The sequence below is a fragment of the Achromobacter sp. ACM04 genome (genome assembly GCF_014851465.1).
GTDB lineage: Bacteria > Pseudomonadota > Gammaproteobacteria > Burkholderiales > Burkholderiaceae_B > Achromobacter > Achromobacter aegrifaciens.
Genome location: NZ_JACUZS010000004.1, coordinates 677,966 through 721,857 on the forward strand (window position 1 = coordinate 677,966; position 43,892 = coordinate 721,857).

Annotated in this window: 56 protein-coding genes and 1 pseudogene (1 of these 57 cut by a window edge); 12 read left to right on the top strand and 45 right to left on the bottom strand. The window is 64.1% G+C overall.

Features of this window, described 5'->3' with window-relative positions:
- Window positions 1–354, top strand: the 3' portion of a protein-coding gene (locus IB259_RS25030; protein WP_054457232.1) for a DUF4150 domain-containing protein. 30 nt of this gene lie to the left of the window's left edge; 354 of the gene's 384 nt are visible here — the last part of the coding sequence; its start codon lies beyond the left edge, outside the window; the stop codon is at window positions 352–354.
- A gap of 15 nt (window positions 355–369) precedes the next feature.
- Here IB259_RS25030 and ccsB read toward each other — a convergent pair whose 3' ends face one another.
- The 3 genes from ccsB to IB259_RS25045 all read right to left on the bottom strand — a co-directional run bounded on the left by ccsB (window position 370) and on the right by IB259_RS25045 (window position 4,644).
- Window positions 370–1,737 (bottom strand): c-type cytochrome biogenesis protein CcsB, encoded by a 1,368-nt coding sequence (gene ccsB / locus IB259_RS25035; protein WP_054457234.1) that lies wholly within the window; start codon window positions 1,735–1,737, stop codon window positions 370–372.
- A gap of 8 nt (window positions 1,738–1,745) precedes the next feature.
- Window positions 1,746–3,824: a cytochrome c biogenesis protein ResB gene (locus IB259_RS25040; RefSeq protein WP_175160055.1), complete on the bottom strand. Its 2,079-nt coding sequence runs from the start codon at window positions 3,822–3,824 to the stop codon at window positions 1,746–1,748.
- 118 nt (window positions 3,825–3,942) lie between these two features.
- On the bottom strand, window positions 3,943–4,644 hold the full coding sequence (locus IB259_RS25045; RefSeq protein ID WP_042797483.1) for a c-type cytochrome: 702 nt from the start codon (window positions 4,642–4,644) through the stop codon (window positions 3,943–3,945).
- A 241-nt stretch (window positions 4,645–4,885) separates the two neighbouring features.
- On the opposite strand from IB259_RS25045, the gene yihA reads away from it, so the two are divergent.
- Together yihA and hemB are read left to right on the top strand one after the other, a co-directional pair.
- Window positions 4,886–5,509: a ribosome biogenesis GTP-binding protein YihA/YsxC gene (yihA, locus tag IB259_RS25050; RefSeq protein ID WP_042795930.1), complete on the top strand. Its 624-nt coding sequence runs from the start codon at window positions 4,886–4,888 to the stop codon at window positions 5,507–5,509.
- Window positions 5,506–6,522 (top strand): porphobilinogen synthase, encoded by a 1,017-nt coding sequence (gene hemB / locus IB259_RS25055; RefSeq protein WP_119449741.1) that lies wholly within the window; start codon window positions 5,506–5,508, stop codon window positions 6,520–6,522. Before yihA ends, hemB begins: the two co-directional genes overlap by 4 nt.
- Before the next feature lie 57 nt (window positions 6,523–6,579).
- Here hemB and IB259_RS25060 read toward each other — a convergent pair whose 3' ends face one another.
- From IB259_RS25060 to IB259_RS25090, 7 genes are all read right to left on the bottom strand, one after another.
- Window positions 6,580–7,464 (bottom strand): DMT family transporter, encoded by an 885-nt coding sequence (locus IB259_RS25060; RefSeq protein WP_119449922.1) that lies wholly within the window; start codon window positions 7,462–7,464, stop codon window positions 6,580–6,582.
- Between the two features lie 138 nt (window positions 7,465–7,602).
- The gene (locus IB259_RS25065; RefSeq protein ID WP_054457241.1) at window positions 7,603–8,313 is read right to left on the bottom strand and encodes an ABC transporter ATP-binding protein; all 711 of its coding nucleotides are present in this window, start codon (window positions 8,311–8,313) and stop codon (window positions 7,603–7,605) included.
- Window positions 8,314–8,349: 36 nt separating this feature from the next.
- A complete protein-coding gene (locus IB259_RS25070) occupies window positions 8,350–10,122 on the bottom strand; it encodes an ATP-binding cassette domain-containing protein (protein ID WP_192330395.1) in 1,773 nt (590 codons plus the stop codon).
- Complete coding sequence (locus IB259_RS25075; protein ID WP_192330397.1) at window positions 10,119–11,042, bottom strand: branched-chain amino acid ABC transporter permease; 924 nt, start codon at window positions 11,040–11,042, stop codon at window positions 10,119–10,121. The genes IB259_RS25070 and IB259_RS25075 overlap by 4 nt, the downstream gene beginning before the upstream one ends.
- 32 nt (window positions 11,043–11,074) lie before the next feature.
- On the bottom strand, window positions 11,075–12,262 hold the full coding sequence (locus IB259_RS25080) for an ABC transporter substrate-binding protein (protein ID WP_119449743.1): 1,188 nt from the start codon (window positions 12,260–12,262) through the stop codon (window positions 11,075–11,077).
- A gap of 76 nt (window positions 12,263–12,338) precedes the next feature.
- The gene (locus tag IB259_RS25085) at window positions 12,339–13,106 is read right to left on the bottom strand and encodes an SDR family NAD(P)-dependent oxidoreductase (protein ID WP_192330398.1); all 768 of its coding nucleotides are present in this window, start codon (window positions 13,104–13,106) and stop codon (window positions 12,339–12,341) included.
- Window positions 13,103–14,851, bottom strand: coding sequence for an FAD-dependent oxidoreductase (locus tag IB259_RS25090; protein WP_119449744.1), 1,749 nt, complete (start codon window positions 14,849–14,851; stop codon window positions 13,103–13,105). Before IB259_RS25090 ends, IB259_RS25085 begins: the two co-directional genes overlap by 4 nt.
- Before the next feature lie 153 nt (window positions 14,852–15,004).
- On the opposite strand from IB259_RS25090, the gene IB259_RS25095 reads away from it, so the two are divergent.
- A complete protein-coding gene (locus IB259_RS25095) occupies window positions 15,005–15,853 on the top strand; it encodes an IclR family transcriptional regulator (protein ID WP_082401217.1) in 849 nt (282 codons plus the stop codon).
- A gap of 108 nt (window positions 15,854–15,961) precedes the next feature.
- Here IB259_RS25095 and dsbD read toward each other — a convergent pair whose 3' ends face one another.
- Window positions 15,962–17,851, bottom strand: coding sequence for a protein-disulfide reductase DsbD (dsbD, locus tag IB259_RS25100; RefSeq protein WP_156337431.1), 1,890 nt, complete (start codon window positions 17,849–17,851; stop codon window positions 15,962–15,964).
- Window positions 17,851–18,198 (bottom strand): divalent-cation tolerance protein CutA, encoded by a 348-nt coding sequence (gene cutA, locus IB259_RS25105; protein WP_054457254.1) that lies wholly within the window; start codon window positions 18,196–18,198, stop codon window positions 17,851–17,853. Before cutA ends, dsbD begins: the two co-directional genes overlap by 1 nt.
- A 122-nt stretch (window positions 18,199–18,320) precedes the next feature.
- Here cutA and IB259_RS25110 point away from each other — a divergent pair, with 122 nt between their 5' ends.
- On the top strand, window positions 18,321–18,758 hold the full coding sequence (locus IB259_RS25110) for an HIT family protein (protein WP_054457256.1): 438 nt from the start codon (window positions 18,321–18,323) through the stop codon (window positions 18,756–18,758).
- Window positions 18,759–18,830: 72 nt separating this feature from the next.
- Here the strand turns inward: IB259_RS25110 and rplQ are convergent, their stop codons facing one another.
- The 19 genes from rplQ to IB259_RS25205 form a co-directional block, all read right to left on the bottom strand.
- A complete protein-coding gene (rplQ, locus tag IB259_RS25115) occupies window positions 18,831–19,223 on the bottom strand; it encodes a 50S ribosomal protein L17 (RefSeq protein ID WP_192330399.1) in 393 nt (130 codons plus the stop codon).
- Window positions 19,224–19,407: 184 nt separating this feature from the next.
- The gene (gene rpoA / locus IB259_RS25120; protein ID WP_006216514.1) at window positions 19,408–20,394 is read right to left on the bottom strand and encodes a DNA-directed RNA polymerase subunit alpha; all 987 of its coding nucleotides are present in this window, start codon (window positions 20,392–20,394) and stop codon (window positions 19,408–19,410) included.
- A 215-nt stretch (window positions 20,395–20,609) separates the two neighbouring features.
- On the bottom strand, window positions 20,610–21,233 hold the full coding sequence (rpsD, locus tag IB259_RS25125; protein WP_054457258.1) for a 30S ribosomal protein S4: 624 nt from the start codon (window positions 21,231–21,233) through the stop codon (window positions 20,610–20,612).
- 11 nt (window positions 21,234–21,244) lie between these two features.
- Entirely contained in the window at window positions 21,245–21,646 is a 402-nt protein-coding gene (gene rpsK / locus IB259_RS25130) for a 30S ribosomal protein S11 (RefSeq protein ID WP_006216516.1), read from the bottom strand.
- Window positions 21,647–21,661: 15 nt separating this feature from the next.
- Complete coding sequence (rpsM, locus tag IB259_RS25135; RefSeq protein ID WP_008168996.1) at window positions 21,662–22,027, bottom strand: 30S ribosomal protein S13; 366 nt, start codon at window positions 22,025–22,027, stop codon at window positions 21,662–21,664.
- Between the two features lie 43 nt (window positions 22,028–22,070).
- Window positions 22,071–22,184 (bottom strand): 50S ribosomal protein L36, encoded by a 114-nt coding sequence (gene rpmJ / locus IB259_RS25140; RefSeq protein WP_003806928.1) that lies wholly within the window; start codon window positions 22,182–22,184, stop codon window positions 22,071–22,073.
- Window positions 22,185–22,218: 34 nt separating this feature from the next.
- Window positions 22,219–22,437 (bottom strand): translation initiation factor IF-1, encoded by a 219-nt coding sequence (infA, locus tag IB259_RS25145; protein WP_003806927.1) that lies wholly within the window; start codon window positions 22,435–22,437, stop codon window positions 22,219–22,221.
- Between the two features lie 8 nt (window positions 22,438–22,445).
- Window positions 22,446–23,771 (bottom strand): preprotein translocase subunit SecY, encoded by a 1,326-nt coding sequence (secY, locus tag IB259_RS25150; protein ID WP_013397001.1) that lies wholly within the window; start codon window positions 23,769–23,771, stop codon window positions 22,446–22,448.
- Window positions 23,772–23,785: 14 nt separating this feature from the next.
- Entirely contained in the window at window positions 23,786–24,226 is a 441-nt protein-coding gene (rplO, locus tag IB259_RS25155; protein WP_059379401.1) for a 50S ribosomal protein L15, read from the bottom strand.
- 9 nt (window positions 24,227–24,235) lie between these two features.
- Window positions 24,236–24,421 (bottom strand): 50S ribosomal protein L30, encoded by a 186-nt coding sequence (gene rpmD, locus IB259_RS25160; RefSeq protein WP_006216520.1) that lies wholly within the window; start codon window positions 24,419–24,421, stop codon window positions 24,236–24,238.
- A gap of 3 nt (window positions 24,422–24,424) precedes the next feature.
- On the bottom strand, window positions 24,425–24,946 hold the full coding sequence (gene rpsE / locus IB259_RS25165) for a 30S ribosomal protein S5 (protein WP_013397003.1): 522 nt from the start codon (window positions 24,944–24,946) through the stop codon (window positions 24,425–24,427).
- Between the two features lie 15 nt (window positions 24,947–24,961).
- Window positions 24,962–25,327 carry a 50S ribosomal protein L18 gene (rplR, locus tag IB259_RS25170; protein ID WP_054457260.1) on the bottom strand — a complete coding sequence of 122 codons (366 nt, stop codon included), beginning with the start codon at window positions 25,325–25,327 and terminating at the stop codon, window positions 24,962–24,964.
- 21 nt (window positions 25,328–25,348) lie between these two features.
- A complete protein-coding gene (gene rplF / locus IB259_RS25175) occupies window positions 25,349–25,882 on the bottom strand; it encodes a 50S ribosomal protein L6 (RefSeq protein ID WP_054457262.1) in 534 nt (177 codons plus the stop codon).
- Between the two features lie 12 nt (window positions 25,883–25,894).
- The gene (gene rpsH, locus IB259_RS25180) at window positions 25,895–26,290 is read right to left on the bottom strand and encodes a 30S ribosomal protein S8 (RefSeq protein WP_006216525.1); all 396 of its coding nucleotides are present in this window, start codon (window positions 26,288–26,290) and stop codon (window positions 25,895–25,897) included.
- Between the two features lie 10 nt (window positions 26,291–26,300).
- Complete coding sequence (gene rpsN / locus IB259_RS25185) at window positions 26,301–26,606, bottom strand: 30S ribosomal protein S14 (RefSeq protein ID WP_006216527.1); 306 nt, start codon at window positions 26,604–26,606, stop codon at window positions 26,301–26,303.
- Between the two features lie 12 nt (window positions 26,607–26,618).
- Entirely contained in the window at window positions 26,619–27,158 is a 540-nt protein-coding gene (rplE, locus tag IB259_RS25190) for a 50S ribosomal protein L5 (protein WP_054457265.1), read from the bottom strand.
- A gap of 12 nt (window positions 27,159–27,170) precedes the next feature.
- On the bottom strand, window positions 27,171–27,491 hold the full coding sequence (gene rplX / locus IB259_RS25195; protein ID WP_006389623.1) for a 50S ribosomal protein L24: 321 nt from the start codon (window positions 27,489–27,491) through the stop codon (window positions 27,171–27,173).
- 11 nt (window positions 27,492–27,502) lie between these two features.
- Entirely contained in the window at window positions 27,503–27,871 is a 369-nt protein-coding gene (rplN, locus tag IB259_RS25200) for a 50S ribosomal protein L14 (RefSeq protein ID WP_006216531.1), read from the bottom strand.
- A gap of 353 nt (window positions 27,872–28,224) precedes the next feature.
- Window positions 28,225–28,977 (bottom strand): aspartyl/asparaginyl beta-hydroxylase domain-containing protein, encoded by a 753-nt coding sequence (locus IB259_RS25205; protein ID WP_125470774.1) that lies wholly within the window; start codon window positions 28,975–28,977, stop codon window positions 28,225–28,227.
- A 192-nt stretch (window positions 28,978–29,169) separates the two neighbouring features.
- Here IB259_RS25205 and IB259_RS25210 point away from each other — a divergent pair, with 192 nt between their 5' ends.
- Window positions 29,170–30,597 carry an NAD-dependent succinate-semialdehyde dehydrogenase gene (locus IB259_RS25210; protein ID WP_192330400.1) on the top strand — a complete coding sequence of 476 codons (1,428 nt, stop codon included), beginning with the start codon at window positions 29,170–29,172 and terminating at the stop codon, window positions 30,595–30,597.
- 97 nt (window positions 30,598–30,694) lie between these two features.
- Here IB259_RS25210 and IB259_RS25215 read toward each other — a convergent pair whose 3' ends face one another.
- A complete protein-coding gene (locus IB259_RS25215) occupies window positions 30,695–31,654 on the bottom strand; it encodes a helix-turn-helix domain-containing protein (protein WP_054457269.1) in 960 nt (319 codons plus the stop codon).
- A gap of 168 nt (window positions 31,655–31,822) precedes the next feature.
- Between IB259_RS25215 and IB259_RS25220 the strand changes: the two genes are divergently transcribed.
- From IB259_RS25220 to IB259_RS25245, 6 genes are read left to right on the top strand one after another with little or no spacing between them, the layout of a single operon-like run.
- A complete protein-coding gene (locus IB259_RS25220) occupies window positions 31,823–32,719 on the top strand; it encodes an alpha/beta fold hydrolase (protein ID WP_054457271.1) in 897 nt (298 codons plus the stop codon).
- A 12-nt stretch (window positions 32,720–32,731) separates the two neighbouring features.
- Window positions 32,732–33,904: a substrate-binding domain-containing protein gene (locus IB259_RS25225; protein WP_119449747.1), complete on the top strand. Its 1,173-nt coding sequence runs from the start codon at window positions 32,732–32,734 to the stop codon at window positions 33,902–33,904.
- A 15-nt stretch (window positions 33,905–33,919) separates the two neighbouring features.
- Entirely contained in the window at window positions 33,920–34,690 is a 771-nt protein-coding gene (locus IB259_RS25230) for an ABC transporter ATP-binding protein (protein ID WP_054457275.1), read from the top strand.
- On the top strand, window positions 34,687–35,436 hold the full coding sequence (locus IB259_RS25235) for an ABC transporter ATP-binding protein (RefSeq protein ID WP_119449748.1): 750 nt from the start codon (window positions 34,687–34,689) through the stop codon (window positions 35,434–35,436). The genes IB259_RS25230 and IB259_RS25235 overlap by 4 nt, the downstream gene beginning before the upstream one ends.
- Complete coding sequence (locus IB259_RS25240; protein WP_192330401.1) at window positions 35,433–36,443, top strand: branched-chain amino acid ABC transporter permease; 1,011 nt, start codon at window positions 35,433–35,435, stop codon at window positions 36,441–36,443. Before IB259_RS25235 ends, IB259_RS25240 begins: the two co-directional genes overlap by 4 nt.
- Before the next feature lie 11 nt (window positions 36,444–36,454).
- Entirely contained in the window at window positions 36,455–37,522 is a 1,068-nt protein-coding gene (locus IB259_RS25245; RefSeq protein ID WP_192330402.1) for a branched-chain amino acid ABC transporter permease, read from the top strand.
- A gap of 12 nt (window positions 37,523–37,534) precedes the next feature.
- On the opposite strand, the gene IB259_RS25250 is transcribed toward IB259_RS25245, so the two are convergent.
- The 13 genes and pseudogenes from IB259_RS25250 to IB259_RS25310 all read right to left on the bottom strand — a co-directional run.
- A complete protein-coding gene (locus tag IB259_RS25250; protein ID WP_119449750.1) occupies window positions 37,535–38,050 on the bottom strand; it encodes a hypothetical protein in 516 nt (171 codons plus the stop codon).
- A 114-nt stretch (window positions 38,051–38,164) separates the two neighbouring features.
- Window positions 38,165–38,446 carry a 30S ribosomal protein S17 gene (gene rpsQ, locus IB259_RS25255; protein WP_006216549.1) on the bottom strand — a complete coding sequence of 94 codons (282 nt, stop codon included), beginning with the start codon at window positions 38,444–38,446 and terminating at the stop codon, window positions 38,165–38,167.
- A gap of 2 nt (window positions 38,447–38,448) precedes the next feature.
- Window positions 38,449–38,640 (bottom strand): 50S ribosomal protein L29, encoded by a 192-nt coding sequence (rpmC, locus tag IB259_RS25260; protein WP_003806912.1) that lies wholly within the window; start codon window positions 38,638–38,640, stop codon window positions 38,449–38,451.
- An 11-nt stretch (window positions 38,641–38,651) separates the two neighbouring features.
- Window positions 38,652–39,068 (bottom strand): 50S ribosomal protein L16, encoded by a 417-nt coding sequence (gene rplP / locus IB259_RS25265; RefSeq protein ID WP_006389610.1) that lies wholly within the window; start codon window positions 39,066–39,068, stop codon window positions 38,652–38,654.
- Between the two features lie 2 nt (window positions 39,069–39,070).
- The gene (rpsC, locus tag IB259_RS25270; RefSeq protein WP_042795906.1) at window positions 39,071–39,865 is read right to left on the bottom strand and encodes a 30S ribosomal protein S3; all 795 of its coding nucleotides are present in this window, start codon (window positions 39,863–39,865) and stop codon (window positions 39,071–39,073) included.
- 9 nt (window positions 39,866–39,874) lie between these two features.
- Entirely contained in the window at window positions 39,875–40,204 is a 330-nt protein-coding gene (rplV, locus tag IB259_RS25275) for a 50S ribosomal protein L22 (protein ID WP_043541551.1), read from the bottom strand.
- Window positions 40,205–40,207: 3 nt separating this feature from the next.
- The gene (gene rpsS, locus IB259_RS25280) at window positions 40,208–40,483 is read right to left on the bottom strand and encodes a 30S ribosomal protein S19 (protein WP_006216555.1); all 276 of its coding nucleotides are present in this window, start codon (window positions 40,481–40,483) and stop codon (window positions 40,208–40,210) included.
- Window positions 40,484–40,495: 12 nt separating this feature from the next.
- Window positions 40,496–41,323 carry a 50S ribosomal protein L2 gene (gene rplB / locus IB259_RS25285; protein ID WP_054457285.1) on the bottom strand — a complete coding sequence of 276 codons (828 nt, stop codon included), beginning with the start codon at window positions 41,321–41,323 and terminating at the stop codon, window positions 40,496–40,498.
- Window positions 41,324–41,620 (bottom strand): 50S ribosomal protein L23, encoded by a 297-nt coding sequence (gene rplW, locus IB259_RS25290; RefSeq protein WP_006216557.1) that lies wholly within the window; start codon window positions 41,618–41,620, stop codon window positions 41,324–41,326.
- The gene (rplD, locus tag IB259_RS25295) at window positions 41,617–42,237 is read right to left on the bottom strand and encodes a 50S ribosomal protein L4 (RefSeq protein WP_013397019.1); all 621 of its coding nucleotides are present in this window, start codon (window positions 42,235–42,237) and stop codon (window positions 41,617–41,619) included. Before rplD ends, rplW begins: the two co-directional genes overlap by 4 nt.
- A gap of 4 nt (window positions 42,238–42,241) precedes the next feature.
- Entirely contained in the window at window positions 42,242–42,931 is a 690-nt protein-coding gene (gene rplC / locus IB259_RS25300) for a 50S ribosomal protein L3 (RefSeq protein WP_008168945.1), read from the bottom strand.
- 447 nt (window positions 42,932–43,378) lie between these two features.
- Entirely contained in the window at window positions 43,379–43,690 is a 312-nt protein-coding gene (gene rpsJ, locus IB259_RS25305) for a 30S ribosomal protein S10 (protein ID WP_003806903.1), read from the bottom strand.
- A gap of 75 nt (window positions 43,691–43,765) precedes the next feature.
- Window positions 43,766–43,892 (bottom strand): annotated as a pseudogene (locus IB259_RS25310) (elongation factor Tu); the annotation flags it as partial.

A 43,892-nucleotide genomic window follows, 5' to 3' on the forward strand; every position in this document is an offset into this window, starting at 1 on the left:
GCCGTGGGCGTTCCCGACGTCTGCAAGACCCCGGTGCCGCCGGTGCCGCACATCGACACGGCGACCTCGTCCATGGGTATCCCCGTGGTCTGGAATGTATGGTTGATGGCAGCGCCGGTGCACAACATGGCGACGGTGATACCGGTCACGCTGGGCGATACCGCCGGCGTGGGCGGCGGCCTGATCTCGCAGACATTCATGGGCCAGTCGCGCTACATGACGGGCGCGTTCACCATGCTGGTGCGCGGCGCGCCCATCGTCCGCATGACGAGCCTGACCCTGCAGAACACCATCAATGCGCCTGGCGTCAAGGTGTACTCGCCCCAGCCGGTGATGGTCGTGCTGACTGCCTGAACAGGCCGTCAGCGCCTACAGTTCGCCGTAGGAGTGCAGGCCCGACAGGAACATGTTCACGCCCAGGAAGGCGAAGCCGGTGATCAGCAGGCCCATCAGCGCCCAGTAGGCCGCCATGGTCCCGCGCAGGCCCTTGATCAGGCGCATGTGCAGCCAGGCCGCGTAGTTGAGCCAGACGATCAGCGCCCAGGTTTCCTTGGGGTCCCATTGCCAATACGCGCCCCAGGCGTCGGCCGCCCACAGCGCGCCCAGGATGGTGGCGACGGTGAAGAACGCGAAGCCGATCGCGATGGCGCGATACATGATGTCGTCCAGCACTTCCAGCGAGGGCAGCGCCGCGGCGATGCGGCGGCGTCCCAGCAGGATGGCGCCCACGATCACCGCGCCCACGCCGAAGTACAGCATCCAGGTGGCCGACAGGCCATCGGTACGGAACACCATGGGCTCGGCGCACAGCAGCACGCCCAGCACGAACAGCGGCGCCAGCTTGGCCCAGGACGTGGTCTGGCCATGTTGTTTCACCAGGTAGGCAAAGCCCACCATGGCGGCCAGCGAGAAGGTGCCGTAGCCAATGAAATTGGCCGGAACGTGCAGCTTCATCCACCAGCTCTTGAGCGCCGGCACCAGCGGCTGGATCTGCCCGGCGTCGCGCGTGAAGGAGTACCACAGCAGGAACACCACGGCCGACGTCACCACCAGCATCACGAAGCCGCCCAGCGCGCGCGTGGCGTACTTGCGTTCGTAGTAGAGGTAGAACAGCGCCGTGATCAGCGCAAACAGCACGAACACTTCATACAGGTTGCTGACCGGGATGTGGCCCAGGTCCGGGCCCATCAAGTGTCCTTCGCGCCAGCGCACCAGTAGGCCCGTGACGCCGGCGAACACCGCGCCCCAGCTCAGCGCCGTGCCCAGCCAAGCGGCGGTAGGGCTGAAGAAGCCGATCCAGTAGCAGACCATGGCCAGCGCGAACAGCGCGCACATCCACAGGATGGCCGACTGCGACGAGAACAGGTACTTCAGGAAGAACACCTGCTCGGCCCGGGCCAGGTCATTGCCGTACAGCATCAGCGCCAACCCCGCCGCAATGGCACAGGCGACCATCAGGTGGCGCAGCGGGCGCCACAGCCAGCCCATCCAGGCCAACACCGGCACAGTGCCGCACAGGATGATCTTCTCGTAATAGTCCATCGCGTTGCTGTAGCGGGTCAGCGCGAATCCCGCACCCACCGCCAGCAACAAGAAGAAGACGACGTCGGTCCAATCGGGCCTGCCGCGCTGCGCGCGGCCGTCGCCGGTTTCGGACAGGGCGTCCTGCCAAAGTTGATCAGGCGAGGCAGCCAACGTTTGCGCCGGCGCGGGATGCGTAGTGGTCGTAGTGGACATAGGAAACCTTAAGACCTCTTCTGGCGCAGCAGCGCCTGCTTGAAGCGTTCAAACTCCTGGTTGAAGTCGAGTGTACGCTTCTGGGACGTCATGGCCGCCAGGACGCTGCTGCCGCCGCCTTGCGGCTTGATCCAGATCCAGATGCGGCGGTCTCGAATATAGAACATCGAGAACACGCCCAGGACCAGCAGCAGGCTGCCCAGGTAGACGGTGTTCTTGCCGGGCGTGCGGCTGACCTGGAACACGCTGGCCTGCACGTGCTTGAAGTCCGCGAGCGACAGGAACACCGGCGCCGGATAGACGGTCAGGTCCGACAGCGCGGCCACGGACAGGCGCGACCAGACGGCGGCGCGTTCGGCCTCCGGGCCTTCGGTGGCCACGGGGGGCAGGCCGGCGCGCTCGCGCTCGATGGCGCGCAACTCGTTCATGCTGGCGCCGATCAGGCGGATCACCACGTCGGCTGCCCGCTCCAGGTCCTGCGGCGGCGTGTTGGCCTGCAGGAACGCCGCCACGGCTTGCAAGCCGCCGGAGGCGAAGGTTTCCAGGGCGCGCTCGGCGGCCGTCTGCAGGGGCTGGCGATCCGTCCCCGCCGGGCTGTTGCGTTCCGCGAAGCGGCGCGCGGCCTCCTGGCGCGCTGCGGGGTCGGCCAGAGTCGCGCGCAGGCGCATGAATTCGGCGATCGAGCTGTCGTCGTCCGCCGGAATGCGCAGGTAGCGGAACGGCTCGGAGGCGTTGTTGCGCACTCCGGCCAGGAACACGGCGGCGCCGTCCAGCTCGACGGGCAGCATGTAATTCTGGAATTCGTGGGCCTGGCCCGCATCGTCGATCAGCTTGTATTCGACGCTGGGACCGACGTTGCGCAGGTTTTCGTTCTTTTTGCCTGCAGCGCTGCCGGACACCGACGCGACATGGTCGGCAAAGCTCTGGTTGCCGCCCTTGGGCACGCCGCCGGTCAGATCCTCGACGTTGATGGGCCGCAGGGCCGTGATCTCGATCCCCATGCTGCGCGCGCCGCGGGCAGTGTGAGCGGTTACTTCGCTGGTCTTGCCCACCGTACCGTCAACCGCGAAGGTAGCGGCGTCAGATCCTACTAGCGGATAGCCTTTCAGCGTCACCGCGCTGCCGCCGTCGTCGAAGCTGGATTGGTAGACCGTCATGCCCTTGAAGCGCAGCGGCTCGTTGACCTCGATGGTGGAATCGAAACTCTTCCCGGTGTCCGGGTCGGTGACCTCGACCTCGCTGGCGAAGCGGCTGGGCATGCCGGTGGAGTAATAGTCGACCACGAACTTCTTGAGCTTCAGCGTGAAGGGCATGGGCTGCACCAGGGCGCCGTCGCCCACCATCACGACCGCCGTGCTGGCCTGGCCGCCCTCGGGCACCAGGACGCTGGCGCGGAAACTCGGGTTGTCGACCGACAAGCGGCCGCTTTCCGGCACTTCCGAGATCAGCATGTTTTCGACGATGGGTTTCTTACCACCGAACATGACCTGCAGGCGCACCGGCAACTCGCTGTCCAGCAGGCCGCCGATGCAGATGATGACCATGGCGGCGTGGGCGAACACATAGCCCAGGCGGTTGGCGCTGCCCTTCTTGGCCGCCAGCAGCACGCCATCCGCATCCTGGCGTTCGCGCACCGCATAACCCAGCCGGCCCAACAGGGATTTGAGGCCCGCAGCCGTCTGCGGCACGTCGGTGGGCTCTTCGGTTTCCACCCGGTGCGGGAAGGCGCGCAAGCTGCTGGCGCGCACATGTTCGCGGAACGAGCGCGCATCGCGCAGCATCTTGGGCGCGTTGCGGATCAGGCAGACCGAGGTCGACACGACCAGGAACCCCATGATCAGCAGGAACCACCAGCTGTTGTAGACGTGCCAGATGGAGAACTTGTCGAACACTTCGAACCAGAACGGCCCGAACTGATCGATGTAGTTGTTGGACGAGCGGTTCTGCTGCAGGACGGTCCCGACCAGGCTCGCCACGCAGATGAACATCAGCAGGCTGACGGCGAAACGCATCGAACCCAGCAATTCGAAGAAATCGCCGGGCAGGCTGCGCAGGGAAGGACGGGAGTGTGTACGGGTCGAATTCATGAAAAAAGGGGGGCCGCGCTATCGGCTACCCCCCTCATAGACAGCGCGCGGCGGAAGCAGGTTCCGCTGCGCTGAGTTTGCAGAACGCGGACCAGCCGCGCGCGTGGCGGGCTGGCGCCTACCGCAGACCGGCGGCGTAGTCCGACACGGCCTTGATGTCGGCGTCCGACATGCGGTCCGCGATAGCGAACATGACGTCGTTCTTGCGGTCGCCGCTGCGGAACAGCTTCAGCTGCTCTTCAATGTACATGGGGAACTGGCCCGACAGCCGGGGGTACTGGCTGGGAATGCCCGCGCCATTGGCAGAATGGCACGAGGCGCAAGCCGGAACCTTGCGATCAGGCAAACCGCCGCGCCAGATCTTTTGACCCAGATCAACCAGCTTCTCCTGGCCGGCCGTGGCGGGCTCCTTGAGCGGCTGCTGCGCCAGGTACAGCGCGATGTTCTGCATGTCGGCGGGCGTCAGGTTCTGCGCCATGGCCGTCATCGGGGTGGGATTGCCGCCCGCGCCATTGCGCACCGGCAGCTTGGCGCCGGGCTTGACCTGGAAGTCGGCCAATTGCTTGGCCAGGTACTCGTGGGACTGCGCGGCCAGGTTGGGGTTCACCGGGATGGTGCTATTGCCCGCCGCGCCATGACAGGACGCACAGGCGATGATGCCCCTGGCCGCATCACCCTGGTCAAACAGCTGTCCGCCCTTGGCGGCATCTGGTTTTACCGGGCCCGCGGCGCCTTCGGCGGCGAAACTCGTAGTAGATAAGGCGGAGGCGCCGAGCAACAGCCCGCTCGCAACCAACATCCGGGACAGCACACGCTTCATGAAGACCTCGACGATCGCATCGATCAAGGCGCAAAAAGGCGCCCACGCCTGCCCGCACACCCTGGAATACCGTATCGAACCTGTTTTGCCTTCCTGCCTGCGATGTTGCTGCGAACTTGCCGGATAAAGCGTTCAGCAAGCGAAACAGTAAGCAAAAAAGACGGCTCCGCGCACGGGGACCACTGTTGCAAACGCCGGATTATACAATAGGGCTCGAAACCAACCGTATCCAAAGCCACCCGTGTCCCTCCTACATCGCGCCTCTTTCCTCACGTCCGCGGCTCGCCTCGACCAGTTGCCGGCCGCCGGCGCTCCCGAGGTCTGCTTTGTCGGCCGCTCCAACGCCGGCAAATCCACGGCCATCAACGTGCTGTGCAACCAGCGCCGCCTTGCCTTCTCCAGCAAGACGCCGGGCCGCACGCGCCTGATCAATATGTTCAGCCTGCCCGACCCGCTGGATCCGGAAGGCCACATCGGCTATCTCGTCGACCTGCCCGGCTACGGCTACGCCTCCGTGGCCCGCGACGAAAAAGAAAAATGGGCCGACATCCTGGGCGGCTATCTGCGCGACCGCGAATCGCTGGCCGGCATCGTGCTGCTCATCGACATCCGCCGCGGCGTCACCGAACTGGACCGCCGCCTCGCCAACTTCATCGCCCCCACCGGCCGCCCGGTGCTGGCGCTGCTGACCAAGGCCGACAAGCTGCCCTACGGCCAGCGCGTGCGCACCGTGTTCTCCGTGCGCAAGGACCTGGCCGATATCGGCGCCCTGCACACCATCCCCTTCTCGGCGCCTGAACGCATCGGCCTGGAAGAGGCCGGCGCGCACATAGAAAACTGGATTTCACCCAAGGTCGTACCATGAACCCGCAGATCATCTCCCCTGAATTCCCGGTATCCCGCCCGCGCCGCCTGCGCCGCGACGACTTCACCCGCCGCCTGGTGCGCGAAAACGCCCTGACGGTCAACGATCTGATCTATCCCGTGTTCGTGGCCGAAGGCACTGGCCTGCAGCAAGCCGTGCCGTCGCTGCCGGGCGTGGTCCGCTATTCGCTGGACACGCTGCTGCCGGTGGCCCGCGAATGCGTGGACCTCGGCATTCCCGTGCTGGCGCTGTTCCCCGCCATCGACCCCTCGCTCAAGACGCCCGACGGCATCGAAGCCACCAACCCCAATGGCCTGATCCCGCGCGTGGTGCGTGAACTGAAGAAGCACGTCCCCGAACTCGGCATTCTGTGCGACGTGGCGCTGGACCCCTACACCAGCCACGGCCAGGACGGCGTCATCGACGAGAACGGCTACGTCATCAACGAAGCCACCGTCGAAATCCTGGTCAAGCAGGCGCTCACGCAAGCCGAGGCCGGCGTCGACATGGTCGCGCCCAGCGACATGATGGACGGCCGCATCGGCGCCGTGCGCCGCGCGCTGGAAGCCAACGGCCACATCCACACGCAGATCATGGCCTACTCCGCCAAGTACGCCAGCGCCTTCTACGGCCCGTTCCGCGACGCCGTGGGCTCGGCCACCAACCTGGGCAAGTCCAACAAGATGGCTTACCAGATGGATCCGGGCAACCTCGACGAAGCCCTGCGCGAAGTCGCCGCCGACCTGCAGGAAGGCGCCGACATGGTCATGGTCAAGCCCGGCATGCCCTACCTGGACGTGCTGCGCCGGGTCAAGGACACGTTCCGCGTGCCCACCTTCGCCTACCAGGTCAGCGGCGAGTACGCCATGATCAAGGCCGCCGCCGCCAACGGCTGGCTGGACCACGACAAGGTCATGATGGAAGCGCTCCTGGCGTTCAAGCGCGCCGGCGCCGACGGCATCCTGACGTACTTCGCGATCGAAGCCGCGAAGCTGCTGAAGAACCAGCGTTAAGCGCTTGCGGCATCGCGGGCCAGGCCACCATGGGCCGCCCGCGAAGCCTGCCGCAAATCAAGTCTTGGCGGCCGCATTGCGGCCCGCTGCCGGCGCCCCGCGCCGCAATCCCAGCCAGGTTCCCGCCAGCACGCAGGCCAGTCCCGCGACGTGCGTGGGCGTGACGTGCTCGTCCAGGAACAGGGCCGCGAACAGCAGGCCGAAGATCGGCAGCCAGTTCACGAACAAGGCTGCCCGGCTGATGCCCAGCCGCGCGATGCCGGCATTCCAGACGATGTTGCTGACGCCCGAGGCGATCACCGCGGAAAACAGCAGCACCAGCCACGGCCACCACGTCATCTGCCAGGTATCGCCCTGGTAGGACGCGGGCGTCAGCGCCGCGTGCACCACCAGCATCAGGCCGCCGGCCAGGTACATGTACCAGAGCATGCCCAGCGGATCCATGCTGCGCGACATGCGCTGGATCACCAGCCCGCCGCAGACGAACACCAGCACCGCCACGAACACGATCGCATCGCCCCAACCCGTCAGGCCGATCCGCGCGCCGCTGCCGACCACCACCATGCCCACGCCCAGGAGACCCAGCAAGGCGCCGGAAATGCGCACCAGCGTCAGTTTCTCGCGATAGAAGATGGCCGCCAGCAACGCCGACAGCAAGGGGCTGGTCGCCATGATGAGCGTGCCGTTCGCGGCTGACGACACCCGCAGGCCTGTCACCAGTGCAATCTGGTGCGCGTACACGACCAGGAAGCCCGCCAGCGCAACCCAGCCCAGCTCCGCGCGCCCGAGCCGGGGGATGCGGCCGCGGCGGGCCTTGATGATGAGGGTGACTGTGATGAACGCAATGACGATGCGCACGGCCGCCAGGGCCTGCACATCCATGTGCAGCGTCAGGTACTTGACCGAGACGATGTTCAGGCCCCATGTGGCCATGACGAACATCAATTGAAGATAGATAAGACCTGTGCGGTCCTGGCTTGCATCAACTGTCGGGGACGTCACGGGCGCCGGCCTGGAAGGGGAATGGGACGCGCCGCCCACGCGGCGCCGCGGACATGGTATCGCGCCTGGGGCCTGGACTCAATGCGCGCCGAGGTATGCGGCCCGCACGTTGGGATCGCGCAGCAGTTCCGCGCCCGAGCCGCTCAGGGTGATGCGGCCGGTCTCCAGCACATAGGCCCGGTCCGCCACGCCCAACGCCTGGTTGGCCATCTGCTCCACCAGCACGATGGTCAGCCCGTCGTCGCGCAGCTTGCAGATCGCCGCGAAGATGTCCTGCACGATCAAAGGCGCCAGCCCCAGCGAGGGTTCGTCCAGGCACAGCAGGCGCGGTTCGCTCATCAGCGCGCGCGCCATCGCCAGCATCTGCTGCTCGCCGCCCGACAAGGTGCCGGCCAGCTGCTCGCGCCGTTCGCGCAGCCGCGGGAACAGCCGGTAGCCGCGCTCCACGCCTTCGGCCACTGCCGCGGGATCCCTGCGCCGGATGTAGGCGCCCAGCACCAGGTTGTCGTAGACGGTCTGGTCCGCGAACACGCCGCGCCCTTCCGGCGACAGCGCCAGGCCCAGGCCCACGCGCTGATGCGCCGCCACCTGCGTGATATCGCGCCCGTCGAAGGTCACGCGTCCGCCCTGCAAGGGCTCCAGGCCCGCCACGCCCTTCAAGAGCGTGCTCTTGCCCGCGCCGTTAGCGCCGATGATGGTCACGATCTCGCCCGCGCGGATCTCCAGCGACACATCGCGCACCGCCTGGATCGCGCCATACGAAATCTGCACGGATTCTAGTTTCAGCATCGTCTTACGGCCTGTTCCTACGCCTATGGCCTGGCCTCAGGCCATGCCGGTTCCCAGATACGCCTCGATCACGCGCTTGTCCGCCTGCACCTGGGCGGGCTTGCCCTCGGCGATCTTGATGCCGTAGTCCAGCACGATCACGTGATCGGAAATCGCCATCACCAGATCCATATGGTGCTCGACCATCAACAGCGTGATGCCGCAGGACTCGCCGATGCGCACCAGCAGCTCGCCCAGTTCCGCGGTCTCCTGCGGGTTCAACCCGGCCGCCGGCTCGTCCAGCAGCAGCAAGGTCGGTTCGGTGGCCAATGCGCGCGCCAGTTCCACCCTGCGCTGCAGGCCATACGGCAGGCTGCCCGCCGGCGTATCGGCCAGATGCTCCAGGCCCACCATGCGCACCAGGCGATAGGCGTGCTCGCGCGCGCGGCGCTCCTCGGCCCGCGCACGCGGCAGTCCCAGCAGCGAAGCCCAGAAGCCGTTCTTCATGCGGCTGTGGCGGCCCAGCAATACGTTATCCAGCACCGACAGCTCGCCGAACAGGCGCAGGTTCTGGAAGCTGCGGCCGATGCCCAGCTTGCAGATCACATGCGGCCGCTCGCCCGCGATATCCGTGCCCTGGAAGCGGACCACGCCCGCATCCGGCAGCACCACGCCGCTGAGCATGTTGATGAGGGTGCTTTTGCCCGCGCCGTTCGGTCCGATCAGCGCATGCACGTGGCCGCGCCGCAGGCAGAAGGAAATGTCCTGCGCCGGCTTCACGCCGCCATAGGCCTTGGAGAGGCTCTCGACCACCAGCAGCAGGTCTTCTTGCGCCCCAACGGCCTGCTTGGCCGCGGGCGGGGCCGCCGCCTCGCCCGCGCCTTGCGGCCGCGCATCCGCGACCCGCCGCTCGCGGCGCGAGAACAGTCCCATCACGCCGCCTGGCATGAAGTACAGCGCGAACAGCAGCAATGCGCCGTAGAAGAAATGCTGCACCGAAGGCCAGCGCGCCAGCATCGCGTCGATGATGGTCAGCGCAATCGCGCCGACGGCCGGCCCCGCCTTCGAGCCTGCACCGCCGAACAGCACCAGCAGCAGGATGAAGATCGACAGGTTGAAGCCGATGAAGTCCGAATTGATGTACTGGTTCTGCTGCGCCACCAGCGCGCCTGCAATGCCGCAGGTCACGGCCGCCACCACGAAAGCGATGACCTTGGCGCGATACACGCGCACCCCGACGGAAGACGAGGCGATCTCGTCGGCCTGCACCGACAGCAGCGCGCGCCCGAAGCGCCCGTCCAGCACGTTGCACAGCAGGAGCTGCGTCGCCACGCACAGCACCAGCGCGAACCACACCCACTGCTGGTTGGTGAACGGGTTGCCGCCCCAGGTCAGCGGCATGATGCCGAACAGGCCCGAAGGGCCGCCAAACACGTCCACCCATTCGGTGACGATCTTCTCCATGACGATGCCGAAGGCCAGCGTCACCATGGCCAGGTAAGGCCCTTTCACGCGCAGCGACGGCAGGGCGATCAGCACGCCGAACACGCCGGCCACCACGGGCGCCGCGGCCAGGGCCAGCCATGGATCGACTTGCCAGCGCGAGGTCAGCAACGCCGCCGTGTAGGCGCCGGCTGCAAAGAGGCCCGCCTGCCCCAGCGACTTCTGTCCCGCATACCCCACCAGCACGTTCACGCCCGCCGCGCACAAGTAGTACACGCAAGCCATGAACACGATGCGCAGGTAGTAATCGTTGTCCACCAGGGCGGCGAACAAGGCTAGCGCCGCCGCGAGCGCCACGGTTATCAAGGTCTGGCCGTGCCGCTTCATACCTTCTCCGCCAGACGTTTGCCGAACAGGCCGGTGGGCTTGACCGCCAGCACCAGGATCACCAATCCGAAGATCGCCACTTCACGCCATTGCGACTGCCAGAGGTTCACGTAGGACTCCAGCAGCCCCAGCACAAAGCCGCCCAGCACGCAGCCGCGCGGATTCGACAGGCCGCCTATCATCGCGCCGGAAAAGCCCTTCAGGCCGATGGCCAGGCCCATGAATATCGAAGCCGACGTGATCGGCGCGACCAGAAAGCCCGCCAGCCCGGCCAACGCCGAACTGGCGAAGAAGGCGCCGGTCATCACCGCGTTCACATTGATGCCCATCAGGTTGGCGACCGCGGGATTGGCGGCCACGGCCCGCATCGCCTTGCCCAGCACCGTGCGGTTCATGATGCGGTCGAACAGCACCATCACCACCACCGCCACGGCGAGCAACAGCAGTTCCTGGCTGCGCACGCCCGCGCCGAACACGCGGATCACGTCGTCGCCGAAGGGCGCCGGCACCGTGACGGGCGCCGGTCCCCAGACCGCGAACGCGGCGCTCTGCAGCAGGATGCCAAAGCCGAGCGTGCTCATGACCCACGCCATGCCCGGGCGCGAAGCGAACGGCCGCACGCCGAACACGTATAGCAGCACGCCCAGCATGCCCATCACCAGCACCGCCGCAAGCCCCGCCAGCAGATACTCCCAACCGCTCAATTCCAGCCCCGTGAAGGCCGCGGTGGTGACCGGCTTGCCGGCAAACAGGAACAAGGCGCCTACCCCGATGAACGCGCCCACGGACACGAATTCCCCATGCCCGAAGTTGAGCGTGCGCGTGGTCGTGAACGTGATGCTGAAGCCCAGCGCCACCAGCGCATAAGCGCCCCCCACTGCTAGCCCGCTGACGAGCGCCTGCAACAATGTCGTCAACATGATGGCCCCTTATGCCTGTCGCTGTCCTGCTGCTACTTGGCGACGGCGACGGTCACGTCGTCGGCGTAAGGCACCAGCTTGCCGTCCTGCCAGTGCGCCCACTTGTAATCGCTTACCAGCAGCGCATCGTGCACCGTGGCCGAGAATGGCTTGGTGTAGGTCTTCATCGCGCCTTCGTAGGTGCCATCCAGGTTCTCCAGCGCCAGGCGCACCTTCTCGCCATCGGTGGAGTTCGCCTGCTTGATCGCCATGCCCAGCAGGTTCATGCCGTCATAGGCATGCGCCAGGAAGCCGAACGCGGTGGGCGAGGTCATCTTGGCCGACACGCGGTCATACAGCTTCTGCTGCGCGGCCGTGCGGTTGTCGGTGATGGTGCGCAGGAAGAAGGGCTTCTCCGACAGCGTCTTGCCCGCCGTATCGTAGAAGGCGATATTGTCCGCCGCCCACGAGGTCAGCGTCAGCGGGAACCAGTTGATCTTCTCCATGCTGCGGAACACGTGCGCGATCGGCGTGCTCTGCGCCCAGATCACCACCGTATCCACGCCCGCCGCCTTCAGCTTGTTCAGCTGCGACGTCATATCGGTATCGGCCACACCGAACTTCTCGACCGCCACGGCCTTGACGCCTTGCGCCGCGCCGACTTCCTCCAGGTCCTTGAGCGCGCTCTGGCCGTAGCCGGTGGTCTCGATCATGAAGCCTACATTCTTGACCTTGGGATTCTTCTTCAGGTAGCCGATCACGCCGTCCACCTGTTCGCGGTCCACCATGCCAACGCGGAACATGTAGTTGTCCGCGCCCGCGCGCATGGGCTTGGTGATGTCGGTGCCGGAACCGATGGCGCCCATGACGGGGATCTTCTTCTGGTTCGGGATGTGCTTCCAGGCCAGTGCGTTGCCGGAATTGGTGGGACCAACGATGGCCACGACCTTCTCGTTATCGATCAGGTCCGCCATGTTCTGGATGGACTTCGGCGGCTGCGACAGGTCATCGCGCACCACCAGCACCAGCTTGCGGCCGAGCAGGCCGCCATTGGCATTGATGTCGTCAATGGCCGTGCGCAAACCCAGCACCGCGGCCTGCCCGCTTTGCGCGGACGGCGAAGCCGACAGGTCGCCGTTAAAGCCGATCTTGATGTCCTGGGCGTAGGCCTGCGCGCCCACCGCCAACGCGCACAAGACGGCCGCCTTGGACAAGGTGGAAAAAATCCCCGTTGCTTTCATCGTTGTCTCCTGTGTTTTTCAGATGTGCTGCACGTCGATGATTCTTTTTTCTGCCTCTCGCCCGTGGAGCCTGGCGCTATACCGCGAGATAGCCGCCGTCCACCGGCAGGGACACGCCTGTCACGTACTGCGCCATCGGCGAAGCCAGGAACACGGCGGGTCCCACCAGGTCTTCGGGCTGTCCCACCCGTCCCAGCGGAATGCGCTGCATGAAGTTCGCCAGCCGGGCGGGATCGTCCCGCGTGTACTGCGTCATCGGCGTTTCGATGACGCCCGGCGCAATGGCGTTGACCCGTATGCCGTCGGGCGCGAGGTCGCGCGCCATGGCCTGCGTCATCATCTTCACGCCGCCCTTGGACGGCGAATAGCCCAGGGTGGCGCCTACCCCGGCGAACGACGCGATGGAGCCGACGTTGATGATGACGCCGCGCGTGGCGCGCAACGCCCCCAGGAAGGCGTGGATCATGTTGAAGCTGCCGTTCAGGTTCACGTCCAGCACGCGACGCCAGTTCTCGGCGGCGCGCGGGCTGTCGATGCCTTCGCGGATCAGGATGCCGGCGTTGTTGACCAGCACGTCGATCGGCCCCACTTCCAATTGCACCTGCGCCGCGACCGCCGCGCATGCCTCGGGGTCCGTCACGTCGAGCGCGTGGCTCCAGGCCTCGCCGCCGGTGGCGATGATGGCGCCTGCCGTCTGCACGGCGTTGTCGGCCTGCACGTCGGTCGCCACCACGCGCGCGCCCACGGCCGCCAGGCCCAGCGCCAATGCCCGTCCGTTACCCTGCCCCGCCCCCGTCACCAGGACCAGCTTGCCCTGCAGCAGTCCCGCCGGCGCGGCACTCATGCGGCCGCCTGCGCGGAAGCGTCCGCCTGCACGCGCGCTGCGGCCTTGCCGGCGGCGGCAATGCTCTGGCCCGCGATATAGCCGAAGGTCAGCGCCGGACCCAAGGTGATGCCCGCGCCCGGATAGTTGCCGCCCATGATGCTGCAGGCGTCGTTGCCCACGGCGTACAGGCCGGGTATGACCGCCCCCAGTTCGTTCAGTGCGCGGCCCTGGCCATCGACCTTCAGGCCGGCGAAAGTGCCGATGTCGCCGATCATGACCTTGATCGCGTAGTACGGCCCTTTCACGATGGGCGCCACGCAGGGATTCGGGCCATGCAGCGCATCGCCCTGATAGCGGTTGTAGGCCTTGCTGCCCTTGCCGAATTGCGGATCGCGGCCCAGCGCCGCCTCCCGGTTGTATGCTTCGACCGTCTGACGCAGGCTGCCGGCATCGATGCCGGTCTTCTGCGCCAGTTCCGCCACCGACGCGCCGCGAGTCAGATAGCCCGTGTCCAGATAGCGCTTGATGGGCAATGGGAACGGCGCCACGCTGCCCAGACCATACTTGCGCAGGGTCTTGTGGTCGCAGATCAGCCAGGCGCAGGTCTCGCCCTGCCCCTCGCATGCGCGCACCATCTCCTGCACGAAGTCGTGGTACGAACTGCCTTCGTTGGTGAAGCGACGGCCATTGCGCGTGACGGCGATGACGCCCGGCTTGGCGCGGTCGATGAAGTGCGGCATGTAGCCCGGGCTGCCGTCCTTGCGCGTCACCACGGACACCGGCACCCAAGCCGCGGCATTGGGCAAGGCGGTGTTGACCTGCCCGCCCGCGCTCTCGGCCAGGCGCAGCCCGTCGCCGCTATTGCCCGTGGGCGACGGCGAGTAGTGTTCCGTGCCGTTGGGTGCGTGCGCATACAGCTGCTTGCGGCGTTCGATGTCGTACGGAAAGCCGCCGGAAGCCAGCACCACGGCGCGCGCGGCGCGCACGCGCACGGCCGCGCCATCGCGCTGCACGACCGCGCCGCGCACGGCGCCGTCTTCGATGATGAGGGACTTGGCCGGCGCGTTCAGCCACAGGGGCACGCCCAGCTTGAACGCGGAGGCCGCCAGCCGGCCCGCCAGCGCATTGCCGTTGGTCAGCGTCATGCCGCGGCCATGCCTGGCCACGTCCAGGAAATGCCGGGTCAGGCGCTTGGCCACGTACCAGGCCGAGGCCAGCGAGCGCGTGACCCGCATGAAGTGCACGATCTCCTTGCCAGAGCCCAGCATCATGCCGAACACAGTCAGCTCGGGCAGCGCGGGCGCCAGGTCCCTGACGTGGGCGCCGAGCTTGCGGCCGTCGTAGGGCCGCGCCACCATCGAGCGTCCGCCCTGCTTTCCGCCGGGCGCTTCCGCGTGATAGTCGGGGAACACCAGCGGCATGTCGAACTGCACTTCGGTGTTCGACGTGAAGAAGTCCACCGCGCGCGGCCCCTGCTCCAGAAAGGCATCCACACGTTCAGCGTTGTAGCTGTCGCCGGCTTCGTGGCGCAGATAGGCGCGGCCTTCGTCCGGCGTTTCATGGATGCCCTGCACCTTGGCCAGCGAGGTGCCCGGTATCCACAGCCAACCGCCGGAACGCGCGGTGGAGCCGCCGAAGCGCGGCTCTTTTTCAACGATAAGGACCTTCAGGCCTGACGTTGCCGCGGTGATTGCGGCAGCCATGCCCGACGCGCCCGACCCGACCACCAACACGTCGCAGTCGTATTGACGAGAATCTTCCACGTTGTCTCCATACCCTTGGGGCGGCTTGCTCCCGATCGCAAAACCGGGGCAGCCTTCTTATTCTTTCGACTGTAGAGAACGCGTTTGATAATGTCAATATGGTTCACGATTAGCGAAAGTACTAACATAGGCAATCTCATTCGATAAAAGAAAATGGCCACCAGACCCAGCTCCGGCAAGCGCAATGCCGATCACGCTCCTGCCTCGCCGCCGCGCAGGCGCGGCATCCAGTCCATCGAAGTCGGCGGCAAGATTCTGCTGGCGCTGCTGGAACACTCGTCTTCGTTGCCGCTGGGCGCGCTGGCCAAGGCCGCCGGCATGTCGGGCGCCAACGCCCACGCCTATCTCGTCAGTTACGGCAATCTGGGCCTGGTCAGGCAAGACCCGAACACCGGCGAATACGAGTTGGGGCCGCTCGCGCTGCAGCTGGGGCTGGCGGCGCTGCACCGGCTCGATCCCATCAAGATCGCCATCCCCATGACGCGCGAGTTCGCCGAAAGAACCGGACAGACCATCGCCATCGCGGTGCTGGGCAACCTGGGGCCAGTCATCGTTCACCTGCACGAATCCAACTACCCCATCCACGTCAACATGCGCACCGGCACGGTCATGTCGCTGACCAACACGGCGACGGGCAAGGTGTTCGCAGCGCTGCTGCCGCCCAAAAAAATAGAAAGCCTGCTGCATGAAGACCATCTGCGCCTGGGCGCCGTGCCTTCTTTGGGCAAGACAGAAAAGTTCGAACGGACCCTGCGCGAAGTCCGCCAGCGCGGCGTCGCGCGCGCCATGGGCGACCCCATTCCCGGCATCAACGGCCTGAGCGCCCCCGTGTTCGACTCCAACGGCAACGTGGTGCTGGTGATCACAGCCATCGGCGCAGCCGGCGTGTTCGACGTGCGCTGGACCAGTCCGTTGATCGATGACATCAAGCGCTGCGCCGACGCCATCTCAGCTGAACTGGGCTGGCAGAACCACGACGTGCGCGCGACGCGCCAGGGCTAGCGTCCGCAGAACAGAAAGGCCACGCGGCAAAAAAAGGCCGCTGCACGGTCGGTTCCATGCAGCGGCCTTTTGTATGGCGGATCACGCTTGCGGCAAAGCCGCGCGCGTTCAGCGCAGCAGGACCTTGTCCAGCGATTCAGTAAAGCGCTTGGCGTCCTGGAAGCCCACCACGCGCGCCTCGGGCAGCTCCTTGCCACCCGGTTCGAAGAACATGATGCCCGGCGGGCCGAAAAGGCGGAAGCGCTTGAGCAACGCGCGGTCATCGGCGTTGTTCGCGGTCACGTCGGCCTGCACCAGCAGCATGCCCGACATGCGCTGCGCAACGCCCGGATCGGTAAAGGTGAAGCGCTCCATCTCGCGGCACGACACGCACCAATCGGCGTAGAAATCCAGCATCACCGGCTGACGGCTTTGCGCCAGCAAGGCGTCCAGTTCCGCGTTGTTACGCACGCGGGTGAAGTGCACCTCGCCGCTGCTGGCCGCCGCGCCCACGGGCGCATCGCCGCGCGCCGCCAGGTGCGACAACGGCTGCAGCACGTCGCGTCCGCCACTGGCTGCGCCGATCAGCCAGGCCGCGGCCGCCAGCGCCAGCAACAGGCCCACACCCTTGCCGAACATGCGCGCAGCGCCCGCGCCATCGGGCAAGGCATCGAACGCCCGCAGCATCACGGCGGCAACCACGGCCAGGAAAGCCCAGCCCGTCATCTGCACCCAGGTCGGCACTACCGGGATCAGCATCCACCAGGCGGTCGCCAGCAAGAGCATGCCGAACAAGCGCTTCACGCCGTCCATCCAGGGACCGGCCTTGGGCAGCAAGGCGCCCGAGGACGCCCCCACGATCAAGAGCGGCACGCCCATGCCCCAGGCCATTGCGAAGAGCGCCGATCCGCCCAGCACCACGTCCCCGGTCTGCGAGATATACAACAGCGCGCCCGCCAACGGCGCGGCCACGCAGGGGCCGACGATCAGCGCCGACAAGGCGCCCATCACCAAGGCGCCGGTGTAGCGCCCGCCCGGAATGCGCGCCGAGCGCTGCGACAGCCAGCCCTGGATGCCGGCAGGCATCTGGAACGTGAAGGCATCGAACATGGCCAGCGCCAACACAGCCAGCAGGATGGCGAACAGGGTCAGGATCCAAGGCGTCTGCAGCCAGGCGGCGAGTCCGGCCCCGCTCAATCCGGCCGCCACGCCCAGCGCGGTGTAAACGACGGACATGCCCAGCACATAGGTCGCGGCCAGAGCCAGGCCGCGGCCGCGCGACGGCTTGGCCTGCGCGGCCCCGCCGAGCACGATGGAGGACAGGATGGGAATCATGGGCAACACGCAGGGCGTGAATGCCAGCAACAGGCCCAGCACCAGGAACACGCCGGCGGTCTTTACCCAACCCAGGCCGCCCAGGGCGTCGGCCAGGCCGGTGTCGCCCGCGTTGACCAGCGCGCCGAGCCCGCTGGATGCGCCAGACGCGGCGGCCGGGATTCCTCCCGGTCCAGCCAGTGCATAGCCACCTGCCACCGGCGTGAGTTTCACGCTGCTGTCCATGGGCGGGTAGCACAGCCCCGCATCGGCGCAGCCTTGCGCGGTCAGGGTCAGGGTGAAGGGCTGTCCGCCCGCAGCCACCGGCACGCGGATCACCACGTCCTGGTGGAAGACCTCCATGTCCTTCTCGAAGGTCGGGTCGTACTTGACCTCGCCCTTGGGATAGACGGCTTCGCCCAGCTTGGCGGCGCCGATGGGACTGATGGTGATGCCGAAGCGCTCGCGGTACATGTAGTAGCCCGGCGCGACGCGGTAGCGCAGTTCCAGCGTTTCAGGCGCCACCATCTCGGCGCTGAACACGAAGGCCTTCTCGGGCTCCAGGAACTCGGCCTCGGCGCGCGCGGCAGCCTGCCAGCCCAGCAACAGCAGCATCATGGCCAACAAGGCCAGCCACTGCCTGAAGAAGGCGCGCGGCGCGCGGGACTCGCGCCGGAGCGCGCCGATACCGACTAGTTGCAACATCAGTCTCTCTTGTTCTGCGTGACGGCCGTCTGTTCACGCACCCAATCCAGATAGGGCGCCGCGCCGCCAATGACAGGCAGCACGATGATCTCGGGCACATCGTAGGGATGCATCTGCGCCAGGGCCTGCACTACGGCCTGGTGGCGCGCGTATGTGGTCTTGATGTGGATGGGGATTTCTTCCGCCCCTTCGACCTCTCCTTTCCACATGTAGATGGACAGGCCCGGCGCGCCAAGGTTCACGCAGGCGGCCAATCCGTCTTCGACCAGGACATGCGCAATCCGCTTGGCCAGCAGCAGGTCGGGCGCATTGCTGATGACCAGCACAACGTCGTCATCTCGCAACATGGAGGCTCCTCGGGATACCCGTATGGGACGTAACTCGGGGTATTTTATCGGTATTGCGGCCATCGTCCGGATCCGCCGGGCCTGAACGCGCCGCCATGCCACCCGCACCCACCGAGGCACGCATGTCCGATAACTGCCTGTTCTGCCGCATCGCCCGTCACGAAATCCCCGCGCACGTGGTCCACGAGGATGAACGCCTGCTGGCCTTTCTCGATATCCACCCGGTGCGCCCCGGGCATGTGCTCATCATCCCCAAGCAGCACTATCCCTATTACGAGGATATGCCGGCCGACCTGGCAGGCAGCATCCTCAACCTGGGCCAGAAGCTCGGACGCCACATGAAGCGCCTGTATGACGTGGAACGCGTGGGCTTCGCCTTCACCGGCATCCACGTGGCGCATGCGCACGCCCACGTCATCCCCATGCATCACCCGCAGGACGTCACGTCCACCCAGTACATCGAGCAGCAGGACCTGACCTTCAAGATGCCGCCGCAGCCCGCAACCGAGGCGCTGGCCGCAACGGCGGCGCAACTGCGCAGCGAGCTGCACGCCTCGTAGCGCGCGGCGGCCGCACAAAAAAACAAGGGCGGGTCCGAAGACCCGCCCTTGTCGCTTATCGAGCTACCGAAATTATTCGGCGCCGTCCTCAGCGGCTTCATCGACTTCCGGACGGTCAACCAGTTCCATGAAAGCCATGGGAGCGTTGTCGCCTTGACGGAAGCCCATCTTCAGCACGCGGGTGTAGCCGCCGTTACGGGCCGCGTAGCGCGGGCCGATTTCGGCGAACAGCTTCACCACCGCATCGCGATCGCGCAGACGGGCAAAAGCCAGACGCTTGTTCGCGAGCGTGGGCTCCTTGCCCAGCGTGATCAGGGGTTCGATGACGCGGCGCAATTCTTTCGCCTTCGGCAGCGTGGTCTTGATGGCTTCGTGGGTGATCAACGAAACGGCCATGTTGCGGAACATGGCAAGACGGTGACTGCTGGTGCGGTTGAGCTTACGCAAGCCATTACCGTGACGCATGATAAGTTTCCTTTGAATCTAAAGATGGCGTCAGCCATCGGGTTGCCGGCTCTTCTATCAACCTGCAATCAGGCCGCGGTCCGGTAGAAAACGGTGCATTTTACGACGGTTTCGCAAACTGGCCGGCGCGAGGCCGGCTGCCTGCGGGAACCGCCCCTTTCCAGAGGCGGCACCCTTTCAAGACTTAGGGACGCTCCAGGCCCAGGGGGGGCCAGTTTTCGAGCTTCATGCCCAGCGTCAGGCCGCGTGCGGCCAGGACTTCCTTGATCTCGTTGAGCGACTTGCGACCCAGGTTCGGGGTCTTGAGCAGCTCGTTTTCGGTACGCTGGATCAGGTCGCCGATGTAGTAGATGTTTTCGGCCTTCAGGCAGTTGGCCGAACGCACGGTCAGTTCCAGGTCGTCGACCGGGCGCAGCAGCACCGGATCGATCTGCGGCGTGCCGCGGACCGGGGCTTCGTACGAATCGCCAGCGCCTTCCAGGGCGGCGAAGACCGAGATCTGGTCCATCAGGATGCGAGCCGACTGGCGCACCGCTTCCTCGGGCGAGATAACGCCGTTGGTTTCGATGTCCAGGACCAGCTTGTCCAGGTCGGTACGCTGTTCCACACGGGCGCTTTCAACCGCGTAGCTCACGCGGCGGACCGGGCTGAACGAAGCGTCCAGAACGATGCGGCCGATGGTGTGGGTGCGGTCTTCCGACAGCGCGCGCACGTTGCCCGGCACGTAGCCGCGGCCCTTTTCAACCTTGATCTGCATTTCCAGCTTGCCTGCATCCGTCAGGTTGCAGATGGCATGGCCGGGGTTGATGATCTCGACGTCGTGCGGCAGCTCGATGTCGCTGGCCAGCACGGTGCCCGCGCCGGTCTTGCGCAGAACCAGGGTCACTTCGTCGCGATTGTGCAGCTTGAAGACCACGCCCTTCAGGTTCAGCAGGATGTCGACGACATCTTCGCGAACGCCCGGGATGGTCGAGTATTCGTGCACCACGCCCGTCATCTGGACTTCGGTCGGCGCGTAGCCGGTCATCGAAGACAGCAGGATGCGGCGCAGGGCGTTGCCCAGCGTGTGACCGTAGCCACGCTCGAACGGCTCCATCACGATCTTGGCATGGTGCGTGCCGACCGGTTCGACTTCAATGGAGCGCGGCTTCAGGAAACCTTGAGTGGACATTTACTGTGTTCCTTTTCAATACCCTCGGCTCGTTACACCGATAAGGCTGATGGACAGGGTGAAACTTGAAATGCGGACGGCGCGAAAAACACCGGCCAATACTTACCGCAAAGCCCGCTCCGCCTGAAGGCGGAAAGCGGGCTGCTGCGGGACGTGCAAACGGGTCGCGAGACCAGCTCGCCGGCGCATTGCGAAGGTAGCGCCGGCAGGCCTGATTAACGCGAGTACAGTTCGACGACCATCGATTCGTTGATGTCGCGAGCGACGTCAGCGCGATCGGGGGCCGACTTGAACGTACCGGTCAACTTGGTCGTATCGACTTCCACCCACTGGGGGATGCCGATGCTGGTGGCCAGGTCGAGCGATTCCTTGATACGGCCTTGCTTCTTGGCCTTTTCGCGGACCGACACGACGTCGCCAGCCTTGACCAGCATCGAAGCGATGTCAGCCGTGTGGCCGTTCAGTTCGATGGCGCGGTGGCTCACCAGCTGGCGAGCTTCGGCGCGGGTCGAGCCGAAGCCCATGCGGTAGACGACGTTGTCCAGGCGCGATTCCAGCAGCTGGATCAGCGTTTCGCCGGTGTTGCCACGGCGACGCTCGGCTTCAGCGAAGTACTTGCGGAATTGCTTTTCCAGCACGCCGTACATGCGCTTGAGCTTTTGCTTTTCGCGCAGCTGCAGACCGTAGTCGGAAGTGCGGGCACCCGAAGTGCGGCCGTGTTGGCCAGGCTTGGAATCCAGCTTGCACTTGGAATCCAGCGAGCGGCGGGCGCTCTTCAGGAACAGATCAGTACCCTCGCGACGCGAGAGCTTGCATTTGGGTCCAGTATAACGAGCCATGTGGATTCCCTTTAGATACGACGACGCTTCGGCGGACGGCAGCCGTTGTGCGGAACGGGCGTGATGTCGGCGATGGACGAAATCTTGATGCCCAGCGCGTTCAGAGCGCGGACCGACGATTCGCGGCCAGGGCCGGGGCCCTTGATGCGCACTTCCAGCGTCTTGATGCCGTACTCCAGCGCAACGCGGCCAGCCGTTTCAGCAGCGACCTGCGCGGCGAACGGGGTCGACTTGCGCGAACCCTTGAAGCCAGCACCGCCCGACGTGGCCCACGACAGCGCGTTGCCCTGACGATCGGTGATGGTGATGATGGTGTTGTTGAACGACGCGTGAACGTGCGCGATGCCGTCCGAGACGTTCTTCTTGACCTTTTTGCGCACGCGCGAAGCGCCGCTGGTGGAAGCTTTCGCCATAATCCAGTTCCTCGATTATTTCTTCAGGGACGCAGCAGCACGACGCGGGCCCTTACGGGTGCGGGCGTTGGTGCGAGTGCGCTGGCCGCGCACGGGCAAACCGCGCTTGTGACGCATGCCGCGGTAGGTTCCCAGGTCGATCAAACGCTTGATCGAGAGCTGTACTTCACGACGCAGGTCGCCTTCAACCGTGAACAAACCAACATGTTCGCGGACGCGTTCCAATTCAGCGTCGCTCAGATCCTTGACCTTTTTGTCAAAGGGTACGTTTGCCGCTTCGCAAATCTTGCGAGCGCGCGTACGACCGATGCCAAAAATGGCGGTCAGGCCGATCTCGGCGTGCTGTTGCGGCGGAATGTTAATGCCAGCAATACGGGCCATGACTGTTCCTTGAATAAATCCGTTGCGTAGTCGCTAACCCGAGTTAGCCTTGACGCTGCTTGTGACGCGGGTCGGTGCAGATAACGCGCACCACGCCGTGACGTTTGATAACTTTGCAGTTGCGGCAGATCCGCTTAACCGATGCCATTACTTTCATGGTTGACTCCTAATTTTCCGTAATCCGGTTCCGCTCATTTGGAGCGGAAAACTATCCTGGCTCGCGTCAGGTCATAGGGCGTGAGCTCCACTGTGACCTTGTCACCCGGCAGGATCCGGATGTAATGCATACGCATCTTGCCGGAAATATGGCCCAACACCACGTGGCCGTTTTCGAGCTTGACGCGAAATGTCGCGTTCGGGAGGTTCTCAAGAACCTCACCTTGCATCTGAATGACGTCGTCCTTGGACATTCTTTTGCTTACCGCATCGGCAAACCCGCGCCCTTGAAGTTAGCCTTCTTGAGCAACGAGTCGTACTGGTGAGACATCATGTAGGCCTGAACCTGCGCCATGAAATCCATCGTCACCACCACAATAATCAACAGGGACGTACCACCGAAGTAGAAAGGAACGTTCCAGCGCATCACCAAGAATTCCGGCAACAGGCACACCAACGTGATGTAGATGGCACCTGCGAGCGTCAGACGCATCAGGATCTTGTCGATGTAGCGCGCTGTTTGTTCGCCCGGACGGATGCCCGGAACAAACGCACCACTCTTCTTCAGGTTGTCCGCCGTTTCGCGGCTGTTGAACACCAGAGCCGTGTAGAAAAAGCAGAAGAAAATAATCGCGACCGAGTACAGCGTGATGTAGAGCGGTTGACGAGGCGACAGGGCCGCAGCCAGGTCGCTAAGCCAGCGCATGTTCTCACTGCTGGAGAACCAGCTCGTGATCGTGGCCGGGAACAGAATGATCGACGATGCGAAGATCGGCGGAATCACCCCTGCCATGTTCAGCTTCAGCGGCAAATGCGAGCTTTGACCACCGTAGACCTTGTTGCCGACCTGACGCTTGGCGTAGTTCACCGTGATCTTGCGCTGTCCGCGTTCCACGAACACCACAAAAGCGGTAACCAGCACCACCAGAGCCACGATGAACAGTGCCGAAAGCACGGACATCGAGTTGGTGCGGACCAGGTCCAACAGTGCAGCCAGCGCCGCGGGCAGACCCGCAACGATACCTGCGAAGATCAGGATGGAAATCCCGTTGCCCAGACCACGTTCCGTGATTTGCTCACCCAGCCACATGACGAACATGGTGCCGGTGACCAAGGTCACGACGGTCGTAAAGCGGAACAGCATGCCCGGATCGATCACCAGTCCCTGCTGGGACTCCAACGCTACCGAAATGCCCACAGCCTGCACCAGCGCCAGCACAACCGTGCCGTAGCGGGTGTATTGGGTGATCTTCCGACGGCCGGCTTCGCCCTCTTTCTTGAGCGATTCCAGCGACGGCACCACCACAGACATAAGCTGCATGATGATGGATGCCGAAATGTACGGCATGATCCCCAGGGCAAAAATCGAGAAGCGCGAGAGCGCCCCGCCCGAGAACATGTTGAACAGGCCCAGGATCCCGCCCTGGTTCTGACGGAACAAGTCCGCCAGCGCATCCGGGTTGATGCCCGGCACGGGGATGTGTGTACCCAAACGGTAAACCACCAGGGCGAGCACCAGGAACACGAGGCGGCGCTTCAGATCGCCGTACCGTGCTCCGGTTTTGCCCAATGCCTGCGCGTTAGCCACTCGTCACCTCGTGATCAAGCAAGCGAGCCGCCCGCGGCTTCGATGGCGGCGCGAGCGCCGGCCGTCGCGGTAATGCCCTTGAGCACGACCTTGCGCGAGAGTTCACCCGACTTGATGACCTTGGCGAAACGAACCGCCTGGCCAATCACGCCAGCGGCCTTCAGCACTTGCACGTCGACTTCGTCGATGGGCAGGGCTTGCAGGTCCGACAGACGGACTTCGGCGTACAGGTGCTGACCGAGCGGGGTGAAACCACGCTTGGGCAGGCGACGCTGCAGCGGCATTTGACCGCCTTCGAAGCCAACCTTATGGAAACCGCCCGAACGCGACTTCTGACCCTTGTGACCACGGCCGGCGGTCTTACCCAGACCCGAACCGATGCCACGGCCGACGCGGCGCTTGGCGTGCTTGCTGCCCTCAGCGGGCTTCAGCGAATTAAGTTGCATATCCGACATGGTGATTCCTTAGGCTTCCGAGACGGAAACGAGATAATCCACCTTACGGATCATCCCACGCACCTCGGGCGTATCGACCAGCACGCGGCTGCTGTTGATACGGCCCAAGCCCAAACCGCGAACCGTGTCACGGTGCGATTGCTTGGTACCGATCACCGAGCGCACGAGGGTCACTTTGATCTGCTTCTGAGCCATGATTTACCCCAGGATTTCTTCGACCGACTTGCCGCGCTTGGCAGCAACATCAGCCGGGGTCATGGAGGCGCGCAGGCCGTTCAACGTGGCGCGAACCATGTTGTAGGGGTTGCTCGAGCCCAGGCTCTTGGCAACCACGTTACGCACACCCATCACATCAAAAATAGCGCGCATCGGGCCGCCGGCGATAACGCCGGTACCTTCAGCAGCGGGCGAGATCAGCACGGTAGCGGCGCCATGCTTGCCAACCACGGTGTGGTGCAGCGTGCCGTTCTTCAGAGCGACCTTGAACATGCCGCGACGGGCCTGTTCCATAGCCTTCTGAACGGACACCGGCACTTCACGCGCCTTGCCCTTACCCATGCCGATGCGGCCATCGCCATCGCCAACCACGGTCAGCGCGGCAAAGCTCATGGTGCGACCACCCTTGACCACTTTGCTCACGCGGTTGACCGCGATCATCTTTTCGCGGAGGCCGTCATCGTTCTCTTTTTCCGCGGCGTTCTTGCCTTGTACTTTAGCCATTTGACAGATCCTCGCTTAGAACTTCAGGCCGGCTTCACGCGCGGCATCGGCCAGCGCTTTCACGCGGCCATGGTAACGAAAGCCCGAGCGATCGAAAGCGACCAGTTCAATACCGGCAGCCTTGGCCTTTTCGGCCACGCGCTTGCCGACCAGCGACGCAGCGGCTTTGTTGCCGCCCTGACCGGACTGGCCGGACAGTTGCGCGCGCACTTCGGCTTCGACCGTCGAGGCGCTGACCAAAACGCGATCGCCTTCCGGCGAAATGATGTTGGCGTAGATGTGCTGGTTCGAGCGGAAAATCGAGAGGCGATGAACGCGCAGCTCGTTGATCTTCCGGCGGGTCGGAACCGCACGACGCAAACGGGAAACTTTTTTGTCCATGATTCGTCCTTGCGTGCGCCGTTATTTCTTCTTGGTTTCTTTGATGACGACGCGTTCGTCCGAGTAACGCACGCCCTTGCCCTTGTAGGGTTCGGGTTCGCGGTACGCGCGGATTTCAGCGGCCATCTGACCGACGACTTGCTTGTTGGCGCCCTTGATGACGATTTCCGTCTGGGTCGGGCACTCGGCCTTGATGCCGGCCGGCAACTGGTGCAAAACGTCGTGCGAGAAACCGAGCTGCAGCTTAACGGCGTCGCCTTGGATCGATGCGCGGTAACCCACGCCGACCAGGGTCAGCTTGCGCTCGAAGCCCTTGCTCACGCCCGTGACCATGTTGGCCACCAGAGCGCGCACGGTACCCGACATGGCGTTGGCGTGACGGCTGTCGTTGGCGGCGGCAAACGTGAGCTTGCCGTTGTCCAACGCAATCGTGACGTCGCCGGTCAGGGCTTGGGTCAGGGAGCCCAGCGGGCCCTTGACGGTGATCTGATCCTGCTGGATGTTGGCTTCAACACCCTTGGGCAGTTCGACCGGATACTTAGCGATACGTGACATTCGAATTTCTCCTTAGGCCACGTAGCACAGCACTTCGCCGCCGACGCCGTTGGCGCGAGCCTTACGGTCGGTCATGACGCCGCGCGAGGTCGAAACGATAGCCACGCCCAGGCCGTTCATGACCTGAGGAATGCTGGTACGGCCCTTGTAGATACGCAGACCGGGGCGCGAAACGCGTTCGATGCGCTCGATGACCGGACGGCCAGCGTAGTACTTCAGGGTGATCTCGAGCTCAGGCTTGGCCTGGGTGCCCTTGATTTCAAAGCTGTCGATGTAGCCTTCGTCCTTCAGCACAGCGGCAATGGCCGCCTTCAGCTTCGAGGAGGGCATGCTCACCGTAACTTTGTCCACTTGCTGCGCATTGCGAATGCGGGTCAGCATATCGGCGATGGGATCGCTCATGCTCATATTGTTTCTCCTACCAGCTGGCCTTGGTGATGCCGGGGATTTCACCCTTCATCGCCATTTCACGCAGTTTGTGGCGCGTCAGGCCGAACTTGCGGAACACGCCGCGCGGACGACCGGTGACCACGCAACGGTTACGTTGACGCGTCGGGTTGGCATTGCGCGGCAGCTGTTGCAGCTTGAGCCGAGCTTGGTAACGTTCTTCGTCGGTCTTCGACTGGTCGTCGATGATCGCCTTCAACTCAGCGCGCTTGGCGGCGAACTTGTCAGCCAGCTTGGCGCGCTTGATGTCGCGATTGATGAGGGAAAGTTTAGCCACGTCATCAGCCCCTTAGTTACGGAACGGGAAGCTGAAGGCCGTCAACAGCGCCTTGGCTTCTTCGTCGGTCTTCGCGGTGGTGGTGATGCTGATGTTCAGCCCACGCAGCGCGTCGATCTTGTCGTACTCGATTTCGGGGAAAATGATCTGCTCTTTCACCCCGATGTTGTAGTTGCCACGGCCGTCGAACGCACGACCCGAGATGCCGCGGAAGTCGCGCACGCGAGGCAGCGCAACCGCCACCAGGCGATCCAGGAATTCGTACATGCGTTGACCGCGCAGCGTGACCATGCAACCGATCGGGTAGTTTTCGCGGATCTTGAACCCGGCGATAGCCTTCTTGGTCTTCGTCACGACGGGCTTCTGGCCGGCGATCTTGGTCAGGTCGCCAACAGCGTGCTCGATGACTTTCTTGTCCGACACCGCTTCCGACACACCCATGTTCAGGGTGATCTTGGTGATGCGCGGCACTTCCATCGTGCTCTTGTAGCCAAACTTGGCTTGCAGGTCGGCAGCGACCTTGCTCTTGTAGAGATCTTGCAAACGAGACATGTCTATCGCCCCTTACGCCTTGGCGCCGACAACGGCACCATTGGAACGGAACACGCGAACCTTGCGGCCTTCGACTTCTTGCACGCCGACGCGATCGCCACGGCCGGTGGCCGGGTTGAACAGCGCGACGTTCGAGATGTGAATCGGCATGGTCTTTTCGACAATCCCGCCCGGGTTGTTAGCCATCGGGTTGGCTTTCACGTGCTTCTTGACGACGTTGACGCCTTCGACCAGAACGTGGTCGGCATCGACGCGCGCCAGCACGGTACCGCGACGCTTCTTGTCGCGGCCGGTCAGGACGATGACTTCGTCGCCTTTACGAATGTTGTTCATCGTAGGGCTCCTTACAGCACTTCCGGGGCCAACGACACGATCTTCATGAACTTCTCGGTACGCAGTTCACGCGTAACGGGTCCGAAGATGCGGGTGCCGATGGGCTCCAGCTTGGCGTTGAGCAACACGGCGGCATTGCCACCGAAACGAATCAGCGAACCGTCTTTACGGCGCACGCCCTTGGCGGTACGAACCACCACGGCATTGTAAATTTCGCCTTTCTTGACGCGTCCGCGCGGAGCCGCATCTTTGACGCTCACCTTGATGATGTCGCCGATACCGGCATAACGGCGCTTGGAGCCACCGAGCACCTTAATGCACATGACATGACGCGCACCAGTGTTATCGGCCACATCCAGCGTGGTCTGCATTTGGATCATGATTTTTCCTGTTCCAACTTAACTGGAAATACGGTTTTCCCAACAAGGGAACACTGCAATTCCTGCCAGTTTTGGTCCCGTCAGGTCTGCCGCCCTGCTTTAGTGTTGGCATGTCTGGAGCTTTCGCCCTACTCACGCAACTGGTTGGCAACGCAACGACCCTGGGTTGAAATCCTGCGGGTATTCCCCCAACACGTCGGGCTAACCTGCATAGGCGCGGGCCAACTCGATCGACAATCTGGGAAAGCTGATAATTCTAACGTGGTTAATTTTTGAGCGCAAGCACTTTGTGTGGATAACCCACAAAAGCCACGCTTTCCCCTTGACCGGGGTGAACCGAGGCTATCCGCCCCCTATTTCTGGCGGTAGTAGCCCTTCTCCCAGGCATCGTGGTTGGCCTTGCCGCGACGGATTTCGTCCGTGAAGGGGGCAGCCATGAGCACCAGGCGGTTGAGCCATTTTACCGGAGCGCGGCAGGGACGCTCGAAGTCCACGAAGAGCACGGCGCGCAGTCCGGCGGTGTCGTTATGGACCTGGTGCGGGTACAGGTCGTCGAACACCACCGCCTGCCCTTCGCGCCAACTGTAACGCTCGCCCCCGACCTCGATCCAGCATTGCTCGGCCGGTTCCGGTACCACCAGTCCCAGGTGCAGGCGCAGGACGCCGTTGTACGGCCCCGTGTGCAGGGGGATGCGCTTGCCGGCCTCCAGGATGGAGAAGAACGCCGTGCGGATGCCCGGGATTCCCTGCAGCGCCCGGGCGGTCGCCGGGCAGCGCGCCAGATTGCGCTCGGAGCGCAGGCCGTAGCCCATGAAGACGAAAGTCTTCCATTGATCGTCCGAGGTGATCTGGCCCACGTCGGGAGAAATTTCATGGAAGGCGGGCAGGTGCTGGCGTTCGGAGAGCAGGCCGGCCAACTCGGCGCGGATGGCGGGCGCCTGGGCCTCGAGCGCGGCGACCCAGGGAAACTGGCCATTGTCGAAAATGGGACGGTCGCCGACCAGCGAGGCCTGGGCGATCCGGTTGCGCAACCAGTCTATGAAACGGAAAAAGGTGCGCGAGTAGAAACTGGGCTTGCTGGGCGGACGCGCATCGAGGGGTTGCACAATAGGTAGCCGGATAGACAGCCAAAGATGCACCATTTTGTCCATGCCGGCGCGGGCACGCAAGACTTGCGCCAGCAGATTGGCTCCAAGGCGCCGCCGGGCATTGGCCCTCCCCGCCGCGGACAAGCTGGTTTAGACTGGCGTGGGCGACAGTGATCGCTATCCACTCCTATTTCGCAAGGGAAGACAGGCATGTATGAACAGTTGGCGCTGTATATCGACGGCGAATTCGTCGCCGGAGAGGGCAGGCGCACCCAGGACGTCATCAACCCGGCCACGCTGGAAGTTCTCGGCCAGCTGCCCCACGCCACCGAAGCGGATCTGGATCGCGCGCTAGCCGCCGCCCAGCGCGCGTTCGAGTCGTGGAAGAAATCCTCTTCCATGGACCGCTCGGCCATCCTGCGCAAGGTTGCGACGCTGTCGCGCGAACGCGCCCAGGAAATCGGCCGCAACATGACGCTGGACCAGGGCAAGCCGCTGGCCGAAGCCGTGGGCGAAGTCACCTCCTGCGCCGAACACGCCGACTGGCACGCCGAGGAATGCCGCCGCATCTACGGCCGCGTTGTCCCGCCGCGCAATCCTGACGTGCGCCAGATCGTGGTGCGCGAACCCATCGGCGTCTGCGCCGCGTTCACGCCCTGGAACTTCCCGTACAACCAGGCCATCCGCAAGATCGCCGCCGCCATCGGCGCCGGCTGCACGGTAGTGCTGAAGGGTCCCGAGGACTCGCCCAGCGCCGTCATGGCCATTGCGCGCATGTTCCACGACGCCGGCCTGCCCAAGGGCTGCCTGAACATCGTCTGGGGCGAACCCGCCAAGATCTCCGACTACCTGATCCGCTCGCCCATCGTGCGCAAGGTGTCGTTCACCGGCTCCGTGCCGGTGGGCAAGCAGCTGGCCGCGCTGGCCGGCGCCCACATGAAGCGCGTCACCATGGAACTGGGCGGCCACTCGCCCGTGCTGGTGTTCGACGACGCCGACATCGACCGCGCCGCCACCATGCTGGCCAAGTTCAAGGTCCGCAACGCCGGCCAGGTGTGCGTGTCGCCGACCCGCTTCTATGTCCAGAACGGCGCCTACGAGCAGTTCCTCGCGCGCTTCTCCGAAGTGCTGAAGAACATCAAGGTCGGCGACGGCCTGGAAGCCGGCACCGACATGGGCCCGCTGGCGCACGAGCGCCGCGTCCCCGCCATGAGCGCCTTCATCGACGACGCCAAGAAGCACGGCGGCAAGGTGGTGGTCGGCGGCGGCCCGCTGGACCGCAAGGGCTTCTTCTTCGCCCCCACGGTCGTGACCGAAGTGCCCGACAACTCCATGCTGATGACCGAGGAGCCCTTCGGCCCGGTCGCGCCGGTGGTCCGTTTCACGGATACCGATGAAGTGCTGCGCCGCGCGAACAGCCTGCCCTTCGGCCTGTCGTCCTACGTGTTCACGAACTCGCTGCAGACGGCCACCAAGGTCTCCAACGGCCTTGAGGCCGGCATGGTCAACATCAACCACTTCGGCAGCGCCCTGGCCGAGACGCCCTTCGGCGGCATCAAGGACAGCGGCATCGGCAGCGAAGGCGGTCTGGAAACGTTCGACGGCTACCTGGTCACGAAGTTCATCACGCACATCTGACCTGGCAGTGACAACAAAGCCCCGTAGGATTTCTGCGGGGCTTTTTTTTGCCTCATGTCTGGAGAACCGGGCCGGGATGTCCGCGGCAGAAGGCCGCTCAGGAACTTGCCCGCAAATCGCGCGGCGTCATGCCAAAGCGGCGCTTGAACAGTCGGCTGAAATGCGAGGGATGCGAGAAGCCCACTTGATAGGCCAGTTCGGCAATGCTGCGGTGGCTGTGCTGCGGACTCAACAAAAGCTCGCGGCACTTGTCGAGCCGCTGGTCGAAGATGAAGGATTCCACCGACAGGCCGCCCGCGCGCAGGATGCGATGCAGATAGGCCACCGACAAGCCGCAGCCCTGAGCCACCTGCTGCGGCGACAACGCGGGATCCGCCAGATGCTGGCGGATGTAGGCCAGCACGCGCTGCCGATGCGCCAGCGTGACGCTGCTGTCCGACTCCGATGCATGCCCCTGCCCTGATTGCACCAGAAACAGCACGATCAGGTCGATCAGGCGCTCGCCCAGTTCCGCCGCCTCGACATCCGACCAGCCGTCCACGCCTTTGAACAAGTGGTCCATGTAGCTGGCCAGCAAAGCGCCGCGCGGCGAACCGTCGTCGACGCGCAGCTTGTAGAAGGCGCCGACGCGGGAATCGCGCTGCAATAGGGCGCTGCGCGGAAAAGACACGCTCAGGCTGCGGTACCCCGCAGCGCCCTGTGCCGTGGCCTGGTAGGGCAGGCTCTGGTTCATCAGATAGACGCAGCCGGGTTCGACCTGGAACTCCCGCCCCTGCTGCTGCACAACCAGAGGTCCCGCCAGCGGCAGGCCGAAGGTATAGAACTCCTGATCCAGGCGCGACACGTTGCCGGCGGTGCGCTCCAGCTTCTGTCCCTGGTAATGGAGGTCGTTGAACTGCAGGCTGCCCCGCCGCGCGTAGCGCACATGTCCGGCGAAATTGTCGGGCCGGCCGCCATGCACCTCGAAGGGACCGAACGCGTGCGACAACGCCGCGCGCCATTCGTCGCGCCGGTCAGCGCCAGCGCTGGCCGAAATGGCGAATTCCGTATCGGACATGGTTCGGTCTCCTTGGACGCCAGCGCCGCGGCCGGGCGCTCGTGATCCTGCGTCTACATATTCTTGACTCACCCTGCTGCGGGGTGTCCGGCGCCTTGAAGGCGCGCTTGGCGCAAGTCTATATTCAGCCCGATAAGCACACAACCTGGACAACCCGGGAGGAGACTCATGGCACCAGCGCCCGCACCAGCCGGCCGCCACGCGCCGGCTTCGCGCTATCTGCGCTGCGCAGGCCGCGAGCTGCATTACACCGAATGGGGCGCCGCGGACGCGCCCCCCGTCATCATGTGGCATGGCCTGGCCCGCACTGGCCGCGACTTCGACGACCTGGCGCAGGCGCTGGCGGACGACTACCGCATCATCTGCCCGGACGCGATCGGCCGCGGCCTGTCGCAATGGAGCCCCGACCCGGTCGCCGAATACCAGCTCGACTTCTATGCAACGCTGGCCCGCGCCCTGGCGGACGGGCTGTCGCTGGATCGCGTGCGCTGGGTGGGAACGTCCATGGGCGGCGCCACCGGCATGCACGCTGCCGCCACGACCCTGCGCGACCGGATCTCGCACCTGGTCGTCAATGACATCGGGCCCGAACTGCCGCAGGCCGCCATCGACCGCATCGTGGCCTATGTCGGCGCGCCGCCGGCCTTCGATACGGTCACCGAACTCGAAGCCTGGCTGCGCGTCGCCTATAAGCCCTACGGCTGGCAGAGCGACGAGCAATGGCGCCGTATGGCAGAAACATCCGTGCGCCGGCTGCCGGACGGCCGGATCACCCTGCACTACGATCCGGCCATCGTCGGCCAGTTCAGCAACCACCCGCGGGACTACGACCGCTGGAATGGTTACGACTCGCTGCGCATGCCGCTGCTGTTGCTGCGCGGCGCCGATTCGGACCTGCTGCTGCCCGAAGTCGCCGACGCCATGACCCGCCGCGGGCCGCGCGCGCAGCGCATCGACTTCCCCGATTGCGGCCACGCCCCTGCTCTCAATGTCGCTGCGCAGATCGACGCCATCCGCCAGTTCCTTGCCACGCCGGACCACACGGCGGCTGACCGCCCCCAATAACAGGAGATACCCATGAAACGCGTCCTGCTCGCCGCGCTCGCCGGCCTCTGCATGAATTCCGCCATCGCGGCGAAAGACTTCGTCGTCGCCCACGTCTACGACAAAACCGGCCCCCTGGAGGCCTACGCCAAGCAAACCCAGAACGGCCTGATGCTGGGGCTGGAATATGCGACGCAAGGCACCATGACGGTCGCCGGGCGCAAGATCCGCGTGATCGAAAAGGACAACCAGGGCAAGCCCGACGTGGCGCGCGCGCAGTTGGCCTCGGCCTACGCGGACGACAACGCCGACATCGCCGTCGGCCCCACCTCTTCCGGCGTCGCGCTGGCGATGCTGCCCATCGCCGAGGAGTACGAAAAGATCCTGCTGGTCGAACCCGCGGTGGCGGATTCGATCACGGGCGACAAGTGGAACAAGTACATCTTCCGCACCGGCCGCAATTCGTCGCAGGACGCCATCGCCAACGCGGTCGCCTTCGACCAGGCCGGCACCTCGATCGCCATGCTGGCGCAGGACTACGCCTTCGGCCGCGACGGCGTGAAGGCGTTCAAGGGCGCCTTGAAGAACGCCAAGATCGTGCACGAGGAATACCTGCCCGCCAACGCCACCGACTTCACCGCCGGCGCGCAGCGCCTGTTCGATGCGTTGAAGGACAAGCCGGGCCGCAAGATCATCTTCATCCTGTGGGCGGGCGCGGGCAACCCGTTCAAGATCGCCGACCTGGACCCCAAGCGCTTCGGCATCGAGATCGCCACGGGCGGCAACACGCTGGCCGCGATGACGCCGCTGAAGTCGCTGGCGGGCATGGAAGGCGCCACCTATTACTACTACGGCATCCCCAAGAATCCGATCAACGACTGGCTGGTGGCGGAGCACCAGAAGCGCTACGGCCAGCCGCCGGACTTCTTCACCGCAGGCGGCATGGCCTCGGGCATCGCCATCGCCACCGCGCTGGCCAAGACCAAGGGCGACTCCGATACCGACACGCTGATCAAGGCCATGGAAGGCATGAGCTTCGAGACGCCCAAGGGCAAGATGACCTTCCGCCCCGAGGACCACCAGGCCATGCAGTCCATGTACCACTTCCGCATCAAGAACGATCCGTCGGTGCCGTGGGCCGTGCAGGATCTGGTCAAGGAAATCACGCCGGACCAGATGTCGGTGCCAATCCAGAACAAACGCTGAGCGCGTAGCCCATCCATGCTGGAAACCCAATCGCTCACGATCCGTTTCGGCGGACACGTGGCGGTCAATGAAGTCAGCTGCAGCTTTGCGCCTGGCACCCTGACCGCCATAGTCGGCCCAAACGGCGCGGGCAAGACCACCTACTTCAACCTTATTTCCGGGCAGCTGCGCGCCAGCGCCGGGACGGTGCGCCTGAACGGGCGCGACCTGACCCCGCTGGCCGCCCCCGCGCGCATGCATGCGGGACTGGGGCGTGCCTTTCAGCTGACCCAGCTGTTCCCGCGCCTGAGCGTGCATGAGAACGTGCGCCTGGCCCTGCAATCGCGCCAGCAAGGCATGAGCTGGCGCCAGATCCGGTTCTGGCGCACCTGGAGCGACGACCGGGGCCTGATCGAACGCGCCGACGCGCTGCTGGAACGCACCCGCCTGTCCGCGCGCCGTGACCAGCCTGCCGCCGACTTGCCGCACGGCGACCAGCGCAAGCTGGAGATCGCCATGCTGATCGCGCTGGAGCCGCAGGTTTTCATGTTCGACGAACCGACGGCAGGCATGAGCGTGGACGACGTGCCCGTCGTGCTGGACCTGATCCGCGAACTCAAGAACGATCCGACGAAAACGATTCTGCTCGTGGAGCACAAGATGGACGTGGTGCGCGAACTGGCGGACCGCATCGTGGTGCTGCACAACGGCCAGCTGATGGCCGACGGCGACCCGGCGGCGGTGATCGCCTCGCCCATCGTGCAGCAGGCCTATCTGGGCGTGAGCCCGGCGGAGAAGGCGGCATGACGCAGGCGTTGCTGGAATTGAAGAACGTGCACACCCACATCGGCGCGTACCACATCCTGCACGGCGTGGACCTGGCGGTCGCGCCGGCGGCCGTGACCATGCTGCTGGGCCGCAACGGCGCCGGCAAGACCACCACGCTGCGCACCATCATGGGATTGTGGCGCGCATCGCAAGGCCAGGTGAGCTTTGACGGCACGCCCGTCGGTGGCCCGGGCACGCGCACCTCGCCGCCCGACATGGCGCGCATGGGTATGGCTTACGTGCCCGAAAGCATGGGCATCTTCGCCGACCTGTCCGTGAAGGAGAACATCCTGCTCGCGGCGCGCCAGGCCAGGAACGCCAGCCAGCTGGATACGGCGCGGCTGGAATGGATTTTCGGGTTCTTTCCGGCATTGAAGAAGTTCTGGCTACATCCCGCCGGCAAGCTGTCGGGCGGTCAAAAGCAGATGCTGGCCGTGGCGCGCGCCATCATCGAGCCGCGCCGGCTGCTGCTGGTGGATGAGCCCAGCAAAGGCCTGGCGCCCGCCATCATCCAGAACATGATCGACGCCTTCATTGAACTGAAGCAGGCGTCCACCACCATCCTGCTGGTCGAGCAGAACTTCAACTTCGCGCGCCTGGTCGGCGATCACGTCGCCGTGATGGACAACGGCCGCGTCGTCCATGCAGGCGGCATGGCCGAACTGGCCGCGGACGATGAACTACAGACGCGCCTCTTGGGCCTGTCGCTGGGAAGCCATCAATGAGCACGCTCGAACTCGATACCCCGCTGCCGCGCGTGCGCGCGGACCTGCGCCCCGTGCTGCTGGTGGTCGCACTGGCCGCACTTGCCCTGCCCCTGGTGGGTTCCTTCTCCACCTGGGTCACCCTGACCCTGGCGGGGCTGGCCATGGGCATGATCATCTTCATCGTGGCCTCGGGCATGACGCTGGTCTTCGGCCTGATGGACGTGTTGAACTTCGGCCACGGCCTGTTCATCGCAATCGGCGCGTACATGGCCGCAACCGTGCTGGGCTCCATGGCCGACTGGACCCAGTCGGGCAGCTTGTGGATCAACCTGGGCGCGTTGCTGCCCGCCATGATCGTCGGCATGCTGGTCGCGGGCGCAGTGGGCCTGGCGTTCGAACGCGTCATCGTGCGGCCTGTCTACGGCCAGCATCTGAAGCAGATCCTCATCACCATGGGCGGCATGATCATCGGCGAGGAGATCATCAAGATGCTGTGGGGTCCGCAGACGATTTCCCTACCGCTGCCCGAGGCGCTGCGCGGCGCATTCCTGCTGGGCGATGCCGCCATCGAGAAGTTCCGCATTGTCGCCCTGCTGACGGGGCTGCTGGTGCTGGCCGGCATGCTGTGGCTGCTCAACCGAACCAAGCTGGGCCTTCTGATCCGCGCTGGCGTCGAGGACCGCGAGATGGTGGAAAGCCTGGGCTACCGCATCCGTCATCTGTTCGTCGGCGTGTTCGTGGCCGGCTCGATGCTGGCGGGACTGGGCGGCGTGCTATGGGGCATGTACCAGCAATCGGTCGTGCCGCAGCTGGGCGCGCAGGTCAACGTGCTGATCTTCATCGTCATCATGATCGGCGGCCTGGGTTCCACTGTGGGCTGCCTGATCGGCGCGCTGCTGGTGGGGCTGATGGCCAACTACACCGGCTTCCTGCTGCCCAAGGCCGCCCTGTTCTCGAACATCGCGCTGATGGTCGCCATCTTGCTGTGGCGTCCCCAAGGCGTGTACCCGGTCACGAATCGCTAGGAACCGCCGACATGTCCGTACGCCTGCTTTCCGGCGATCCTCCGCGCAGCACGCTGCTGGCCCTGGCGCTTATCGCCATCGTGGCCCTGCTTGCCGCCGCACCGTTCCTCTTTCCCGGTCCCAAGTCGCTGGCGGTGGCCGCGAAGATCCTGGTGTTCGTGATCCTGGTCGCGAGCTATGACTTGCTGCTGGGCTACACCGGCATCGTCAGCTTTGCGCACACCATGTTCTTCGGCATCGGCGCGTATGGCGTGGCGATCGCCAGCATCCGCATGGAACCGGGCTGGACCGCGGTGTTCGCAGGCCTGGGCGGCGGCCTGGTGGTATCGCTTGCGTTCGCCTTGCTGATCGGCCTGGCCAGCCTGCGCGTGCGCGCGATCTTCTACGCCATGATCACCCTGGCCGTCGCTGCGGCGTTCCAGACGCTGGTGTCGCAATTGTCCGATCTGACGGGTGGCGAGGATGGGCTGAACTTCAAGGTGCCGCAGATGCTGCGGCCGGCCTTCCGGCCTTTCTCGGAGCAGATCTTCGGCGTGACGGTGGACGGCCGCGTCATCACCTACTACCTGATCGCAGCGGTCTGCGTGGTGCTGTTCCTGCTGTTGCTGCGCATCGTGAATTCGCCCTTCGGCCGGGTGTTGCAAGCCATACGCGAGAACCCGTTCCGCGCCGAAGCCATCGGCTACCGCACGGTGCTTTACCGCAGCCTGTCCAATCTGCTGGCGGCCGCCTTCGCCACGCTTGCGGGCGCCATGTACGCGCTCTGGCTGCGCTACAACGGCCCGGATACCTCGCTGTCGTTCGAGATCATGCTCAACATTCTGCTGATGCTGGTGATCGGCGGGATGGGCACCATGTACGGCGCCGTGGTGGGCGCAAGCCTGTTCGTGTTCGCGCAGAGCTATCTGCAAGATGGGCTCCACGTGATCCACGACGCGGTGTCGGGCGTGGCGCCGTTGGCGCTGCTGTTCGAGCCAGACCGGTGGCTGTTGTGGCTGGGAATCCTGTTCGTGGTGTCGGTCTATTACTTCCCGACGGGAATCGCGGGGCGGTTGCGGGAACTGGCGCCGCGCCCTTGACGGGGCCGGCCCTCAGCGGCCACGCTGCCCCAACGCATCGGCCTCGCGCCGCAATCCGTCGACGCGCCGCTGCATGTCATCCAGGCTGCGGCGCGTGTCCTGGGCGCCGCGGTCCAGCTGCGAACCGGACGGGGTCGGCGTCAGAGCCGGCATGGTCATGTCGCCGCCCGGCTTCAATGGAATCATCGTCGGTGGATGCGATCCGGCCGCAGGCTTCTCGCTGAAGAGCTTCTCCAGCATCCGCATCTGTTCCCTGCGTTCCCCGATGGCCCGATCCTGGTCCATCAAGGCCTGCTCATTCGAGTCTTCAGTGCCGAAGATCGCCGCGTGATCGCGCGACAGGCCGTCCATGCGTACCCTGGCGTCGGGACCGGCGTCGAGCAAGGCGCGGCCCTGGGCTGCAGGATCCTGCGCCGGCGATGGCTGCTGTCCCGACGGCGCGGCAGTCTGAGCGGCGGCCGGCAGCGCCGCCATCCATGCGCAAGCCATCAACAAGCCAAACCGCGCCGCATTCATGAAACCGCGCATGATGTCCTGATTCCTGAGTTCGAAGCAAAAGGTCCGGGCGAAAAAAAACGGCAAGGGTTTGATCCCTTGCCGTCTTATATCAGAACGGCGCGCCGTTCCGATGTACTGCTTTACTTAGATGATACGTGCGGCTTCAACCAGACGCACCACGCGCCACGACTTCGAGCGCGAGATGGGACGGCCTTCAGCGATTTCAACCGTATCGCCTTCGTTGTACTGGTTCGATTCATCGTGCGCCTTGTACTTCGCGGAACGCATGATGATCTTGCCGAAGATGGGGTGCTTGACGCGGCGCTCAACGAGCACGACGACAGTCTTGTCCATCTTGTTGCTGACGACCTTGCCAACCAGCGTGCGCTGGCGCTTGGCCACTTGGGTGTTTTGAGTTTCGCTCATCTTTATTTCCCTGCCTTCTCGGTCAGCAAGGTACGAACGCGCGCGATGTCGCGACGCACGTTGCGCAGCTGGCTGGTGTTGGCCAGTTGCTGCGTGGCCTTCTGCATGCGCAGACCGAATTGTGCCTTCAGCAGGCTTTCGAGCTCTTTGCCGAGCTCGGCGGCATCTTTCGAACGGAGTTCGCTAGCTTTCATGTTAGTACTCCTTAAGCACCGATATGACGCGCGACGAACGTGGTCGAAATCGGCAGCTTGGCAGCGGCCAGGCGGAAAGCTTCACGCGCGAGCTCTTCGCTAACCCCTTCCATTTCGTAGAGCACCTTGCCGGGCTGAATTTCAGCAACCCAGTACTCCGGGTTGCCCTTACCGTTACCCATACGGACTTCGGCAGGCTTCTGCGAGATGGGCTTATCCGGGAAAATGCGAATCCAGATACGGCCGCCACGCTTGATGTGACGATTGATGGCACGACGAGCAGCTTCGATCTGGCGAGCGGTCAGACGGCCACGGCCGGTGGCCTTCAGACCGAATTCGCCGAACGACACGTGGGTACCACGGGTCGCCAGACCGGTGTTGCGGCCCTTCTGCTCTTTGCGATACTTTCTGCGAGAGGGTTGCAGCATGGTTATTCTCCTTCAGGCGCCGGAGCAGCGTCCGCCTTGCGGGGACCACCACGACCACGACCACCCGGACGACCGGTGCGAGCACCGTCCGGACGATCACCACGCGGAGCGCGGCGCGGACGACGTTCTTCTTCGCGCGGGGCAGCGGTTTCCGGCGGCAATTCGCCGTTGGCCAGCATGTCGCCCTTGTAGACCCAGACCTTGATGCCGATCACGCCATAGGTCGTGTGGGCTTCGGAGGTGCCGTAGTCGATGTTGGCCTTCAGGGTGTGCAGCGGCACACGGCCTTCGCGATACCACTCGGTGCGAGCAATTTCGATACCGTTCAGACGGCCCGAGCTCATGATCTTGATGCCTTGGGCACCCAGACGCATGGCGTTCTGCATCGCGCGCTTCATGGCGCGACGGAACATGATGCGCTTCTCGAGCTGTTGCGAGATCGAGTCGGCGATCAGTTGAGCATCGGTTTCCGGCTTGCGGATTTCTTCGATGTTGACGTGCACAGGCACGCCCATCAGACGCTGCAGATCAGCCTTCAGGCTTTCGATGTCTTCGCCGCGCTTGCCGATCACCACGCCCGGACGAGCCGAGTAGACGGTGATGCGGGCATTCTTGGCGGGACGCTCGATGATCACGCGACCGACGGAGGCGCTCTTGAGCTTCTTCTTCAGGTACTCGCGAACGCGAATGTCTTCGGCCAGCATCGAGCCGAAGGCCTTGTCGTCGGCGAACCAACGCGAGGACCAATTACGGGTGACCGCGAGACGGAACCCAGTGGGGTGAATTTTCTGACCCATCGTGACTCCTTAAGCTCCGACCTTGACCGTGATGTGGCAGGTCTGCTTCTCGATACGGTTGCCGCGGCCCTTGGCGCGAGCGGAGAAGCGCTTCATCGACTGAGCCTTGTCCACGAAGATCGTGGTGACTTTCAGTTCGTCGATGTCGGCGCCGTCATTGTGCTCGGCGTTGGCGATGGCGGATTCGACAGCCTTCTTCAGGATGGCGGCCGCTTTCTTCGGCGAGAAGGTGAGGATGTTCAGCGCTTGCGAGACGGACTTGCCGCGGATCAGGTCCGCAACCAGTCGGGTCTTTTGAGCGGAGATGTGAACCCCACGGATAATGGCAGTAGTTTCCATCGCTTACCTCTTCGCCTTCTTGTCCGCGGCGTGACCCTTGAACGTACGGGTCAGCGCGAACTCGCCCAGCTTGTGACCGACCATGTTCTCGTTGATGTAAACGGGAACGTGCTGCTTGCCGTTGTGCACAGCGATCGTCAGACCGATGAACTCGGGCAGGATCGTGGAGCGACGCGACCAGGTCTTGATCGGCTTCTTGTCTTTGCCCGCGACGGCCGTGTCCACCTTTTTGATCAGGTGAGCATCGACAAACGGGCCTTTCTTGATCGAACGTGACATAGTGTTCGCCTCTTACTTGCGCTTGCGCCGTTGGACGATCATATTGTTCGTCCGCTTGTTGCGACGGGTCTTGTAACCCTTCGCCGGAGTGCCCCACGGGCTGACCGGTTCGCGTGCTTCGCCGGTACGGCCTTCGCCGCCACCGTGCGGGTGATCCACCGGGTTCATGGCAACGCCACGAACCGTCGGGCGGACACCGCGCCAACGCATTGCACCGGCCTTGCCGATTTGGCGCAGGCTGTGTTCTTCGTTACCGACTTCACCGATGGTGGCGCGGCATTCGATGTGCACACGGCGGACTTCACCCGAGCGCAGACGCACTTGAGCGTAGATGCCTTCGCGAGCCAGCAGGACGGCGGAAGCGCCGGCCGAACGGACCATCTGGGCACCCTTGCCAGGCAGCATTTCGACGCAGTGAATCGTCGTACCCACCGGGATGTTGCGGATCGGCAGCGTGTTGCCAGCGCGGATCGGGGCTTCGACGCCCGACAGCAGCGTGGCGCCAACTTCCAGACCGCGCGGAGCGATGATGTAGCGACGTTCGCCGTCGGCGTAGCACAGCAGAGCGATGTGCGCCGTACGGTTGGGGTCATATTCCAGACGCTCGACCTTTGCCGGGATGCCATCCTTGTCGCGACGGAAGTCGACGACGCGGTAGTGCTGCTTGTGGCCACCGCCACGATGACGGATCGTGATGTGACCGTTGTTGTTACGGCCAGAACCACGGGTCTTCTTTTCCAGCAGCGGCGCGTAGGGCTCACCCTTGTGCAGGTTCGGGCTGACAACCTTCACCATGCCACGGCGGCCAGCCGAAGTCGGCTTAACTTTTACGAGGGCCATTTACTTCACCTCCGCAAAGTCGATTTCCTGGCCGTCCTTGAGCGACACGTAAGCCTTGCGCTCATTGCGACGACGGCCAACGAATCGGCCAAAGCGCTTGACTTTGCCCTTACGGTTGAGGACCTGCACGGACTCGACCTGCACCTTGAAGAGCAGTTCGACGGCAGCCTTGATTTCCGGCTTGGTAGCGTCAGCCACGACACGGAAAGCGACTTGCTGATTCTTCTCGGCAACGAAGGTGGCCTTTTCGGTCACGATCGGGGCCAGAATGACTTGCATCAAGCGTTCAGCGTTCATCCCAGCATCTCCTCGAGTTGAGCGATGGCCGGCTTGGTGATCAGCACTTTCTTGTAGTGGACCAGCGACAACGGATCGGCATAACGGGGCTCGACAACAGCAACGTGCGGCAGGTTGCGGGTGGCGAGGTAAACATTTTCATCAACGCTGTCGGTGATGATCAGGACCGAGTCCAGGCCCAGGCTCTTCAGCTTGGCAGCTGCGTCCTTGGTCTTGGGCGATGCCAGATCAAACGATTCGACGACGGCGATGCGGTCTTCGCGAGCGAGCTGCGACAGGATCGAACGGATCCCGGCGCGGTACATCTTCTTGTTGACCTTCTGGCTGAAGTTCTCTTCGGGCGAGTTCGGGAAAATCCGACCACCGCCACGCCACAGCGGCGACGAAGTCATACCGGCGCGAGCGCGGCCGGTACCCTTCTGGCGCCAGGGCTTCTTGGTCGAGTGCTTGACTTCAGTGCGATCCTTCTGAGCGCGGTTACCCGAACGGGCGTTGGCTTGGAAAGCCACCACGATCTGATGAATCAGCGCTTCGTTGAAGTCACGGCCGAAGATGGTGTCCGGTGCGCTGAACGTAGCAGCGGCCTGACCTTGGTCGTTCAGGAGCTTGAGATCCATTTACTTACGCTCCCTTCTTGGCCGGGGCCTTGATGGCCGGGCGCACGACGATGTCGGCGCCAGCGTGGCCGGGGACAGCGCCCTTGACCAGCAGCAGGCCGCGCTCAACGTCAACGCGAACGACGTCGAGGTTTTGAACGGTGCGGGTGACATCACCCAGGTGACCGGCCATGCGCTTACCCGGGAAAATACGGCCCGGATCTTGAGCTTGACCAATCGAGCCCGGGACGCGGTGCGAACGGGAATTACCGTGCGACGCGCGCTGCGAACCGAAGTTGTGACGCTTGATGGTACCGGCGAAGCCTTTACCAATGGTGGTGCCCGTGACGTCGACCTGTTGGCCGGCTTCGAACACCGATTCCACGGCGATCACGGAACCGGCCGCAAATTCAGCGGCGCGAGCGGGATCAAGGCGGAATTCTTTGAGGATGCTACCGGCTTCAGCGCCGGCTTTGGCGTAGTGGCCCGTTTGCGGCTGAGCCACACGCGAGGCACGACGAGTGCCATAAGCCACTTGGATCGCGGCGTAGCCGTCGGTTTCCAGCGACTTAACTTGGGTCACGCGGTTGTTCGACACGTCCAGCACGGTCACCGGGATGGATTCACCTTCCTCGGTAAAAATGCGGGTCATGCCGACCTTGCGACCCACCAGCCCCAGCCGGTGAGCGGCGGGCGTGGGTGTCGAATTCGACATCGTTTTCTCCATTCCCGACTGCGATTGGTCGGGGCTAATCAGGCAAAAGGTAACGGCCTTTGCCCTACGACTATGTTCAACCTGGTACGAATTCCGGCGGGGGCCGCCTTTCTTTTTCCCATAGTTGCTCTTGCCACAAAATGGCAAGCTTCGCATATTAGCACGTTTTTTCCAGTGGACACAAGCACTTAGCGCGCTTCGGCGCCACTGCAAAGGGCAAATTCACCACAGCCAGCATAAGCAGACCGCCTTGGCGGCGTTGGCTGGGGCTGAATCCGGTAGTGAGCGCCTGCTAACAAAATCCGGAAGGAAACGTTTGGACGCCCTGCCCGCCCGGAACCGGGCGTCGCGCTCAGCGGTTCCAAAACAAAATGGCCGCACTCCCGAGGGATGCGGCCATTTTTATTTCGTGCCTGCCGGCGAAGGTAGCAGGCCCGAAGCGCTTTATTACTGCAGCGCGATTTCGACGTCGACGCCGGCCGGCAGGTCCAGACGCATCAGAGCGTCAACGGTCTTGTCGGTGGGATCAACGATGTCCATCAGGCGCTGGTGCGTACGGATTTCGAACTGGTCGCGCGACGTCTTGTTGACGTGCGGCGAGCGCAGGACGTCGTAGCGACGGATACGCGTGGGCAGCGGCACCGGACCGCGGACAACTGCGCCGGTACGCTTGGCGGTATCGACGATTTCAGCGGCCGATTGATCGATCAGCTTGTAATCGAAGGCTTTCAAGCGGATACGGATCTTTTGGTTTTTCATGGCGTTTCCTAAAGAACGAGAGGCGAAGGCGACGAGGCCGCCCTCGCTGGTTGTGTGCTGCTTAAGTGATCCGAATTACTTCAGGATCTTGGCGACGACGCCGGCGCCGACGGTACGACCGCCTTCACGGATGGCGAAACGCAGGCCTTCTTCCATGGCGATGGGGGCCAGCAGCTTGACCGTCATGGCCACGTTGTCGCCC

Bases quoted from the DNA above. Each gene is read 5' to 3' on its own strand.
- ccsB (WP_054457234.1), bottom strand. From the start codon at position 1,737: ATGTCCACTACGACCACTACGCATCCCGCGCCGGCGCAAACGTTGGCT.
- IB259_RS25040 (WP_175160055.1), bottom strand. From the start codon at position 3,824: ATGAATTCGACCCGTACACACTCCCGTCCTTCCCTGCGCAGCCTGCCC.
- IB259_RS25045 (WP_042797483.1), bottom strand. From the start codon at position 4,644: ATGAAGCGTGTGCTGTCCCGGATGTTGGTTGCGAGCGGGCTGTTGCTC.
- hemB (WP_119449741.1), top strand. From the start codon at position 5,506: ATGAACCCGCAGATCATCTCCCCTGAATTCCCGGTATCCCGCCCGCGC.
- IB259_RS25060 (WP_119449922.1), bottom strand. From the start codon at position 7,464: ATGTTCGTCATGGCCACATGGGGCCTGAACATCGTCTCGGTCAAGTAC.
- IB259_RS25065 (WP_054457241.1), bottom strand. From the start codon at position 8,313: ATGCTGAAACTAGAATCCGTGCAGATTTCGTATGGCGCGATCCAGGCG.
- IB259_RS25070 (WP_192330395.1), bottom strand. From the start codon at position 10,122: ATGAAGCGGCACGGCCAGACCTTGATAACCGTGGCGCTCGCGGCGGCG.
- IB259_RS25075 (WP_192330397.1), bottom strand. From the start codon at position 11,042: ATGTTGACGACATTGTTGCAGGCGCTCGTCAGCGGGCTAGCAGTGGGG.
- IB259_RS25080 (WP_119449743.1), bottom strand. From the start codon at position 12,262: ATGAAAGCAACGGGGATTTTTTCCACCTTGTCCAAGGCGGCCGTCTTG.
- IB259_RS25085 (WP_192330398.1), bottom strand. From the start codon at position 13,106: ATGAGTGCCGCGCCGGCGGGACTGCTGCAGGGCAAGCTGGTCCTGGTG.
- IB259_RS25095 (WP_082401217.1), top strand. From the start codon at position 15,005: ATGGCCACCAGACCCAGCTCCGGCAAGCGCAATGCCGATCACGCTCCT.
- dsbD (WP_156337431.1), bottom strand. From the start codon at position 17,851: ATGTTGCAACTAGTCGGTATCGGCGCGCTCCGGCGCGAGTCCCGCGCG.
- cutA (WP_054457254.1), bottom strand. From the start codon at position 18,198: ATGTTGCGAGATGACGACGTTGTGCTGGTCATCAGCAATGCGCCCGAC.
- IB259_RS25110 (WP_054457256.1), top strand. From the start codon at position 18,321: ATGTCCGATAACTGCCTGTTCTGCCGCATCGCCCGTCACGAAATCCCC.
- rplQ (WP_192330399.1), bottom strand. From the start codon at position 19,223: ATGCGTCACGGTAATGGCTTGCGTAAGCTCAACCGCACCAGCAGTCAC.
- rpoA (WP_006216514.1), bottom strand. From the start codon at position 20,394: ATGTCCACTCAAGGTTTCCTGAAGCCGCGCTCCATTGAAGTCGAACCG.
- rpsD (WP_054457258.1), bottom strand. From the start codon at position 21,233: ATGGCTCGTTATACTGGACCCAAATGCAAGCTCTCGCGTCGCGAGGGT.
- rpsK (WP_006216516.1), bottom strand. From the start codon at position 21,646: ATGGCGAAAGCTTCCACCAGCGGCGCTTCGCGCGTGCGCAAAAAGGTC.
- rpsM (WP_008168996.1), bottom strand. From the start codon at position 22,027: ATGGCCCGTATTGCTGGCATTAACATTCCGCCGCAACAGCACGCCGAG.
- rpmJ (WP_003806928.1), bottom strand. From the start codon at position 22,184: ATGAAAGTAATGGCATCGGTTAAGCGGATCTGCCGCAACTGCAAAGTT.
- infA (WP_003806927.1), bottom strand. From the start codon at position 22,437: ATGTCCAAGGACGACGTCATTCAGATGCAAGGTGAGGTTCTTGAGAAC.
- rplO (WP_059379401.1), bottom strand. From the start codon at position 24,226: ATGTCGGATATGCAACTTAATTCGCTGAAGCCCGCTGAGGGCAGCAAG.
- rpmD (WP_006216520.1), bottom strand. From the start codon at position 24,421: ATGGCTCAGAAGCAGATCAAAGTGACCCTCGTGCGCTCGGTGATCGGT.
- rpsE (WP_013397003.1), bottom strand. From the start codon at position 24,946: ATGGCTAAAGTACAAGGCAAGAACGCCGCGGAAAAAGAGAACGATGAC.
- rplR (WP_054457260.1), bottom strand. From the start codon at position 25,327: ATGGACAAAAAAGTTTCCCGTTTGCGTCGTGCGGTTCCGACCCGCCGG.
- rplF (WP_054457262.1), bottom strand. From the start codon at position 25,882: ATGTCACGTATCGCTAAGTATCCGGTCGAACTGCCCAAGGGTGTTGAA.
- rpsH (WP_006216525.1), bottom strand. From the start codon at position 26,290: ATGAGCATGAGCGATCCCATCGCCGATATGCTGACCCGCATTCGCAAT.
- rplE (WP_054457265.1), bottom strand. From the start codon at position 27,158: ATGTCTCGTTTGCAAGATCTCTACAAGAGCAAGGTCGCTGCCGACCTG.
- rplX (WP_006389623.1), bottom strand. From the start codon at position 27,491: ATGAACAACATTCGTAAAGGCGACGAAGTCATCGTCCTGACCGGCCGC.
- rplN (WP_006216531.1), bottom strand. From the start codon at position 27,871: ATGATCCAAATGCAGACCACGCTGGATGTGGCCGATAACACTGGTGCG.
- IB259_RS25210 (WP_192330400.1), top strand. From the start codon at position 29,170: ATGTATGAACAGTTGGCGCTGTATATCGACGGCGAATTCGTCGCCGGA.
- IB259_RS25215 (WP_054457269.1), bottom strand. From the start codon at position 31,654: ATGTCCGATACGGAATTCGCCATTTCGGCCAGCGCTGGCGCTGACCGG.
- IB259_RS25220 (WP_054457271.1), top strand. From the start codon at position 31,823: ATGGCACCAGCGCCCGCACCAGCCGGCCGCCACGCGCCGGCTTCGCGC.
- IB259_RS25225 (WP_119449747.1), top strand. From the start codon at position 32,732: ATGAAACGCGTCCTGCTCGCCGCGCTCGCCGGCCTCTGCATGAATTCC.
- IB259_RS25230 (WP_054457275.1), top strand. From the start codon at position 33,920: ATGCTGGAAACCCAATCGCTCACGATCCGTTTCGGCGGACACGTGGCG.
- IB259_RS25235 (WP_119449748.1), top strand. From the start codon at position 34,687: ATGACGCAGGCGTTGCTGGAATTGAAGAACGTGCACACCCACATCGGC.
- IB259_RS25240 (WP_192330401.1), top strand. From the start codon at position 35,433: ATGAGCACGCTCGAACTCGATACCCCGCTGCCGCGCGTGCGCGCGGAC.
- IB259_RS25245 (WP_192330402.1), top strand. From the start codon at position 36,455: ATGTCCGTACGCCTGCTTTCCGGCGATCCTCCGCGCAGCACGCTGCTG.
- IB259_RS25250 (WP_119449750.1), bottom strand. From the start codon at position 38,050: ATGCGCGGTTTCATGAATGCGGCGCGGTTTGGCTTGTTGATGGCTTGC.
- rpsQ (WP_006216549.1), bottom strand. From the start codon at position 38,446: ATGAGCGAAACTCAAAACACCCAAGTGGCCAAGCGCCAGCGCACGCTG.
- rpmC (WP_003806912.1), bottom strand. From the start codon at position 38,640: ATGAAAGCTAGCGAACTCCGTTCGAAAGATGCCGCCGAGCTCGGCAAA.
- rplP (WP_006389610.1), bottom strand. From the start codon at position 39,068: ATGCTGCAACCCTCTCGCAGAAAGTATCGCAAAGAGCAGAAGGGCCGC.
- rpsC (WP_042795906.1), bottom strand. From the start codon at position 39,865: ATGGGTCAGAAAATTCACCCCACTGGGTTCCGTCTCGCGGTCACCCGT.
- rplV (WP_043541551.1), bottom strand. From the start codon at position 40,204: ATGGAAACTACTGCCATTATCCGTGGGGTTCACATCTCCGCTCAAAAG.
- rpsS (WP_006216555.1), bottom strand. From the start codon at position 40,483: ATGTCACGTTCGATCAAGAAAGGCCCGTTTGTCGATGCTCACCTGATC.
- rplB (WP_054457285.1), bottom strand. From the start codon at position 41,323: ATGGCCCTCGTAAAAGTTAAGCCGACTTCGGCTGGCCGCCGTGGCATG.
- rplW (WP_006216557.1), bottom strand. From the start codon at position 41,620: ATGAACGCTGAACGCTTGATGCAAGTCATTCTGGCCCCGATCGTGACC.
- rplD (WP_013397019.1), bottom strand. From the start codon at position 42,237: ATGGATCTCAAGCTCCTGAACGACCAAGGTCAGGCCGCTGCTACGTTC.
- rplC (WP_008168945.1), bottom strand. From the start codon at position 42,931: ATGTCGAATTCGACACCCACGCCCGCCGCTCACCGGCTGGGGCTGGTG.
- rpsJ (WP_003806903.1), bottom strand. From the start codon at position 43,690: ATGAAAAACCAAAAGATCCGTATCCGCTTGAAAGCCTTCGATTACAAG.